This window comes from Nocardia sp. NPDC003963, assembly GCF_053605105.1.
This window is the reverse complement of sequence record NZ_JBSGIP010000033.1, coordinates 1-57,028: the sequence shown is the minus strand read 5'-3', so window position 1 is coordinate 57,028 and position 57,028 is coordinate 1. Positions and strand designations below refer to the sequence as shown.

Below are 57,028 nucleotides of genomic sequence, written 5' to 3'. Positions count from 1 at the left end.
CGATGGACTGCACCGCGCCCACCGTCACCCCGCGCAATTTCACTTCGGCGTCGGGGTACATCACCAGTCCGGCCCGCGGCGAACGCACGGTGACCGCGACGGTATCGGCGAACCCGCCCTGGAACAGGGTGACGGCGAGCACCACGATGGCGACCCCCGCGGACAACGCCACCAGCCCCGCGGCCGGGCGGCCTGCCGCGGACAACGGCCGCAGCCGATCCCGCCAGCGCCGGCCCGCCGTCGCTCCGGGCGGCCGCGGACCCGACGGCGGCCGATCCGCCCACGACTGTGTCTCGTTTGCCACCAGCGCCATCCCTATCCCGACAGCTCGAAGTTGCCGTTGGACCCGTACACGGCGAGCGAGACCAGCAGGGTCACCGATACCACCGCGATCAGCGAGGTCCGCACCGCGTTGCCGACCGCTGTCCCGACACCCGAGGGCCCGCCCGCGGCGAAGAACCCGAAGTAGGTGTGGATCAGCAGAATCGTGATCGCCATGAGAATCGCCTGCAGGAACGACCAGATCAGGTCGATCGGGTTCAGGAAGGTCGCGAAGTAGTGGTCGTAGAGGCCGGAGGACTGGCCGAGGATCACCACCGTGGTGAACCGGCTGGCCAGGAACGAGGCGATCACCGCGATGGCGTACAGCGGGGTGATCGCGATCATCCCGGCCATGATCCGGGTACCGACCAGATACGCGATCGGCTCTATCGCAATGGATTCCAGCGCATCGATCTCCTCGTTGATCCGCATAGCGCCCAATTGCGCCGTCACGCCCGCGCCGAAGGTTGCCGCCAGGCCGATACCGGCCACCACCGGGGCCGAGATCCGCACATTGATGAACGCGGACAGGAAGCCGGTCAGCGCCTCGATCCCGATATCGCCGAGTGAGCTGTAACCCTGTACTGCCAGGGTGCCGCCGGTGGCCAGGGTCAGAAAGCTGACGATCACCACCGTGCCGCCGAACGCCGCCAATGTGCCCGCACCCATGCTGATCTCGGCGATCAGCCGGATGGTCTCCCGCTTGTACCGCCAGGCCGCCATCGGCGCGAACGCCAATGCCTTCACATAGAAGATGGCATGGTCACCGACCCTGCCCAGTACGTCCACCGGTTTGCGCAAGCGGCGGATGATCATCGGATACCGAGCCGTCAGAACCTCGGAGGCTGTCATCGGATACCTCCTCTCATCCGGTCGTCAACTGGATGCCGATCGCCGTCACCATCACATTGATGACGAACAGCGACATGAACGCGTAGACCACGGTCTCGTTGACCGCGTTACCCACCGCTTTCGCGCCACCGGTGACGATCAGCCCGCGATAACAGGCGACGATTCCGGCGACCAGTCCGAACAACAGCGCCTTCACCGAGGAGATGATCACCTCGTTGATACCGGTGAGCAGGGTGATACCGGCGACGAACGCACCGGGATTCACATCCTGCACATAGACGGAGAAGACGTATCCGCCGAGGACACCGATGATGCAGACCAGGTTGTTCAGCAGGAGCGCGACCAGCCCGGAGGCGAGCATGCGCGGGGTCACCAGACGCTGCACCGGGTCGATCCCCAGCACCTCCATGGCGGCTATCTCCTCGCGGATGGTCCGGGAGCCCAGATCGGCGCACATGGCCGTGGCACCGGAGCCGGCCACGATCAGCACCGTCACCATCGGGCCGACCTGGGTCACCGCACCGAACGCCGCGCCCGCTCCGGACAGATCGGCGGCGCCCAGCTCGCGCAGGAGGATATTGAGGGTGAAGCTGACCAGCACGGTGAACGGAATCGCCACCAGCAGGGTGGGAACCAGCGAGACACGCACGATGAACCAGGCCTGCTCGAAGAACTCCCGGGTCTGGAACGGGCGGCGGAAAGCGAATTTCACCGCGTCCGCGGTCATGGCGAACAGCCCGCCCACCGTCTGGAGAGGTCCCGCCATCCGATCCTTGGCCCGGATCCAGACCGGGGTGCGCGTGGTCATCCGCACCTCATCGCTTCGGGAACGGTTGCCGCCGTGCCGTTCGGGCGGTCCCCCGGGAAGCCGGGGACCCACCCGGGCAACGAGGAATTCGGCATCGAAGTGCTCCTGTCGAACGATCGACGGCTCGGCGGGATGCGCCGGACGGCGCGAACCCACCGAGACGGGGGCGGCTGGCGGACGAGCCGCGGCGCGACGAACGGTTCCCGGGTGGACGGCTACGGATCGTGATCCGATGGCTGATGCCGTCTCAGCCGGCCTGCTGTCGTATCTCTCGGTACGGAAATGTCATTCTCGATTTCCAATAGGATGGCATCCGGATTCGGAGAATTCAATACTTGCCAGCAAGTTTCCCGGAACGCCCAGGCAGATCGGGCAAACAGCTACCGAATCGCCGTGAAAACCCCTCGAACAGGCATGATTCCCCCACGCGGCAGCCGGCGAAACCCCCACGACAACCCCCGCAATTGTGAAATTCAACGTTTCAAATCCCCCGGATACTTCTACCCCCGTGTTGATTTCGCATAAATGCGTACGAAACGCATTGTCGAACTTTCGACTCCGTCGCAACGAATCCTCGCGACGGAACCACAGAATCAGCTACGGCGACCCACCCCCCGGGCCGCACCTTCGGAAGCTGTCGCGACAATCGGACACTGTCCGGGCCGGCGCGATCCGGGCCGCGCCCGCACGGGACCACCCCGGTCGCCGTGCGGCAGACGGACGACCCGCGGATCAGACCGCGGGCACCAGGTCCGCACAGAAGGGCGCGTACTCCATGGCGCCGCTGCGGAAGATCTCACTCGGCGTCACCGCGGTGGGCGAGAGCCCGGCCGCCACCATCGCCTGCGCCTTGAACGCTCGCGCGGCATAGCTCAGCCGATGCAACACCGGGTCCACGCCGTGGTCCTGACCGGCCGGCCAGCCGTCACCCCAGACGACGACCTCGATCCCCCGGTCCTCCAGAGCCCGCAGCACACCCTTGCGAGCGCGGCCGTCCCGGCTACAGACATCGGCGTTGACGGCCAGCGCCTGTGGAAGCCGGCCCGGCACCTCGGTGGCCAGGACGGCGTCGAGCTCGCGGACCTCCGCGCCGAGTATCTTCAACGGCCGGATATCGGACGGCTGCGCGAGCAGTACCGTCACATCCCAGCCGGCCACCGATCGATCGAACAACCACCCGCCGGCGAACTGGACCGCGTCGGCCACGGTTGCCGCCACCACATCGAGCCGGTACCTCATCACATCTCCTTCGCCGCCAAGTCGCGGGCCAGCGACTCGGTGTAACCGTTGAATACGTCGGCCAGCGGGATCGAACGATCGAGCAGCCATGAGATCTCCATTCCGTTCAAGAAGGCGACGATTTCCACCGCGCGGACCCGAGGGTCGATATCGCTCCGGTACCGGCCGTCGTCCTGGCCGCGACGAATCGCCTGCACGACCAGTTCGACTGCCATATGCCATCGATCGAGCATCCGATCGTGCAGCGGCGCCTCGGGCATCAGGTTCTCGACCAGGAGGACGACGAAGGTGCCGACCAGTTCCGGATGCCGTTCCATCCGGGTGACCACCTTGCGGATCTCGACGATCAGATCGCCGTTGATATTGGCGTCGTCCAGGTCCTCGGCATCGCGCGCATCCAGAACGGCATGCAGCAACTGCTCTTTCGAGGAGAAATGATGCAGCAACCCCGCGGAGGTCACTCCGGCCTCTCCGGCGATCTGGGCGAGCGTGGTGCTGCGCCAGCCGTTACGGGTGAGCAGACGTTGGGCGACGGCGAGGATGCGCTGCCTGCGGTCTTCCCCTTTGGCGAGGAGTGAGGCATAAGGACGAGGAGCTGTCATGGTCCGAACCCCGATCTAACAAACCTAGTGAACACACAGTAGGTTGGTTTCGATCCTGTGACAAGGGTTACAGGGAAGTTGCCCCGGCAATGGGTCTTCACACCCGGATCGCGGCCGTCGCGGGCCCGGAATCCGCCCGCGCGCACTATGTGCAGCAGCCGATGCGAACCCCTGTTGAGAATAGCATTCTCGCCGCCCCAGCCGCGCCGTAACCAGCGAATCGGTGTCATGCCGTAGAACGCCGCTCTCACTTTATGATAATGTCGTTTTCAGCTTGGCGGGTCACCACCCCGAACCCGGCCGCACGCACCGCCGATCCGTTTGCGCAGCAAGTCATACGGAATCGGCATAACGCCGTGACGGCAACGGCAGCCCGGGGCCACGACCGCCGACGGCAAATTCGCGAATCAAACGATCCATTGGAGGGTCACGATGCCGACTTCGCCCAGCAGTGCCCAGCTCTACCCCCCACAGGGTTTCGGTCCGCCCAAGGATCGCCGGGGCCACGCCGAGGGCACACTCGGACTCCCCGCCGGCACCGAGGTCTTCTCCGCCGACAACCACATCTCGCTCGCGGACGATATCTTCTACGAACGTTTCCCCGAGGAGCTCCGGGACAAGGCACCCCGCGTGTGGTACGAGGACGGGGCCTATCAGATCGGGCGCAAGGGAAAATCCTTCCTGCCCGGCGATTTCAGCCGGGTACTGATGCAGTACGACCCCCTCGACGGCTCCGGCAGCACCAATCTCGAGGCCCGGGTGGCGGATCTGCGCGCCGACGGCATTGATAAAGAACTGGCCTTCCCGAATTCCCTGCTGGCTCTGCTCTTCTACCCGGACAAAGCGGTCCGTGAGCGCTGTTTCCGGATCTACAACGAGTACATCGCCGAAGTGCAGGAACGCTCCGGCGGGAAGCTGTACGGCGTCGGGTTGATCAACTGGTGGGATGCGGACGGCGCGCGCCGGACCCTGACCGAGCTGAAAGGTCTGGGTCTCAAGACATTCCTGCTGCCACTGTCGGCCGGTAAGGACGACGACGGGAATGTCATCGACTACGGCAGTACCGAGATGATCGGCGTCTGGGACGCCATCGAGGAGTCCGAGGTCCCGGTTTCGCACCATATCGGTGAATCACCGCTGTCGGCGCCGTGCGAGGTGAACAGTGTCGTGGTCGGCATGATGCACAATGTGGCCCCGTTCCGGGAGCTGTTCTCCAAGTATCTGTTCAGCGGCATCATCGACCGGCATCCGGGCCTGCAGATCGGCTGGTTCGAGGGCGGGATCAACTGGGTGGCCGCGGCACTCCAGGACGCCGAGCATATGAATGCCTCCTACCGGCACATGTACAACCGGCCGATCGACCACGAGGTGCGCCACTACTGGGCGAACCATATGCGTGCCTCGTTCATGGTCGATCCGCTCGGCCTCGCCGTCATCGACCAGATCGGGGTGGACCGGGTGATGTGGTCCTCGGACTATCCGCACAACGAGAGCACATTCGGCTACTCGGAACAGTCGCTGGCCGCGGTCGTGGCGGCCGTCGGTCCCGAGGACGCCGCGCGCATCGTGAGCGGGAACATCAAGGAATTCCTGGGTGTATAGGCCGGGCTGGAGCGCCGAGCGCGAGAAGGACCTGTTTCGATGACCGCATTCCCCGCCGCGATCGCCGCGGCGACCGAGATACCCGACCTCCCGGACCGCACAAGGATGCGCCGGGAGACCGGGGCCCGCCTGCGTTCGGCCATGGCCGAACGCGGCGTGGACGCCGCGATCCTGCTGCTGAACAACAATGTCGTCTACGCGACCGGCGCCAACTGGCCGCTCGGCGACGCCGGCCTGGCCCATGTCGAGCGGCCGGTCGCCGTGGTCACCGCCGACGACGAATGGCCGCATCTGTTCCTGCCCTTCCGGGCCGGGGCGGCGGCGGAGTCCGAACTGCCCGACGACCATCTGCATCCACCGGTGTATCTCGAATTCGACGAGGGTGTCGCGGATTTCGCGCGTATCCTGTCCGATCTCGTACCCGCCGGATCGACCTTCGCGGTGGACGAGTACACCGGGGCGATGCTGCGCGCCCGGGACCGGCTCTTCCCGGGCGGGAAACCGGTGGACGCGGCGACGGTGATCGGGCCGGCCAAGTTGATCAAAACACCGGACGAGCTCTCCTGTATCCGCAAGGCCTGCCGGATCACCGAGGAAGCGATCATCGATATCCACACCTCGCTGGCGCCCGGGCAGCGACAGATCGACCTGTCCGCGCGATTCATCCGGCGCGCGTTCGAACTCGGCGCGACCGCCACCATGCTCGACGCCATCTGGCAGGTCATGCCGGAGAGCAAGGCCGAGGGTGTGTGGACCAAACACGGCGATCTCGCGCTGCCGTTGCTCACCACCGAACGGGAACTGGCGGCCGGTGATGTGCTGTGGACCGATGTCTCCATCACCTACAACGGCTACTGCTCGGATTTCGGCCGCACCTGGATAGTCGGGCAGGACCCGACACCGCGCCAGCTTGCGCAGTACCGCAAATGGCGGGAGATCCTGGACGCGGTACTCGCGCAGATCCGTCCCGGCGCCACCGCGGCGCAACTCGGCGCGGCGGCCACCGCGGCGGCCGGCGGGCAGCGCCCCTGGCTCCCGCATTTCTATATCTCGCACGGTATCGGCGTGAGCGCCGCGGAGGTGCCGATGATCGGCACCGACCTCGGCGCCGAATTCGACGAGAACTTCGTGCTCCGACCCGGCATGGTGCTGGTCCTCGAACCCGTGGTGTGGGAGGACGGCACCGGCGGCTACCGCAGTGAGGAGATCGTGGTGGTTACCGAAGGAGGCTTCACGCCTCTCACCGACTACACCTATGCCCCCTATGGCGACTGAGATCCTGCCGGACGATCGCGCGCTGCGGGTGGGACGCCGCGAGCGCGTGCTGGCACAGATGCAGGCCCACAACCTCGATGTACTGATCGCCGGACGGCAGGCCAACGCCCGCTATCTGTCCGGCGCCCCGCAGCTGTGGGTGGCGGGGACCCGGCCGTTCGGCCCGGTGGCCCTGATCGTGCGGAAGACCGGCGCGGTCCATCTGCACAGCACCTGGGACGAGGGTATTCCCGAGGACATCCCGCACGACAACCTGTACGAGACCATGTGGGATCCCCGCAATCTCGTCGCGGTGCTCCGGGAGATAGACGGCGCGGCCGAGGCCCGGCGAGTGGGTACCGACGCGCTGTCGCCCGGGTTCGCCGAGTTGCTGCCCACCGCGTTCCCGAATGCCGAGATCGTCGACGGTGAACTCGCCTTCCGCGCGGCCCGGCGGATCAAGACCGCGGACGAGATCGAGACGCTGCGCGCCGGCCTGCGTGTCGCCGAACAGGGTCTCGCGGCGGGGCTGGACCGGCTCGCGCCCGGCATCACCGAACAGGAGCTGGCCGGAGTGCTGCTCGAGGCCTGCGCGGCGGGCGGGGTGAGCACTCCCGCGACACAGGACGCGGCCTGGGTGACCGCTCGGGACCATCCGTGGCGGCGGGCGACCGAGGACCGGCGGGTCCAGGAGGGCGATCTGGTCGCCTTCTCCTCCGGAGTGCTCGGGGACGGGTATATCGGCGAGGTCGGGCGCACCTGGCCCGCCGGCCCGGTGACACCGGCGGCGGAGAAGCTCTATGTTCGCTGGAACAGGCTGTGGGAGAGCCTGTTACGAGCGTGCCGCCCCGGTGCTCCCGCGGCCGCGCTGCTCGACGCCTATCTCACGGCCGGTGAACCGCTACCGGTCGTACCGGTCGCCCGCGGCCTCGGAATGGGTTTCGACCCACCGGTGGTCGCGCCGGCCCTGCGCCGGACCGCGGAAGCGGAAATCCTCGAGCCGGGCATGGTGCTCGCGCTCACCGGTTATGTCTGGGCCGAAGAGGTGGGCGCCGTCTTCGGACGTGATGCCGTGCTGATCGGTGCGGACGGTCCGCAGATCCTGACCTCGAGCCCGCACTGGGAGCCGCGATGACCGCCACCGCGAACGGCGCACAGTCCGACGACGGAACCACGGGTACGCCGGGCCCCGACCGGCCGAGCGCCGAGAAGATCATCCGGTATGCGAAGGATCCGGCGACCCGGATCGCGACCATCACCTTCGACCGCCCCGATCAGCTCAACGCGCCCACCATGGCCGCGCGGGTACGCTACGGCGATCTGATCCACCGGGCGAGTATCGACGACGATGTCAAGGTACTGGTGATCCGCGGCGCGGGTGACGATTTCGGGTCCGGGGCCGATCTCGGCGAGTTCATGGCCGTACAGAACGACCCGGACCAGGGCCCGCGCCTGAGCGAATACAAGATCGGCCCGGACGAGGGCGTCCGGTACCCGCCGAAGGAATCGTTCCGGCACGGCGCGAGTATCAGTCAGTGGTACGCCAACGCCCAGGCGGGTTGCCGGAGCCTGCAGGAGTTCAAGAAGATCAGCATCGTCGAGGTCAAGGGCTACTGCTACGGCTGGCACTTCTACCAGGCCGCCGACGCGGACCTGGTGATCTCCTCCGACGACGCGCTGTTCGGGCATCCGTCGTTCCGCTACTACGGGTGGGGGCCCCGGATGTGGACCTGGGCACAGACCATGGGCCTGCGCAAATTCCAGGAGATGGTGTTCACCGGCCGGGCGTTCTCGGCCGCGGAGATGGCCGAATGCAATTTCCTCAACAGTGTGGTCCCCCGCGCGGACCTCGAGGCGGAAACCGATAAGTACGCCCTGGCGTGCGCCCGCAACCGGCCCACGGACACCGTGTTCATGCAGAAGGTCTTCTTCGAGATCATGAAACAGCAGCAGGGCGAGTACATGGGCAGCCTGCTCAGCGGTTTCTTCGAATCCATGGGCGGCCATATCCACGCCGACGACAACGACCTGATGCTGGACAACGCCTTCGACGGCGGACTCAACAACTCGGTCAAGGACAACGACAGCCGCTTCCCACCGGAATTCCGGCTCAGTAAATCGGGTCGCCGGAAACCGGAATAGCCGACGGCATCCGGGGGATCGACAGCACCGGCCCGGGCGTGCCGGTGTGCTGCACCCGCACCACAAGTGCGGGTGCAGCGTTGTCTCTCGGTTCTGCCGCCGACGCCCGGATCCACCGCGACCGGTAGCCCCGGCACAGGAATCGAGAGGGTTATGACAGCGAACCGGACCCCCGGCCGATACGGTCCCCCCGAGAGTTCGCCGCTGACGGATTACGTCGTGGTCGATCTGTCGAGCGGGATCGCCGGCGCCTACTGCACCAAACTGCTCGCCGACGCCGGAGCCCGGGTGATCGCCGCCGAACCGCCGGCGGGCAACCCGCTGCGCCGCCGGTCGGTCTCCGGAGCGGCTCCCGAAAACGGTACCGACAGTGCGCTCTTCCAGTTCCTCGCCGGTAATACCCACAGTGTGATCACCGATCCGACGGTCACCGCGGACCGCGATCTGCTCGACGGACTGCTGGCGAACGCCGATGCCGTGGTCTGGTCTCCCGGGAGCGGACCGGCCGCCGATCCCGGCTACTCCCCCGCCGCACTGCGCGAGCGCCATCCCCATCTCGTGGTCACCGCGATCACTCCCTTCGGTCTCGACGGGCCGTGGGCCGGGCGGCCGGCCACCGAGTTCACCCTGCAGGCCTGGTCCGGCGGGATCGTCGGCCTCGGCCGCGGCGCCCCCGACCGCGCGCCGCTGCATATCGGTGGTGATGTCGGCGAATGGTTCGCGGGAGCCCATGCCGCGGCGGCGCTGCTCACCGCCCGGCAGCGCGCCCTGACCTCGGCCACCGGCGAACTGGTCGATCTGTCGATGCTGGAAACCCAGATCCTCGGGCTCTCCTACTATCCGGTGTCTTTCTACGAGACGGTGAACCGCCCGTTCCGCACCCAGCGCAGGCTGAGCCGCCCCGGTGTCGCCACCGCCGCCGACGGTCTGATCGCGGTCGGCTGCGGCACTGCTCAGCAGTGGTTCGATCTGTGCGTCATGGTCGGGCATCCCGAATGGATCGAGGAGGATCCCACCCCGGCCATCACCGAACGCACCAACGAGAAGGCCGCCGAGATCGCCGAATGGTTCGCGGCGCACAAGGTCGCGGAGATCCGGGAACTGGCCACGGCCTTCCGGATCCCGAACAGTCCGGTGGCAGACGGGGCCAATGTCACCGAACTCGATCAGCACCGGGCCCGCGATTTCTTCACCGTGAATCCGCGCGGCGGCTTCGTACAACCCGGACCGCCCTTCCGCACCCTGCCCGCACTGCTACGCGAACCGGCCCCGGCGCCCCGGCTGGGTGAGCACACCGAGCAGTACCGCGGCGCCGGGTCCTCCGGACGCCCGCCTTCGACGGGCACCGCGAACCCGCTTCCGTTCCAGGGCCTGCGCGTCCTCGATATGACGACTTTCTGGGCTGGGCCGTCCTGCACCCATTTCCTGGCGATGCAGGGTGCGGAAGTGATCCATGTGGAGTCGGCCCAGCGTCCCGACGGCACCCGGCTCATCGCGGGCATACCCGTCGACGAGGACCGGTGGTGGGAGAAATCGGGGATCTTCACCGGACTCAATACCGGTAAGCGCGGTATCACCGTCGATTTCCGCAGTGCGGCGGGCCGCGAGATCCTGCGCCGGCTGGTCGCTTCCTGCGATGTGATCGTGGAGAACTACACGCCGCGCGTGATCGAGCAGATCGGTCTCGACTGGGATACCGTCCGCACGCTGCGCCCGGATGCCGTGATGGTCCGGATGCCGGGGTTCGGACTCGACGGTCCCTGGCGGGACAATCCGGCCTTCGCTTATGTGATCGAAGACGCGTCCGGACTCACCGCGCGCACCGGCTATCCGGATCAGAATCCGGTCGAGCCCTACAGTCTCGGCGACCCGAACGCCGGGGTGCACGCCCTCGTGGCACTGCTGCTCGCCCTCGAACACCGGCGGCGCACCGGTGCGGGCGTACTGGTCGAGGCGGCCATGGTCGACGCCGCCTCGAACATCACCGCCGAGCAGGTCATCGAATACTCCGCCCACGGCGTACTGCTGGAACGCACGGGCAACCGCGGCCCGCATGCCGCGCCGCAGAACCTCTATCGGACGGCTGGACTCGACGAATTCGGCCGGCCCGACAACTGGATCGCGCTGGCCGTCACCACCGACGAGCAGTGGGCCGTATTCGTCGACATACTGGGCGAGCCCGAGTGGGCGACCGATCCCGGACTGCGGACCGCGGCGGACCGCCGGAACCGGCACGACGAGATCGACGAAGAACTCGCGAGCTGGTTCGCCGACCGGGACGCAGGTGAGATCGTCGCCAGGCTCTCGGCCGCCGGTATCCCCGCCGCCGAAGTCCTCCAACCACACCAGCAGCGGGACAATCCGCAACTGCGGCACCGCGGTTTCTTCGAAGCGGTCGAGCATCCGGTCAACCCGACCGCGCGGCACAGTACGGTGCCGGCTCGTTTCTCGGCCGGGCCCGCCGTATACCACCGCTCGCACGCGCCGCTGCTCGGACAGGACAACCACGCGGTGCTCACCGAACTCGGCTACAGCGCCGATGAGATAGCCGCCCTGGAGCACGACGAGGTGGTGGGCGGAACGCCACGATTCTGATACCAGTTGACAACATGTTTCCTTATTGACAGCATATTGTCATGTCTTCGAAAATCGTGCACGTCGCCGTCTACGACACCCTCGCCGACTGGGAAGTAGGCGCGGCGACCGCGCATATCAACAACGACGCCTGGCACCGCGAACCGGGCGCCTACCGCACTCGCACGGTCGGTACGAGCACCGATCCGGTCACCACGATGGGCGGGATGCGGATCATCCCGGATACGACCCTCGCGGAACTGACACCGGCCGACAGCGCCATGCTCATCCTGCCCGGTGCGACCGGCTGGGAACTGGGCGAACTCGACCCCTTCGCCGAGAAGGCGCGCGAATTCGCCGCGGCCGGGGTGCCGATCGCCGCGATCTGCGGTGCGACCTTCGGCCTCGCCCGCGCGGGCCTGCTCGACGATCGGCGGCACACCAGCAATATCGCCGAATTCCTGGCCGCCAGTGGGTACGCGGGCGCCGGGCACTACGTCGATCTTCCGGCCGTCACCGACCGCGCGGTGATCACCGCGAATTCCACCGCACCCTTCGAATTCGCGCGCGAAGTGCTGGCCGCGCTCGGGATCTACGAACCGGAGGTACTCGACGGGTGGTACCGGCTGTTCAGTGCCGGCGATCCGGCAGGCTACGCGGTGCTGGCGGAGTACGAGGCCCGGCAGGCGGCAGTCTGAGGACGGGCACTGTGGAGAACACCGAACAGCATCTGTTCAGCACGGCCGCCATCACCTCGTTCCGGCTCAACGGCCAGTTCCTCGCGATCGCCGAGGATCTGGCCGGACCGGCCGGCCTCACCGCCGCGTGGTGGCAGGTCCTGGGTGCGGTACTGCACGAGCCGCTGCCGGTCGCCGGGATCGCCCGGGCGATGGGGGTCACCCGGCAGGGGGTGCAGCGGATCGCCGACCTGCTGGTGGACCGCGGCCTCGCCGAGTACCGATCCAATCCGGCGCACCGCCGGGCCAAACTGGTCGCGATCACCGACGCCGGACACGCGGCCGTGGCCCGGATCACGCCGCGGCACAAGGAATTCGCCGCCCAGCTCGCGGCCGAAGTCGGCGTCGAACGCCTGACCGAGATCGTCGCCGCGCTCACCGAACTCTCGACGGCCGTGACCGTACTGGGTGCGGACCGCACGGACTGAACGGCCGGCGCCGCGCCGATCAGATCCCGGCGAGCCGCCGCACGATCGACAGCGGCAGCACCTTCATCGCGTACGCCAGCGGCGTCCACGGCCAGGCCGGGGTGTAGGCCTTGAAACGCCGCTTCTCGATCGCCGCCACCATCGAGCGGACGCCGGTCCGGGTATCGACGAGGAAGGTGGGCGGATGCGCGGCCTTGTCGTTCATCTCCGAGGAGATATAGCCGGGGAAGACGATCGACACGTCCACCCCGGGGACTCGTTCCGCGGCGATTCCCTCGGCCATCGCGGCCACCCCGGCCTTGCTCGCGGCATAGCTGGTCATGGTCTTGGGCATCCCGCGGACAGCCGAGATGGAGGAGATCACCACCAGATGCCCGCCGCCCTGTGCGCGGAAGATCTTCATGGCCGCCTCCATCTGGGCCATAGCGCCGAGGAAGTTGGTCTGCGCGGTCTGCCGGTTGGGCCGGTCACCGCCCTTGCCGAACGGCACCCCCTTGCCGAGACCGGCATTGACGATCACCCGGTCGATCCGGCCCAGATCCTCGGCGAATCCGTCGAAAACCTTCGGTACGGCGTCGAAATCGGTCACATCGAGTTCCGCGACCCGCACCCGGACCGCGGGGTGGGCCGCCGAGATCTCCCGGGCGAGTTCGTCGAGCCGCTCCACGCGGCGGGCGCAGAGTGCCAGGTCGTAGCCGAGAGCAGCGAACTGCCTGGCCATTTCGGCGCCGAGGCCGGAACTCGCGCCGGTGATGAGGATCGAACCTTTGCCCACGGTGTCGGATCTCCTGCGATCGGGCCGGCACCGATACGGCGCGGCGAGGAACGGCGGGTGCCCCGAGCCTAACGGCTTCGAGGGCGCCTGCCCGCAGTTCGGCACGAGAACGGCCGGCCGGTGCTACGAACCCGCCGCGTCCTGCGGTGTCCGGAGTGCGGAGCGCCCGGCGAGCAGCCCGGAAAGGCTTACCGCGCGGCCCGGATCCGTTGTGCTGCCGGCGCCACGAACGGGGTGAGGGCCTGTTCGATCTGCTGCTGCGACGGTCGGCTGTGCCGGCGGCCCGGTAACCCGTCCTCGGGTGCACCGGTGGCGGCGCGGCACGAATCCGGTTCCACGATCGCGGGATCCGCGCCGAACTGGTCACCGGTGATCGGTATCGCGGCCAGCTGGTTGCCGGTGCGGGCTTCGAAGAGTGTGAGGCGATAGACCGCGGTGAACAGGTTGAGGGTGCGGCCCACCGGCTGTCCCGGTCCGGGCGGGTACTGGCAGGTGTGCACGAGTTCGCCACGACGCTCCTGGGCTATACACGCGACGAGCTGGACCGCACCCGGGTCGATCGGGCGCCACACCGCGGAGGGCTCGAACGCGGTGTACTCGGGCAGGTCGCCACCGAGGTAGACCGGGCTGGGGCCGGCCGCCGAATACGGCGCCGCGGCCGGATTCCCCTCGCCGCCCCCACACAGCGCACCGTATTCGGTCACCTCGAACCGGGCGAAACCGGACGCCGCGAAGACCGTCGCCGCGACGGCCGCGAGTACGATCCCGGCGGTTCCCAGCGCCAGCGGGTACCGCAGATCTTTCCCGCGGCGCGCGGGCCGACCGTAGGGCAGCGGTTCCCGGGGCGGCCGGGCTGCCGGCCGCGGGGCCGCCACGACACGGCGGGCCCGGGCCGGGACCTCCCGGGCCCCGGCGAGCACACGACGCATCCCGGCCGGAACACCGGCGGAGCCCCGAGGTACGCGAACGGAATCGGGTGTGTCGTGAGGGTCCGGATCCAGGCGATTCACGGCGGCCGGGGTCGCCGCGACGGGATCTTCCCGATGGATGTCCGGGTCCACCTGCGACCCACCGGATGCGGGTGGCGGCGCCTCCCCCACGGCCGGTACACCGAGCCCGTTCGCCGCACTCCGGCGCCCGCCACCACCGTGTTCCGGCTCGGGCGTAGCCCCCCGCCGATCGATACCACCGCCGAACCGCCCGCGTAGCGCTGAAAATGCCAGGTACCGGGCCGAACCGCGCCTCGGTTCCGGATCGTCCGGATATCCGGGCTCCCGAGCCGGATGCCACCGTTCCTCGCCCACCGCGGCCTGCCCGGCGTGTTCCGGGCCGCCCGCGTATTCCGCGGCAGTGGAAGATTCGAGCCGCGTCTGCTGCCCGGCGTGCGCTGCACGGGAATCCGGCTCCGGTGGCCGGTGCACCTCTCGCGACTCCGCCACCGTGGGGTCGCCGGCCCGCTCCGGTCCGCTCCCCGCGATATCGCCGCGCGGCGCTGCCGGCGTATCCATTTCGGTCACCGTCGCCGACCCGGGCGTACCTGTCCCGGCCGGCCCCGATGCGATCACCGCCGCCGCCGCCGGGGTTCGCGTGGCCGCATCCGACGCCACCGCGCGGGCGCCGGCGGCGCTCCGCTGTTCCCGATACCGGGAACCGGCATGACGTTCCGATACCTCCGGCGGTGCGACGGCGATACCCGGATCCGCGGATACGACCGGCGCCCCGGACAATTCGTGCCCGGCCGTGCCGAACCCGGCGACGCGGCCCGGCTCCGGAACGAACCCCTCGTTCGCCAGCTCGTCGGCGCCGGGGAGATCCCGGGAAACCCCCAGGGCCTCGAAGGCACGCTCGATATCCGCACCGCGCCAGCGGACACCGCCCACCGCCGACCGCTCGAAATACCCGGCCAAGTCCGCCGCGGCACCGATGCGGACCAGGATGGTCTCGATACCGTCGTCCGGAGGCGGCGGGGTCCAGCTGATCCGCGAGCCCGTCTTGGGGATCAGCACCACGAGTACATCGATGTATTCGGACAGCCCGTGCCGCCGGAAGAGCGCGGACAGATCGTTGCGTATCCTGCGCCCGCGCAGAATCGGGTTCGGCGTGGACTTCCCGGTGCGCAGATCCGCGGCACCGTCGCCGACCAGCCAGCGGCCGGTGGGCCCGGTGGTCAGTACCCCGTGCTGGACCGATCCGAAATCGGCCAGCACCACCAGGGTGCAGCCGTGCGGAGTCCAGACCAGCAGGTCGGTGGCCGGGGCGGACCGCCGACGCGATCGCGGTAGCGGCGAACCGAGCAGGGCCACGCCGCCCACCCGGCCGGTACCCGGGCCCCATTCGGTGAGCAGTCTTCGTACGAAGCGCTGTACGCCGGACAACTCGGTGCTCTGCACGCGTACAATCACGGCGACCCCTACTTCGGTGACCACGAAACCCGCGCACACCACAGGGGCGCCAGGGATCTTCCGAAACTCCCTGGCGCACAATGTGTTTGGATGCGCCGCTCTCCATGGTACCAATACCGGGCAGAGCGCACGAGACCCTGCGCCCGCACAACGAGGCGCGCAGTCGGGCGATGTCCGCTCACCGGGACCGATACCGACGGACACGCCCGATTCCGTCCGACACCACCCCGCCGGTCCTCCCGCACGGTACGTTTGATTCGCCAGAGCCGGTCTGGTAGTGCGGCCAGCCATCGGGGTAGCGCGATGAGGCGAGCTGCGCGCGGTTGTCCGGGACCGCTTCGAGGAGAACGTCGTATGTCGCAGCACGAGCTATCCCACGAGGTCGTTTCATTGTTCGCGGAAGGCGAGGTGCTGCGGCTCGACGCGCAGCCGGTCGACTACGCGATCGTCGCCCTCTATTTCGTCTTCGTCCTGGGGATCGGTCTGCTGGCCAGACAACGGGTCTCGTCGAGTATGGATTTCTTCCTGTCCGGGCGATCGCTACCGGCCTGGGTCACCGGGCTGGCGTTCATCTCCGCGAACCTCGGTGCGGTCGAGATCATGGGGATGTCGGCCAACGGCGCCGAATACGGTTTCCCCGCCTTCCACTACTTCTGGATCGGTGCGGTCCCGGCCATGCTCTTCCTGGGCGTGGTGATGATGCCCTTCTACTACGGGTCGAAAGTGCGCAGTGTCCCGGAGTTCATGCGGCGCCGCTTCGGCACCGGTGCGCATCTGGTGAACGCGCTCAGTTTCGCAGTCGCCCAGGTGCTCATCGCCGGTGTCAACCTCTATCTGCTCGGCACCATCGTCAATGTCCTGCTGGGCTGGCCACTGTGGGTCTCGGTCATCGTGGCAGCGGTGATCGTGCTGTCCTACATCACGCTCGGCGGTCTCTCGGCGGCGATCTACAACGAGGTGCTGCAGTTCTTCGTCATCGTCGCCGCCCTGCTCCCGCTGACTCTGATCGGCCTGCACCGGGTCGGCGGCTGGTCCGGCCTACAGGACCGGGTCGCCGCCTCACCCGGCGGCGCCGAACAGCTGGACTCCTGGCCGGGTAACGCCCTGTCGGGTTTCGCGAACGATTTCCTGTCGATCCTCGGCATCGTGTTCGGCCTCGGTTTCGTTCTCTCCTTCGGCTACTGGACCACCAACTTCGTCGAGGTGCAGCGCGCCCTGGCCACCCATTCCATCGCGGCCGCGCGTCGCACCCCGATCATCGGCGCCTACCCGAAGATATTCATCCCGCTGATCGTGATCATCCCCGGGATGATCAGCGCGGTCCTGGTTCCGCAGATGGCCGATTACAAAGAGGCCGTCACCGCGAACCCGGATGTGCAGAGCGATGTCACCTATAACCAGGCGCTGCTCTATCTGATGAAGGAAGTGCTGCCCAACGGCCTGCTGGGGGTCGGCCTGGCCGGGCTGCTGGCCGCGTTCATGGCCGGTATGGCGGCGAACGTCTCCGCGTTCAACACGGTGTTCAGTATCGATCTGTGGCAGCAGTACGTGGTCAAGGACAAATCCGACGGCTACTACCTGCGAGTGGGCCGGCTGGCGACCGTGGGCGCCACCATCGCCGCCATCTTCACCGCGTTCATCGCCGGTGGGTTCAGCAACATCATGGACTACCTGCAGACGCTGTTCAGTTTCTTCAACGCGCCACTGTTCGCCACGTTCATCCTCGGCATGTTCTGGAAACGGATGACGCCGACGGCCGGTTGGACGGGCTTGGTATCGGGTACCGCGGTGGCGATCGTCATCTTCGTGCTGAACCAGACGGAGGTGATCTCGCTATCGGGTCAGGGTGTCAGTTTCGTCGCGGCCGGCGCGGCCTTCGTCGTGGATATCCTGGTCAGCGTGGCCGTGACCCTGGTGACCGCGCCGAAACCGGCGTCCGAACTGGTCGGGCTGGTGTATTCGGAGACACCGCGCGAACTGCGCACCGACCCCGAGGCCGCCACCCTGCCCTGGTATCAGCGCCCGGTACTGCTGGCGGGTATCGCGCTGGTACTCGTGATCGTCCTCAATATCGTCATCGGATAGGACAACCATCGTGTTCTTCGATATCCGCACCATCGTGGGCAGCCTGCTGGGCCTCTACGGCATCATCCTGGTGATCACCGGCCTCGTCCACGACACCCTCGCCGAGGAAGCCAAGACCGGCGGTATCAATGTGAACCTGTGGGCCGGCGTGGCCCTGGTGGTGGTCGCCGCCGCCTTCGTGGCGTGGGCACTGCTGCGCCCCGTTGCGGTCGACCGTCCCGCTCCGGAAGCGGCGGAGAAGACCGGGGACAGCACCGACTGACCGCGCTACCCGGGGTGGCGTGTTACGGCCCATCCGAGCGGAACGGACGGGCGGTCACGCACGGAAGGTGTGTCCTCAGTCCGGCAGACCGAGCGCGAAGCCGATCGCGATGAGCACACAACTGACGACGGCGACAGCCACGATGATCCACATGGGACAAGCCTACGAAACCGGATGCGCGGTCCGGGGACCGGGTCGCCGTCCGGCCCGTACCCCGGCGGGTGGCGGGCCGGACGGGTCACCGGAGGTCAGGGCACGACCTCGACCACATCACCCGGGTTCAGATAGTGGTAGACCGCGACGGCACCGGGTTCGGTCAGCCGGATACAACCGTGCGACTTGTGCTCCACCGGGCCGATATGGAAGGCGATATCGCCGTTGAAGAAGACCGCGTAGTGCATCGGAGCGTTGTGCATAGTGCTCCAGTGGTACAGCTCTTTGAAGGCGACCTGGAAGACACCGGGTGGGGTCTCGAACCCCTGCATACCGTGGGACATCGGAGTCGGCCCGTAGGCGACCTTGCCGTTGTCCATCAGCCAGACCTCGTTACTGGACAGGCGCAGGCAGGCCCGGGCCGCCGTCGAGCACGGCGCCTGGGTCGGGATGACGGCCGGTGCTCCGGGTACGTTCGGCCCGTTCGGCCACAGCGGTTCGGCCAGCGCGGGCGCTGTGGGCGCCAGCGCGGCCGCCGCGATACCGGTGAGAACAGCCATACGGCGTATCCGATGGAGGAACTGTCCGTTGCTCATCTCGTGCGACCTCTTTTCGTCGATTTGCCGCCGCATCCGGCGAGGGATAGCAAATTCCGAGCGAAATCAGAGACCTACACGAAGGTAACCGAATTTTCCGTGCTGTGGGCCGCAACCACCGTAGACGCGCCAAAACAGGATCCGGAGCGGCGGCCGGCGGGCAACATCGGATCGTTCAGGCGACACTCCAGCTATCGGGGGTCGAGCTGCGCCGGCGCCCGCGGCGCCGCCGCTGGTAGAACACCTCCTCCACCGAGATGTTGGGCACTTCCTCGACGATTCCGGTCAGCCGGGTGTCCAGCCGCAGCTCGGCGATCCGCCGGTGCAGCCCGGCCCGCCGCTCGGCCGGCAGACCCACCCAGATCGCGCCGATCCGGCGCTGCGAGGGGTGATCGGCGACCGCGACCAGCCGCAGCAGTTCCGGCCACAGATCATCGGCATTGGCGACCGACGGGAGTTCGGCGATCCGCTCCACCGGCATCCGCGCGATCAGGCCGACGATATAGCGCTGCACATCGGGATGACAGCGTTCGGCCAGCACCAGCAGACCGCGCCACGGCCCGGGGTGGAACGCGATGACGAGAGATTCGACGATCGCGTTGAGCGCGGCGGTGTTCGCGAAGATCGGATTCATCGCCATCCGCTGCAGCCCCGGCCGGCTGAGCTTGGATACGAACGTCATCAGTTCCGGCGCCGCACCCTTCTGGATGGTGCGGGCGGCCAGTTTGCCCAGTGATTCCGCGGTGGCCAGGGACAGCAGGATATCGCCGATCTGGGAGACCACATCGTTTTCGGCACGCGACATCACCGAGATCGATGCTTCCTGCAACTCCGGTGAACCGGCCAGTACCGTCTCCATCATCCGCGGAATTCGCTTCGACCGGCCGTCCAGCAACTGGCGCAGTACGTTGCTGATGGCCGACGCGGAATAAGCGTAGGCGGCGGAGAAGATGATGCCCTCGTCGTCGAGGGTTCCGTGCTCTACCGCCTCGACGAATTTCGGTTTGGCATATTCGAGAAACGGTCCGACGGTGATGTGGTCCCGGCGGCGCAGGACCTCGTTCACGATCGCGACCAGCGGCTCGGAGGCCATGATGTCGCCCAGCTCACCGAGCGCCTTGGGGTCCACATACGGGGTGCAGTCCGCGGCGTACCCCGTTTTGAGCATGGTGAGCGTCTCGGCGGCGGCATCCGGATATTCCACCCCGACGGCTCCGGCCGCGCGGCCGGTCATCATGGGAGGCACGATCCGCTGGACCAGGGGCAGCGAAACCGTGAGTGGGATGATCGGGATCAATCGCCCGATCCGTTTGAACATATCGCCGTGGAACTCGTAGATCCGGCCCGAGATCCGCTGTTCGAGTTCGTGCAGGTGTTCGGCTCCGAGGCGTTCGAGATAGGCGATACGTTCGACAGGTACGTGCAGCGTGCGCGCCAGCAGGATCATCTGCGCGCGGGTGACCAGATCGCTCATCCTTCGAGTTTGTCCCCGAACATGATCCGGCGGGTGATCCCCCGGAAAGGTGGTGGGAAGAATCGGATCATTCCGTTGACCGCCTCGATGAGCAGCTCCTTCTCCTGCTGCTGGGCACTGCGGAACAAGCCGAGCAAATCCTCGATCTCCTGATCGGACAGCATTTCCGAGGCTGCGGTGGGTCCGTTCAGTTCGCGGACGAGTTCAGTTTTGGCACTCATTCTGCTCCTGTGTATCGCTCAGTGGCCGGCAGCCGCGACAACCACCGCCGACCCCAGGTATTACCCGCACGACAATATGCCGAATCGTCACGAACGTAAGGCCGTTCACAACTGGTGTTATCTGCCTGCAATTTGTGCTGCCGCACACCGTCGGCGGGTGCCGCCGACGCTACCGCAGGCGGGGCGCCGCCGCTCAGGCCGATATTTCCGCGGCGGCGAGGTCATCGTGGATTTTCCGGTACGCACAGGTCCGGGCTGCCTCCACACGACCCGGCTCCGGGCGCGGCCGCCGGCGGAGCTCCGGGTGAACGGGCTCACCACGCCGCGGAACCGTTATCGGTGACTCCCGGCCGAAGATCGTGCCCCGCCGGATTCCACCGCGAGATGCCGGCGCAGGAAGAGCAGCTGATGCGCGACCGCGGGCTCGAAGAACGGATTCCCCGGCCATACCCCGAAGTGATCGCACGGGTAGTGGCGCACCTCGGCGCGCGCCGCGAACGCCGCCCTGGCCGCGGCGTACGGCGGCGCGCCGCGGTCGAAATCGGCGATCTGCACCAGCACGGGCAGGTTCAGCGCGGCGGCGGCGCGAACGGGCCGGTAGCCCGAGAGCTGCAGCAGCACACTCGGATCGATCTCGTTACGCCAGGTGGGCCCGGCCAGTGCCCGGTAGGACTCGTAGTAACCCTCCGAAGTCAGCGCCGCGACCTCCCCCGGCCGGCCGACGAGCGGGATGAGCCCGGAACCACCGGTCGCGCCGGCCAGCCCGGCCCGGGCCGCACCGAGTGTGCCGCGCAGTACCCCGGCGATACCGCCCTCCCGGACGGCCAGCGCACCCGCCGCGCGCCCGTCCACCAGCGGGGTGACCGAGACGATCGCGGCGACAGCGGCCCGGACCGCCGCCGCGTCCGGTGCGGTGGCGCTCGCGGCGGCGCCACCGGCGAAGACATGGCCGCCGGACAGCGAAACACCCCACAGCACCACCCGGTGCGGATCCACGCCGGGCAGCCGGGCGGCGGCCAGCACGGCGGCCCGGTAGTCGGCCAGCTGCTCGGCCATCCGCACCCGCTGCCGCGGCCTGCCCCCGCTCGCGCCGAAATACCGGAAGTCGAAGGCCAGGACGTCGATCCCGGCGGCCGCATAGGCGCGCGCGAACGGTGCCAGACCGGAATCCTTGGTCCCCCCGAAACCGTGTGCCATGACCGCGACCGGACGACCCGCCGGGCCGGCGAGATCGGCGGATACGGCCGGGAAATGCCAGGCGTGACAGTCTTCGTCGCCGGAACGGAAGGTCACGGTGGCGGGCTCGGCGGGGGCCGCCGGTTCCGGAGTGGCACGCAGAGTCATGAGTCTTTCCTCGCAGTGGTGGGTACGGCGGGGTCCGGGTCGGTGCCGTAGATCGACCGCAGCCAGACGGTGACCACCGATTCGATATAGCGCTCGCGATCCAGTCCGGTGGCGAGGGTCAGCCGTTCGAGCAGGCGCTCGTTGAGCAGCAGCAGTACATCGGCCAGGGCGGTGGCATCACCACCGGCCGGGGCGCGACCGGCGGCGCGTTCGGATTCGATCATGGCCACGATGGACGGAATGAAGGCCTGCCGATCGGTTTCCCACATATCGCGCACGCCCGGTGCGGAGCTGCGCGCGGCCAGCACCGCGCTGTAGAGATGGCGGTTGCGGTCCCAGAACTCGATGAGCCCGCGAATGGTCCGTTCGATACGTTCCGCGGGCGCCCCGTTTCCGACGAGGATGTCGTTGACCGCGAAGACTTCCTCGTAGGTCTGCTCCAGCGCCGCCGCGACCGCCGCCGCCTTGTTCTCGAAGTAGAAGTAGAAAGCGGATCGGGTCAGCCCGGCGCGCCGCGAGATCTCGGCGATATTCACGGTTTCGAGCTGACCGCCGTTATCGCGCAGCAGTTCGTCCAGCGCCGCCAGCAGGGCGTCGCGCCGTTGATCGCCGCGCTGCGGTGCCCGGCGGTCGGTTCGCGACCGGGTGGTCATCCGGCCCGCCCCACCGGTACCGGCCCCTGCGCGCGGGCCCGCCGCAGCCCGGCGGGCAGTTCGGCGAGCCGCAGATCGCGTTCGTAGACCCAATAGTCCAGCTGCTGAGTATGCCGGGGCCGGTCCACCACATGACCGGTGAACCGCTGCTGATCGGCCGCGATGATCCGGCGCATCGTCTCCGGCGGCGGCGGCCGGTAGTGCCCGGCCGCGTACGCGGCCACCAGGCGCGCCTGGCATTCGACGAAGGGAAAGAGAGTGGGGAACGGCTGCGCGAATCCCACGAAGGCGAGATCGTCGATACCGGGCGCGAAAATGCGTTTGTACAGCGAGATCCGGTTGTCCGGGGCGCTGAGGAACTCCGGATCGAAGAACGGGAAGGTGATGTTGTAGCCCGTGCAGTAGACGATGACGTCGAAATCCTTCGCCGTCCCGTCCTCGAAATGCACTGTGGCGCCGTCCAACCGGCTGATATTCGCTTTCGCGACGATATCGCTGGAACCGAGTCGCAGCGGCAGCTCGACGGATTGGGTGGGGTGGGCCTCGAAGAATTTGTGATTCGGTGCGGGCAGCCCGTACTTGACCGGGTCACCCGAAACGAACGGTGTGAAGAACTGGGTGATCTTGCGCTGCCAGGACAACGGCACATAGGGCACCGTGCGGAAATATCGGTCGGCCGGGGTACCGGCGAAGTATTTCGGCACCACCCACGCGCTCGATCGAGTGGACAACCACACCTCGTTTTCCGTACTGCGCGAGGATAATTCGACGGCGATATCGGCGGCACTGTTTCCGATACCGACGATCAGGATGCGTTTGCCGTGGAGGTCGAGCGGCGTGCGCGGGTCGATATAGGCGTGGGAGTGGATGGATTCGCCGGTGAACTCCCCGGGGAAGTCCGGGAAGCGCGGGTCCCAGTGGTGCCCGTTGGCCACGACGAGCAGATCGAAGCGGCACGTCCCGCCGGACCCGGTCGCGATCTCCCAGCCGCCGCCCGCCAGCGGCCGGGCGTGCTCGACCGGATTCCCGAATTCGATGGCCTGTTTCAGGTCGAAGGCCGCGGCATAGCCTTCGAGATACTCCTTGATGAGGCTGTGGTGCGGGAAGTCGGGATAGCTCTCCGGCATCGGATAGTCCCGGAAGGAGAGCTGGTATTTCGAGGTGTCGATATGCAGTGAGCGGTAGGCACTCGAGTGGCCGTTCGGATTGCCGAACGCCCAGTTCCCGCCGATGCGATCGGAGGCCTCGAAGCAGGTGTACGGAATACCGTAGTCGCCCAGCATCTTTCCGGTGGTCAGGCCGCTGATACCGGCTCCGATGACAGCGACGGTGGGCTGTGACATACGACCTCCTGGAGCACTGCGCGATGCGGTACCGACACCGTCGGTGATACCGGTCACATGGACCCTAGGGCGGCATTTGACATGTGTCAATAAAAATCGACTCTTGTCAGCCGACCGAGCGGCGGCCTAGTTTGTGAGGCACGCCATAGTCGGCCGGAGCGGGAGGTCACCCATGAGAGCGCTACAACTCACCGAACCCGGCACTCTCGAGTTACGCGAGGTCCCGACGCCCGAACCCGGGCCGGGTGAACTCCTGATCCGCGTCGGCGCCTCCGGGATCTGCCATTCCGATCTGCATGTTCTCCATCTGCCGTTCAAGGTCCGCGAAGAACCACTGATACTCGGCCATGAGATCGCGGGCACCATCGCCGCCGTGGGCGAACAGGTCGCCGGACGCCTGGCCGGGGAACGCGGAGTGATCTACCTGTGCTGGTCGTGTGGACACTGCCCCGAATGCGCCGCCGGTAACGAGAACGTGTGCCGGGCCGCCGGACGGGTCGCCATGCCACCCTGCCCCGGCCTCGGCCCCGACGGCGGCATGGCCGAATACGTCGTCGTACCGGCCGGTTCCTTCGTCCCGATCGGCGATATGGATTTCGTGGCCGCCGCACCGCTGGCCGACGCCGCGCTGACCAGCTACCACGCCGTTCGCGGCGCACGTGATCAGCTCTACCCCGGAGCGACTGCCGTAGTGATCGGCGCCGGGGGGCTCGGCCATATCGGCATCCAGATCCTGCGCGCGATCACCCCGGTACGGGTGATCGCGGTGGACACCGATCCGGACAAGCTCGAACTGGCGGCGGAATGCGGTGCGCACATCGGGCTGGCCGCGGATGCGGACACCGCGGCCGAGATCCTCGCCATGACCGACGGTCGCGGCGCGGAGGCGGTATTCGATTTCGTCGGTGTGGACGCGACCGCGAAACTCTCGGTCGAATCGGTGGGACCCAACGGGGCGTACCGGATGATCGGGCTGGGCGACGGGAATCCGGGGATCACCGCGGGCGCGGCGGGCGGCCCCGGCCTGCCGTGGGGAGCTACGGTCCGCAAATCCTACGGCGGTACCAAACGCGATCTCATCGACAGTATCGCGCTGGCCCGGGAGGGCCGGATCACCGCGCACACCCAGCAGTTCGCTCTGGCGGACGGCGCGCACGCCTACGAACTCCTCGAGCAGGGCCGGATCCGGGGCCGCGCGGTCCTCGTCCCCTGAGCGGGCTCAGCTCTTCCCGGCCGCCCACATATTGCTGAGCAGCCGGTGGCTGGGGGTATCGGACAGCGACTGCGAGGATTCGTAGATCCGCACGTAGGAGGTCGCGCGGATCCGCCAGATACCGTCCGCGTCACGGCGGTATCGGTCGGTGTAGTACCCGGCGCCCCGGATGAGCACCCCGAACTCGGTCGCGAGCACGGTGTCCTCGAACAGCCAGCTACCGGTCGCGGTATCACCGTCGACGGTGATCTCCGGATGATTGGCCACATGGGTGGTGACGAGGCCGGGACCCATGTTCTCGCGCATGAACCCCACCACCGCGTCGCGACCGTCGAGGGTGAGTTCCTTACCCATCGCGTGCGTGCCGTAGCGGGCTTCGATCTCCGGATCCAGCGTGGCGGCGAAATCGTCCCACTGCTTCAGGTCCAGGGTGCGGAAGTACCGGTACTTGAGACCGCGGAGTTGTTCGAGTGCCTGCAGATCCATGGAGTCACCATGGCACGGTGGCCCCGGCACGGCAAGAACATGTTCTATTTTTGGGCCGGCCGGGTTCGGGACGACCGCGTTTGCCGGACGCGCGCCGTGGTACTGCGCCCGAAACCGGACGACAGTCCGCGGCACCCGTCCCGGCCGTGCCGCCCCCAGCAGCGATGGAGACAGAAATGAACAGTGCCGAGATACTCACCGACGCCTTCGACCGGATCCGCGAGGTGGTCCACGAGGCGGTGGACGGACTCGACGCGGACGCGCTGAACCACCGACTCGACCCGGGCGCCAACACCATCGCCTGGCTGGTCTGGCATCTCACCCGGGTGCAGGACGAACATCTGGCCGAACTCCAGGACAGGGAATCGCTGTGGACGGGTCGCGGCTGGTACGAGCGTTTCGATCTACCGATCGACCGGGACGCCACCGGTTACGGCGATACGCCCGGTGAGGTGGCGCTGATCAGCGCGCCGCCGGAACTGCTGACCGGGTACCACGACGCCGTGCACACGCAGACGCTCCGCTTCCTGGCGGCGCTGCGCGACCGGGATCTCGACGCGGTCGTCGACACGAACTGGGATCCACCCGTGACCATGGGAGTACGGCTGGTCAGCGTGATAGCCGACGACCTCCAGCACGCGGGCCAGGCCGCTTACGTCCGCGGCGTTCTCTCCCGCACGCCGACCGGCCACCCGGACCCGGCCGCCGCACACTGACTCCGGACACCCGGCGGCGGGCCGGGCGGATCAATCACGCAACGCCTGGTCGCGCAGCCAGCCGAGCGTGCGGGACAGAATCCGCGAGATATGCATCTGGGAGACCCCGAGTTCCTCGGCGATCTGCGACTGGGTGCGGGATTCGAAGAACCGCATCCGCAGGACATGACGCTCCCGATCGGACAACTCGCCCAGTAGCGGTTCGATCGCGAGGTAGTCCTCCAGCCAACCGTAGGACGGTTCCTCCGACCCCAGCGACTCCACCAGCGGTAACGCCGAACTCTCGCCGTCGTCCCCGGCGGCGGCGGGTGCGTCCAGTGAGGACGCCTGGTAGGCGTTGCCCGCGATGAGCGCCTGCGTCACTTCCACCACATCGATATCGAGTTCCGCGGCGATCTCCTTGGCGCGCGGCACCCGCCCCAGCCGTTGCGACAGGATCTCGATGGTGGGGCCCAGATTCAGCTGGAGTTCCTTGACCCGCCGCGGCACCCGGACCGACCAGGTGTTGTCCCGGAAGTGCCGGCGGACCTCACCCATGATGGTGGGGACGGCGAAGGAGAGGAACGACGAACCACGCGAGACATCGAACCGATCCACCGCGTTCACCAGCCCCAGCCGGGCCACCTGGAGGAGATCGTCGTAGTTCTCACCACGGCCGGAGAATTTGCGGGCGATATGTTCGGCCAGCGGCAGACACCGCCGCATGATCTCGCCGCGCAGGTCCGCACCGGCCGGATCGCCCTCGGGAAGGGCGGCGAGCTTCCCGAACAAGGGCTCGATATTGTCGTAACTGTCGTTGCCACGATGGCGACGCGAAGGTCCGGGGTCGGCCCGCGGCCCTTCATCCGCCATCGGCGCCTCCTCGGAACCAGCTGAACTCGACATCGGTCGGGTAACCACCACTCGCCACGTCGTAGGGGTGCTGTACCACGCTGACCGAGCGGGTCAACGTCCGCACGATATGCCAGCCGAACCCCTCCTGGTCCCGGAGCGAATCGACCTCCGAGATCGAGGTTACGCGCACTGTCATGCGATGCTCGTCGTAATCGAAGTCGCAGGTCAGACTCGAATCGGGAACGGCGGCCGCAATCAGCGAAGTGGCCACTTCGTCGAGCGCGAGCCGGATATCGGTCACTTCGTCCAGACCGAAGTCGGCGATCAGCGATACGGTCTCGGCCAGCGCCCGCAGCATCACCAACTGTTCCTGCCGAGCCGGGATCCGCACGCCCACGGTCGTATCCGCCGATGTCGTATACACGGACTCGGAGACACTCTCCGCCATGCGCACCACCACCTCGTTCCTACCGTCCGCGCCCGGCGGGCGGAGGGCGCCCGCTGGGCCCCGTCGTGCCCGTGACCCGACGCCGCGATTCGTCCTTCTCGGATATCGGCCTGATTGTCACATGCGCACATACCCCGGCCGGAATCTCCGAAACACCACCCAGTTCAGGTGTGGTCGATCCGCTCGTGCAGGGTCAGCAGCAGATGGTCGAATTCGGTGCGCAGCGTGGGCGCGGCATGTTCGAGCGTGCCGAGTTCGGCCACCAATCGCTCCGCCAGCAGCCGGAGTTTGACGTTGGACTCCTGGGAGCGCCAGATCAGCACCCGGAACGCCTGGTCGGCGCTGATCCCGTAGACCAGCATCAACGCACCTTTGGCCTGTTCGATCACCGCACGTGCGGCATAGAGCCCGGGCAGGGTGTCCTGCAGGGTCTCCTCGCGCTCCTCGGCAAGCGTCTCGGTCAGATCCACGTAGTAGCCGGCGCAACCGACCACCGCGCCGTCCTCGTCGGTCATGACATCGGCCACCACGATCACCGGCCGGGTGTTGCCCTCGAGATCCACAATGCGATGCCTGCTGCAGAAGGGCTGCACCTCGGCCACCGATTTCGCCAATGCGTTCGCCACCTGGGCGCGGTCGTCGGGGTGTTTGTGGCCGAGCAGCAGTTCGGTACTGGGGGTCATCGGTTCGGGCGGATAGCCGTGCATCTGCGCGACCGCCTCCGACCACTCCCAGCGTTGCTCGGCGAACCAGAACCGGAAGGCCCCGGCGCACTGCGATACGCCGGCGATCGAATCCAGTAGTTCGTCGTCCAGTTCGTCGGCGACAACGCCGTCCTCTCGGGTCACAGGCTCGAGTATCGACGTTTCCGCCGCGGAAAGCGACTCGCTCCCGGCCGTCGCGACGGCCGGGAGCGAGCTACCAGTGACGGCGGGCGATCAATCCGCGAGCGCGGCCGGCAAGCTCGGAAAGTACCGGAACTGCGGCCGCACTCCGGCGACTTCGAGTGCCCGTTCCACTTCCTTGCGTCCGCTCACCACCCGGAGTTCGACCCCGCCGCGCCAGGCGTCGGCCTTGGCGTCGGCGAGTACAGCGGCGGCCCGGATGCTCATGAACGTGGTGGCACGCAGATCCAGCACCACCACTCGGCACAGCATCGAACGGCACCGGCCGAGCACCGTGCGCAATTCATCGTGCAGCACCGCGTCCAGTTCCCCTTCGACCCGCGCGATCACGCAGTCGGGGTGTTCGGTGCTGCGGCTCGACCACAGACGATCGGTGGCCGATTGCCGTCGATCACGGCGGCGGTGTTGATCGACCTGATACGAAGCGGCGGTAACCGACATATCAATCCCGTCCTACTGGTGGGGATTTCCGGTTGGCGTACGCACTGCGGGCGGATATCGGAACGGGAGCGATTCCCGCTCGTCGAGCCCGGGCACCGAGAGATACGCGGTACCGGGATCGGCTGCATGTTCTCAACCTGGAAACCATTCTGGCACGGTCGGCCCATGCTGTACACCGCCGCGCGACCGTGCGGTCTCGGCCCGGACGGGGACCGAGGGCCGGGCAGAAAGGTTTATCCTCGGTCCCACCGGTTATTGCGGATAGGCGAACGGCCGGGGCGAACCGGTCCGGCCGAGGGTGCGGAGGTTCCGTTTCGGCCGCTCCGACCACGGGATCGGCCGGACTACGAGCAGCTCGCCGCTGCCCGCCCCAGGGATCCGATACTCGATGCCTGCTGCGAAAGGCGAACCATGGTCGACACGCTGTCCCCGAGCCCGGCGGCCGTCCACGCGCTGCCGCTCCCGTTGCCCCGAGGGCCGCTCTCGGCAGCCCTCACCGAACTACTACCGGGCGTACCGGGCAGCCCGGTACCCGAACCCCCCGCCGATCTCGATCCGTACGGCGACGATTTCCAGCTCACCCTGCACACCTGTTACGAACTGCACTATCAGGGTTTCCGGGGCGTGGATCCGGACTGGGAGTGGGATCCCGGGCTGCTGGGACTGCGCGCCCGGCTCGAACACAGGTTCCTCCGCGCGCTGCGGGCCGCGGTACCCGGTGGTGACGACGTGACAGCCGAACTGGACCGGTTGCTCACCGTGCCCGTCTCAGGCGGTATACCGGGCCTGCTGGGCGATGCCGGTACCTGGTGGCAGATGCGCGAGTATTTCGTCCACCGCTCGATCTATCACCACAAGGAAGCCGACCCGGTGGCCTGGGTGATCCCGCGGCTGCGCGGCCGCGCGAAGGCAGCACTGGTGGCGATCGAATACGACGAATTCGGCGGTGGGCACGGCGACCGCATCCACGCCCGCCTCTACGCCGACCTGATGCGCGGCGCCGGGCTCGACGACGGTTATCTGCACTATCTGGATGTAGTGCCCGCTCCCATGCTCGCACTGGTCGACATGATGTCGCTGTTCGGTCTGCACCGGTCGTTACGTGGTGCGATCATCGGGCATTTCGCGGCGGTCGAGATCACTTCGTCACCGGCCTCCCGGCGGATGGTCGAGGCGCTGCGCCGCTTCTCCGCACACCCCGACTGCGTACGGTTCTACAGCGAACACGTCACCGCGGACGCAGTGCACGAGCAGGTGGTGCGCCGCGATGTCCTCGACGATCTACTGGCCGGCGAACCCGGCCTGGCCGAATCGGTCGTCTTCGGGATCCAGGCGACCGATCTTCTCGAAGACCGATGGGCCGATACGGTACTCGACCGCTGGCGCGCGGGCGAGAGCTCACTGCGGGTGCCGGACCGGTGAGCCCGGTGCTGGTCCGTGTCCCCGGCGTCTACCGCCCGCAGCCGGATACCAGGCTGCTGGCGCGGGCGATGACCGATGCCGCGCTACCCGGGGGCGCGCGGGTGCTCGACGCGTGCACCGGGACCGGAGCACTGGCGATCCACGCCGCACGGTCCGGGGCGGCCGCGGTGACAGCGGTGGATCTGTCACGTGCCGCACTGGCCTCGGCCTGGTTCAACAGCCGTCTCTACGGAGTGCGGCTGGAACTGTTGTGTGGCGATGTCACCCGGGTAGTCCAGGGCCGCACCTTCGACGTGGTGGTAGCAAACCCGCCGTATGTGCCGAGTGCGACGCACCCACCCGAGGTCGGCCCGGCCCGCGCCTGGGACGCGGGCTGGCACGGCCGGCATCTACTCGATCCGCTGTGCGAGATGATGCCGCACCTGCTCGGATCCGGCGGGACCGCATTGATCGTGCACTCCGCGGTCTCCGGGATCGCCGCTACATTGACCAGGTTGCGGGCGGGCGGGTTGAAGGCGACCGTCGTGGCGCGCACTGTCGTGCCCTTCGGGCCGGTGATGCGCGGTCGCGTCGATTGGCTGCGGGACCGCTGCCTGATCCAGCCCGAACAGGAACACGAGGAACTGGTGGTCATCCGTGCCGACCGAACCCGCTGACGAACCACCCGGCCCCGACGAACTGCTGGCCGCGTTCCGACGCACCGAGGACATCCGCGATACGCCACCGAACGCCCCGGCCCCCACCCCGGCCCCCGGCGCGGCAGCCGGACCGGTGGGGCATGCCGTGGAGCCGAAGACCCGGCGGATCACGTTCACCGCGGAGGGCCCGGCACTCATCGAGGGCCCCGTGGAAGTGGTCGCACCGAACGGGGACGAGATACTCGCCGACCGTTTCCTGGTGGCACTGTGCACCTGCAAACGATCCGGTAGCTACCCGCTGTGCGATACCAGCCATCGCCGCCGGGCCCGCGGTTGCGCGAAGGACCGAGAAGGGCAGTAACCGGGAAATGGTCATCGATGGATCCCGGTGGCGGTGGGCCCGGTGGCGGTGGGCCCGGTGGCCGTAATCGTGGGCTGATTGGCGGTGCTGTTTGCGGGTAGCCGCCCGGTATGGCTCCGACCCATCAGCAATTGCTCCATGCGCTGACGCGAGCCGCGAACGCGTTGACACACCAGGGCGTCCCCTTCGCCGTGGCCGGTGGGTGCGCGGTCTACGCACGGGGCGGGCCGCCCTCGGACCACGACGTCGATCTCTTCGTCAAACCCGCCGACTGCGCCCGGGCACGCAGTGAACTGGCCAGGGCCGGCCTGCGGATCGCCGACGCGGCCGAGGACTGGCTGACCAAGGCATACGACGGCGACACCCTCATCGACATCATCCACCGGCCCAACAATCGGGAGGTCGACGACGCGTTGCTGGCGCGGGCGGAGCTCATGCGCGTGGGCCCGACCATGGCACCGGTGGTGGGCGGCACCGATCTGCTGGTCGACAAACTGCTGGTCTTCGACGCGCATCGACTCGACCTGAGTCCGCTGTTGCGTATCTCCCGCGACCTGCGCGAACAGGTGGACTGGCCGTCCGTACGCGCGCAGACCGAGCATTCGCCCTACGCGCGCGCTTTTCTCGGGCTGATCGACGATCTCGGAATCGCCGACACCCGCACAGGTGACCGAACATCGGGAAAGGCCGGATAGATATGGCGCAGACCCAGAACCGTCCAGCGGGACGGCCTCCGGAATACCTGGCCGCAGAACTGCATCGGGCGTTGACCGAGGATCCCCGCACTGCCGAGCAGGGTGTGCGGGTACGTATCCGCGGGGACGTGGTGGTGCTCGACGGCGAGGTGGGCACCGCGCAGCGGCGACGCCTGCTGGAGGACGTCGTCCACGAGATCGCACCGGACGCGCAGATCCACAACGACGTACACGTGACCGCGACGCCCGGTCCGGGCGAATGCGAGGACCTCGGTGACTGACACCGGGTGGAAGGGAGAGTGCACCGATGCGGATCGCCGCCGTAGGAGATGTCCATCTGGGGACCGATTCGCGGGGGCTGTTGCGTCCTGCGTTACGCGGATTACCGGACCACGCCGATGTACTGCTGCTGGCCGGTGATCTGACCAATCACGGGACCCTGCCGGAAGCGGAGGTGGTGGCCGCGGAATTCGCCGACCTCGGTGTCCCGGTGATCGCGGTCCTCGGTAATCACGACCATCACAGCGATCTCCAGGACGAGATCGCGGCGATGCTGGGCGATGCGGGGGTCACGGTCCTCGAGGGCAGCGCCACCACGGTCACGGTCGGTGACCGGACGCTGGGTGTCGCGGGTACGAAGGGTTTCGGTGGCGGTTTCGCGGGCAAATGCGCGAGTGTCTTCGGGGAACGCCTGATGCGCGATTTCGCCGGGCACACGGTGCAGCTGGCCGGCCGGCTGGATTCAGCGCTGGCGAGCCTGGATACCGATGTCACGGTGGCGCTCACCCACTATTCTCCGGTCAGCGACACCCTGCACGGTGAACCGCGGGAGATCTATCCGTTCCTGGGCTCCTACCTGCTGGGTGAACCCATCGACACGCACGGCGCCGATCTGGCGCTGCACGGCCACGCCCATGCCGGGACCGAACGTGGCAGTACCCCGGGCGGTATCCGGGTGCGCAATGTCGCCCAGCCGGTGATCCGATCCGCGTTCGCGGTGTACGAACTGCACCCACGGCCCGCCCGCGAGCCCGAGCGCACCGAAACCGCGCTGACCGGCTGAGTCCGGGCATACGCGACGGCGACCACCCGCGGGTGGTCGCCGTCGCAGCGGTGCGGGGTCCACGGGTCAGGAATCCCGGGGCGCCCCGGTCTCGCCCTGATCCGAATCCTGCTGGGCACCACGCTGACGTTGTTCGGCGTGTGCGGCCTCGAGGCGTTCCTTGTTCGCCTCCGCCTCTTTCTCGGCGGCGGTGCGCTGGGATTCGCCCTTGTCCTGCTGGGCCTTACCCTCCACACGCAGCGCGTCGTTGTCGAGGACCGCACCCGCGGCCTCCTTGACCTTGCCCTTCGCGCCTTCGACGACGCCTTCGATTCCCTCGCGGGCAGTCTTGTGTTCGGCCACGATATCCACCTCCGAATCGATGTTGTCCAGCTCGGACATTCGGCGCGTACCCGTGTCGTCCGGGCCCAATCCCTGCCCGCACCGGATTCGGCGTGTGCTCGCTCACATCGGCCGTTACGGAGCGAAAGCCGCCTCGAGCCCGTCGAACCAGGCGGCTTCCTCGATCAGCCGGGCGCTGCGCCAGCCGTCCGGAGTACGGACCAGATCGTGGTTGTACCAGCCGCCACAGGTGAACTGTTTACCCGGCGACACGATCATCGGGTTAAAGAACATCGCCCGCACCTTCGCGCTGTCACCGTCCAGTTCGACCGCGATATTCGAGATGAAATGCTGGGTACAGGTGAACAGGTTCAGCTGTTCGGTCAGCCGGGCCACCACTGACTCGCGGTCACCGACCGGGCCACCGGCCGTGCTGTAGTCGATATGCGCGTCGGCGGTGAACACCGACCGGTACAGTGCCCAATCCTTGCTGTCGACGGCGGTGGCGTAGCGGGTGAGCAGATCGGTGATCTCGATCCGGTCGGCGAGGGTCGGTGAATCCATCCCTCCATACAACCGCACCGGCGGTATGTACCGGGCGGGTTCGGGCCTCAGCGGCCCCGGAAGATCCTGCGCCACCCGGACGCTCCGGCCGGGGCACGTCGCACGGTATCGGATCGGTCGCCCGACCGCTGCGCACGACGGTTCGTCTCGTTCCATTCCCGGACGATCTCATCGGCATCCACCGGTGAGATCGGTACCTGTGGTCCGGCGGGCATCCGCAACCAGTCCACGATACGGCGATTGAGTTCGGTGACCGTCGCGCGTACTTCCGCTTCGGAAACCGCGTCACGCACCGACTCCGGTAACCGTTCCACATCGCGGCGCAGCAGCAGCGCGGGCGGCAGCATGGCATCCCCGCTCACACCTTCACGGCGCAGATAGTCACGCAACCAGGCATTCTCGTCGTGATACGGGTTACCAGCGCCCGGTAGCGGTTTTCCGGCACCCGGGAGATTCTCGAATTCGCCACGTTCGGTGGCTTCGCGGATCTTGCGATCGACCCAGGATTCGAAGTCGACTCCCGCGGGTTTGCGCTCGGCCATCACGCCTCCTCACCGTCTCCCTCTACGGTAGCGCTCTCCCGCCGATACCGGCGCTCCCGGCGACCCGCGGCGCCCGCGGGTCGTCACCGGATGCGATCAGGCCCCGTTGGTGGAGGGGGTGCGGGTACGGCCGGAGCGGGCCCGGCGGCGCTCGGCCTGGAGTTCGGCGAGCTCCTGCTCGAGGATATCGGCGACCCGGAACTGGCCGGTGTCGTAACCGTCGGAGGAACGCACGACGTCCAGGAACTCGTCGGTCTCCTTGTCCCCGGACATCTTGCCCTTGGTAGCGCTGTCCGAGGAACCGTTCTTGGCACCGTCGGACGAGGTCTTACCGAGACCCGAGATCTTCTTGGGTTTGGTCACCGGCAGTTTGTCGGTGGTCTCGGCGGCTTTGGCCGTCACCGAATCCCCTTCGAACAGTGGCGAATTGGCGGCCATTTCATCGAGCAGCGAGCTCGTTCGTCCGATCAATCCCGAGGTGACCTCCGCCAGATCCCCCGACCGGCGTTTTCCCATATCACCGCCCTTGCTGTCCGACCGGAAGGCCGAACCACTCGAAGCGGTACCCGATGTCTTCTTACCGGCCGGTTCCAATGCCGCCGGCTGCGGTGCGGCCTCGGTCTCGGCGACCGGCAGCGAGGCTGCCGTCTTCGCGTGGTCCAGGCGCAGGCTCACCCGCGGCAGATTGTTGCGGATCTGATCGGCGGGATCGGGCAGCACCCGAACCTGTTCGGTGGCCCGCAGGATCGCCATACCGTACCGGGCGCTCGCCGCGTCGTGGATGAGCAGCGCGACACCGATCATCACCGGCGCGACCGCGTGCACGGCCGCGTCGTACCATTCACCGACTCTCAGGTACGGGTAGGTGTTCAACCCGATGGTCAGCGTCAGCAGCGCGATCTCGGCGGCGGCCGTCTGTTTCCGGTTGTTGATCACCCCCCACTCGGCCACTTTGTTCGTACCGATCATGATGATGATCAGGCAGACACTGATCATCGCTTCCAGCAGGTAGCTGAACCAGAAGAGCGGATCGCTGGGCCCCGTGGGTGCGATGTTCTGCTGTACGTTGACGGCCGACCAGAGCATCCCGGCACCGACCACCCCGGCCAGCGCCCGCAACGACCAGGATCGATGCCGGTACAGCGAGGCGAGTTTGGCGTGCGGGCTGGACTCCCGGCGCTGAGCGGCGATGGCTTTACGGGCGAGCAAGAGGTCGCGCATATCCGCCTTCTCGATCTGCTCGGTGGTCTGCCTGGCCCGATCGTTGGCCGAGGCAACCGCTTGGATCTCCTTCCAGCGCTGCCCGCGCTCCTGCTCGCGGATACGCTCGGCGAGATCACGTTCGGCGCGTAGCTCCGTCTCCGACAGCGCCTCGGTGAGAGCGGGGTCGAACTGGTAGGCCAGCCGGCCACGAGCGTGTTCGACGCGCTGGGCCAATTGCGTGACATCGTCCTCGATTGGCGGTTCGACAGTCATTACGGCTCCCGCCTCGGGTGATTCGATGGCAGACAAGTAGTCACGCCGGGGTACGGTACCGCGCTTTGCTCCGCGATGCATCGTCACGGTCGAAACAACCGAGTTCCGTGGCCGTTCACAGACTGTTCACGAGTTCCGCTGGCGGCGTCGCACTTCCGCGATCACAGAGCATCGATGGTGGTCAAGACCGATTTCAGTACCGGCCGGGCCTCCGGCACCGGCGCGAGTGGATACACGTGGAACGCCCCGGGCTCCGCTGTGAAATGCACTCTCGCCCCGGCGTGTTCGGCGAACAATCGCGCATCGGGAAAAAGGATATCGTGCGTGCCGACGAAGAGATCCGTTTCCGGTAACCGGTCCACCGGACCGTTGATCGGACTCAGCTCCGGTAGCCCGAGATCGTCACCACCCGCCCAGACCCGTCCCGCTTCGAGCAGACCGGGTCGCGCCAGCCAGGGGTCGGCGGCCTCCACTCCGTCGATCTCCGGATTGCACAGCCGCATATCGAGACACGGCGCCAGCAGGATCAGCCGCGCGGGCACGGGCAGCCCGGCGGCGGGCAGCGCCTGGGCGAGCAGCAGCGCCAGGGTGCCGCCCGCCGAATCCCCGGCGAGTACGACACGGCCCGGATCCACCTCGCCGAGCACCTGCCGGTAGATCTCGACCAGATACGGCCGCGCCGCCCGGTAGGTGTACCGCGGTGCCAGCGGATAGATGGGCACCTCGACCCGGTGTCCCGCGCTCACCAGCCGGTCGATGAATCGCCAGTGCCACCAGCTGATCTCCCGGAAGAAACTGCCACCGTGCAGATAGATCACCACTTTCCCGGATTCCGGCACCGCCCGGGGAGTCAGGGTGTAACACGGGAACCCCTCGACGAGCCGGTCGGTGACCCGGTGGCGGCGCCGTAGTCGCGACGGCGGGGTATGCGATCCGGCCGGCTCGGCCATGGCGAGCCGGGCCTTCTCCGGAGTCGCCATCCCACGTTTGCGCGTAACCCGCAGAAACACCGACAGCCCCCGACTACACCAACTGGCCAAGACCTCTCCTTCGATACAGAACACCCGGTTCGCGGCAACCACAGCGATACCGGAGATACCGCACCGCACCTCTCCGCCGTTGCGGTACATCCGGTCCGCGGAGGCCGCAGCGATACCGCATATGCCACTACCTCATTGCAGTACATCCGGTCCACGGAGACGACGGCGACGGCGGAGGTATCGCACTTCACAACCTCCTCCGACCCGACACACGCGGCCCGCGGAGACCGCAGCGAAGGCGGAGGTACCGCAGCATGGGGTACGGTTGCCCCCGTTGTGGATATGAAATGTATTGCGCCGGACCGCACTTCGCAGCCCCTACCAGGCGCGGCCGGGCCGGGTGACCGGTCGTCGCCGCGGTCCTGACGGTCGGCCCGCGCTTCGACAGCTCCGAACTTCGACGGCTACGAACCCTGCGGATGCGGCCGGGAAGCCGGAGTTCCGGCCGGCGTACTCGCGCCGGACTCCCGCGTCCAATCACCCGGCACACGCTGTCGTCGGCCGCGGCCGTGTCCCGGCGCGATCCCTGGACCGCGACCAGCCGACAGCGGAGAAAACGCCGCGCACCCGCCGTGACGACGGGTGCGCAGCCGATTCACTTCCGGGTGCGCTTCTCGCGCACCCGGACCGAGATCCGCACCGGCGATCCGTCGAACCCGAACTCCTCCCGCAACCGCCGTTCCAGGAAGCGGCGGTAGCCGGCCTCCAGGAACCCGGTGCTGAACAGTACGAAGGTCGGCGGCCTGGTACCGGCCTGGGTCGCGAACAGCACCCGCGGCAGCCGCCCGCCCCGCATCGGCGGCGGCGTCGCGGCGATCACCTCTTTCAACCAGGTGTTCAACCGGCCGGTCGGAATACGCTTGTCCCAGGATTCGAGAGCGGTCTCCATGGCCGGAACCAGTTTCTGTACCGCCCGGCCCGTCTGCGCGGAGATATTGACCCGCTGCGCCCAGGGCACTCGCACCAGATCACGATCGACCTCACGATCGAGCTGCAATCGCCGATCCTCGTCCACCAGATCCCATTTGTTGAACGCCAGCACCAGCGCGCGCCCGGAATCTGCGACGAGACTGATCACCCGCAGATCCTGTTCGGTGACGGGCTGGGAGGCGTCGATCAACATGATCGCCACCTCGGAGGCCTCCAGTGCCGATTTGGTGCGCAGCGAGGCATAGAACTCGGTACCGCTGGCATTGGCGACCTTGCGCCGCAGTCCGGCGGTATCGACGAAACGCCATACCTTGCCGCCCAGGTCCACCAGCGAATCCACCGGGTCGACGGTGGTACCGGCGATATCGTGCACCACCGAGCGCTCGTCACCGCTCAGTTTGTTCAGCAGACTGGATTTGCCGACATTCGGTTTCCCGACCAGCGCCACCCGCCGCGGCCCGCCACCGGGCCCGGTCGTTTCGCGTGGCGTCTCCGGCAGCACCTCGAGAATATCGTCGAGCAGATCACCGGTACCGCGGCCGTGCGCGGCCGAAACCATCCGCGGCTCGCCCAGCCCCAGCGACCACAGCGCGGACGCGTCGGCCTCCAGCCGCTGATCGTCGACCTTGTTGGCGACCAGGATCACCGGGGTCTTCGCCCGCCGCAGCACCTTCACCGCGGCCTCGTCCGTGGCGGTCGCGCCGACCACCGCGTCGACCACCAGCACGATGGCGTCGGCGGTGTTCATGGCCAGTTCGGCCTGCCGCGCCACCGATTGCTGCAGCCCCTTGGCGTCGGGTTCCCAGCCGCCGGTGTCCTGCACCCAGAAGCGGCGGCCCGCCCAGTTCGCCTCGTAGGAGACCCGGTCACGGGTCACCCCGGGCACATCCTCGACCACTGCTTCGCGGCGGCCGAGAATACGGTTCACCAGGGTCGACTTCCCGACATTCGGGCGGCCGACCACGGCCAAGGTCGGCATCGGGACATGATCGGCGGCCTCGGCATCACCGTCGAGATCGGTGAGCTCCCATTCGGATTCATCGCTCCAGACACCGTCACCGGCGAGCACGTCACTCATCGTCTCCCCGCTCATCCGGCGACTCCCCGGCGGCCCGCGCCCTGACGGTCCCGCGGCTGGTCCAGCTGTCGGCCGACCTCGCGGTACAGCTCCTCGATGGTCTCGTCCATGGTCATATCGCTGGTATCGACCTGCACCGCGTCCTCGGCCCGTCGCAGCGGCGATACCGCGCGCGTCGAATCGAGACGGTCGCGACGCTCCACATCGGCGAGGACACCGGTGTAGTCGTCGCCGCGACCCTCGGCGATGTTCTGCTGATTGCGCCGATGGGCGCGGGCCGGCGCGGACGCCGTCAGATAGATCTTGGCGTCGGCGTCGGGCAGCACGGTGGTGCCGATATCGCGACCCTCGACCACGATGCGGCCCGCGCTCACCGCGATCTCGCGCTGCAACGCGACCAGCTGCTCACGCACCTCCGGTACCGCCGACACCGCCGACACGGCCGCGGTGACCGCGGCTCCGCGGATCTCGGTGCGGACATCGTCACCGTCGAGTTCGATCAGTTCCCGTTCGGGATCGGTGCCGATCCGCAACGGCATATCGGTGACCTCGGCGGCGACCGCCGCGGCGTCGGCCGGATCGACCCCGGCGCGCAGCACCTGCAGCGTGGCGACCCGGTACATGGCGCCGGTGTCGAGGTAACGGGCCGCGAGCCGGACCGCGAGCCGTCGCGACACACTGGACTTCCCGGTTCCCGAAGGCCCGTCCATCGCGACGACCAGCGACCGGTCACGGGCCGTATCCGCGACGACCCCCACCGGGGCTTCCACACCGTTCACAAAGACACCGCCTCGTAGAGTTTGCCGATTTCGTCGCGTCCCAGCACGCGCAACGTGCCCGGACGTTGATCGTTCAGGACCACCGGACCGATATGCGTACGGACCAGCCGGGTCACCGGATGCCCGACCGCGTCCAGCAGCCGTCGCACGATATGTTTGCGCCCCTCGTGCAACACCACCTTGACCAGGGAACGTCCCGAGTCGACCTCCAGCACCTGGAAACGGTCGACCGACGCCGGTCCGTCGTCGAGCTCCACGCCCTCGCGCAGGATCTTGCCGATGGAACGGTGCACTTCGCCCTGCACGGTCGCCAGATAGGTCTTGGACACCTCGTAGGAGGGGTGCATGAGCCGGTGCGCGAGGTCACCGTCGTTGGTGAGCAGCAACAGTCCCTCGGTATCGGCGTCCAACCGGCCCACATGGAACAGCCGCTGACCGGCCGCGACCCGTTCGGCCACGATATCGCCGACACAGGGGCGGCCCAGATCGTCGGACATGGTGGACTGCCAGCCCTTGGGTTTGTTCAGCGCCAGGTGCACCAGTTCGTCGCGTACCACCACCCGGGTGCCGTCCACCCGCACCACTGCGTTCTCGGGGTCGATGCGCAGGCCCTGTTCGCGCACGATGATGCCGTCGACCTCGATCCGGCCCTGCTCGATCATCTCCTCGGCGGCGCGCCGCGAGGCCACACCGGCCTTGGCCAGCACCTTCTGCAGCCGCTCGCCCTCACCCCAGGGCAATTTCTCGTGCCCGGCCTCGCCGGTTTCCACATGCTGGTGGCGGGCCGGTTTCGCATTGTTCAGTTGCGGGGAGCCGCCACCGGGGCGAGCGGTCCGGCCTTTACGGGACGCGGCACTCCCGCCGGTTTTCGATCCGCCGGATCCGCCACGTCCGGCCGCGGGAGATCCACCGCGTCCGGCACCGGTGGAACCGCCACCACGATTCGGGCTCCCGGGACCGCCTCGGCCGGCCCCGGACGCTCCGGGGCGACCCTGCGCCGCGGAGCCACCACGACCCGATACGGGCCGCGCGCCGCGCCCTCCGGCCGACGTCTCCGGCCCCGCGGTCCGCCCACGCGGCACCTGATCGCTGCGCGCACCACGTTCGGTACTGCGCGGCCCCCCGGTACGACCGGTGCGCGGCGTTTCGGCACTCCCCCGGCGGGCGTCCCCGGCACGGGGTGCGCCTCGCCCTCGACCGGCCCGTCCGGGCTGGTCACCACTGTTCCTACGATCCGGTATGCCATCTCGGCGAGCGGGTGTCTTCACGGTTTCCTGTCAATCTTCGGCGCCGAGTTCCAGATCGTCCTCGGCGGGTTTGCGCAGCCTGGTGTAACGGGGATCCGTCTCCAGACTGTCGTTGATCTCGTCGATCAGGTCGACGCCCGGCAGCAGGGGCGCCAGCGGCGGCAGATCGCTCAGCGACGCCAATCCGATCCGTTCCAGGAACAGTTCGGTGGTGCCGTACAGCGTGCCGTTGGTTTCCGGGTCGGTGCCCGCCTCGGTGATCAATCCCCTGGCCAGCAGGGTGCGCATCACACCGTCGACGTTGACACCGCGCACCGCGCTGACCCGGGCCCGGGTCACCGGCTGACGGTATGCCACCACCGCCAGCGTCTCCAGAGCCGCCCGGGTCAACTTCGACCGGGCGCCGTCGAGCAACATACGCTCCACATACGGTGCGTACTCGCTGCGAGTATAGAAGCGCCAGCCGTCCCCGGCGAAACGCAGATCGATCCCACTGCGCCGCGACGCCAGCTCCGCCGACATCTCCCGCAGGGTCCGCTCCACCCGGTGCGGGGCCTCTTCCAGGGCGGCGGCCAGCTGCTCTACCGGCGCCGGAGTGTCCACCACGAGCAGCAGCGCCTCGAGCGCCGCCCGGAACTCGTCGTCGTCCAACGGCGCGAGCGCGATATCGGTCACAGCCTCGGTCTCACTCATGTTCTGCCCTCCGCGTACGGATACCGCCACCTGCTCGGGTCGAGATCGATCCCGCTCATGCGGTATCGCATCATCCGTAGTCCTCTTCGATGGCCACCGGCGCGGCACCGCCTTCCTCGTCGTCACCGATCCAGCGCACCGCGAGCGGGCCCAGCGGGTCGGGCTGGTCGAACTCGATCGTCTTACCCCGATACAGCTCGAGCAAAGCCAGGAACCGCGCAACGATCTGGATCGGCGCCGCGCAATCGGCCACCAGATCGGCGAAAGTGGTCCACACCCCCACACCGCGAGCACGCAATCGCTCCAGCACCAGCGTCGCCTGTTCGGCCACCGATATCGAATGCGCGTGCAAATGGTCCAGCCCCACGGTCGGCACCGGACGGGGCCGGAACGCCGCCGCCGCGATATCGGCGAAACCGGCCGCGTCCACGCCGAGATTCACCTCCGGCAGCAGGCTCGCGAACCGGTCCTCCAAGCCCACACTGCGCGGATAACGCCGCAGTGCGGCCGCCTCCAACTCCGCCAGCAACTCGGCGACCTGTTTGAACGCCCGATACTGCAGCAGCCGGGCGAACAGCAGATCCCTGGCCTCGAGCAGTTCCAGATCCTCGGGGTCGGTCACCTCCCCCGAGGGCAGCAGCCGGGCGGCCTTCAGGTCCAGCAGGGTCGCGGCCACCACCAGGAACTCGGTGGTCTGATCCAGGATCTTGTCCGTACGCAGCGAATTACCCGGCTGGTTCAAACTCGCGGTCAACGCCTTGGTATAGGCGATGAACTCGTCGGTGACCCTGTGCAAGGCCACCTCGGTCACATCGAGCCGACGTTGCGAGATCAACTGCAACAGCAGGTCGAACGGGCCCTCGAAATTGCTCAACCGCAGATGGAAACCGGACTTCTCCGATTCCGTCCCCGACGCCTCCACGGGCGGGGCCGGTTCGCTGCTCGTCGACGGTGCGGGCCGGGTCGGCCCGCTCACCGACCGGACCGGTGGATGACTTCCCGTGCCATCGCCCGATACGCCTCGGCACCACTGGACTTCGGTGCCCACGTGGTGATCGGTTCACCGGCGACACTGGCATCCGGGAACCGGACCGTCCGCGCGATCGCGGTGTCGTACACCAGTTCGCCGAAGACCTCCACCACCCGCGCCATCACCTGACGGGAATGCAGCAGGCGGGCATCGAACATGGTCACGACGATGCCGTACAGGCTCAACCGCGGGTTCAACCGGTCTCGCACCTTCTCGACGGTGTCGTTGAGCAGGGCCAGCCCGCGCAACGAGAAGTACTCGCACTCCATCGGAATGATCACGCCGTCGGAGCAGGCGAGCGCGTTCACGGTGAGCAGCCCGAGCGAAGGCTGGCAATCGATGAGGATGTAGTCGTAGCGGTCGCGGATCGGTTCCAGCGCGCGCCCCAGCGACTGCTCCCGGCCCACCTCGTTCACCAACTGGATCTCCGCCGCCGACAGATCGATATTGCTCGGCAGCAGATCCAGATTCTCGACCTTGGTCTGCATCAGGACGTCATCGGCGGAGACCGGGGTCCCGATGAGCAGATTGTGCACGGTCTGATCCAGATCGTGATGCGCCACACCGAGACCCGCGGACAGCGCCCCCTGCGGATCGAGATCCACCAGCAGTACCCGGCGGCCGTACTCGGCCAGCGCCGCACCCAGATTGATGGTCGAAGTGGTCTTCCCGACCCCGCCCTTCTGGTTGCACATGGCCACAATGAGCGCATTGCCCTCGTGCGACGGATCGGGCGGATCCGGAACCTGGCGCAAGGGCCGCCCCGTCGGCCCGAGGGCAGCGTCGGCGGGCACGGGTTCGGGACCCGCGCCCCATACAGACGCGGCGCGATCGTCGCTCTCGGCGCCCTTGGGCGAGTCCGCCGATCCGGCTGTCGTCACGATCCGCTGCTCCTTATACGTTTCCTTACCCGTCCGTCACCTCGTAGAGCGTAACGAGGCCGATCAAGGCACGGTCTCGCTTTCGCCACGGTCCGGCTAGTCCTAGACGCTACCGGTTGACTGCGCTCGAGCGCGGCGTGTAGGCACGGCGTGTTCGTCGCAAGACCTGGACCAGCCGGTATCGACCGTCACCGGGATAACCGAAGACACCGAAACGTTACTGTATTTTCGGCGTCGTCTCCGGCGCCGCAGGGGTGGGGCCCTATCAACCCCGGTTCTTCACACGGCTACTGGAGAGGACCGCCGGGGCCGCGCCACCATCGGAGGTCGTGTCGATACCGGCCGCGGTCGTGCTCATCGACGAGGCGGCCCGGGACCGGCAGCTCGAACAGGTGGCTGGTCGATCGCCAGGTCCGGCTCCGGCGACTCATCTGGCGCGGGGATGTGCTGTGGCCCAGACCTCGCGCAGTGTTCCCACGGTGACCAGGGTGTAGATCTGTGTGGTGGTGACCGAGGCGTGGCCCAGGAGTTCCTGGACTACCCGGACGTCGGCACCGCCGTCGAGCAGGTGGGTGGCGAAGGAATGCCGCAACGTATGCGGCGACACGGTGGCGGTGATCCCGGCATGGTCGGCCGCCCGCTGCAGGACCTGCCAGGCGCTCTGCCGGGAGAGCCGGCCGCCGCGGACGTTCAGGAACAGCGCGGCCGCGGCACCGGGGGTGTACCGCCCGGCGCGTGCCCGGGCCGCGAGGACCGGACGACCGCGCACCAGGTAGGCGTCCACCGCGGCCAGTGCGGGGCGACCGACCGGGACGATCCGCTGTCTACCGCCTTTGCCGCGTAGTACGACCGCCCGGTCGTCGAGGGCGAGGTCGTCGATATCGAGACCGACGGTTTCGGAGATCCGGGCGCCGGTCGAATAGAGCAGTTCCAGCAGCGCCCGGTCGCGCAGTCCGCGGGCCGCCGCCTCACCACCGGTTCCGGCGCCGGCGTCGGCCGCCTCCAGCAACCGCAGCACCTGGTCCACCGGTAATGCCTTGGGGAGCCGCCGGCCCACCATCGGTGGTTTCACCGCATGGGCGACATCGGCGTTCGTCAGTCCCTCGGCCGCCGCGAAACGGTGCAGTCCCCGCACCGCGATCAGTGCCCGCGCCACCGATCCCGGCGCCAGCGGCGGATGCTCCGCACCACCGGCGCGTAGTGCGACGGCGAATTCGCCGATATCGGTTTCGGTGACGGATCCGAGGCCGGTGACGCCGCGTTCGCTCAGGAACTCCCGATAGCGTGCCAGGTCCCGCCGGTACGCGGAGAGGGTGCTGCGTGCGGCACCCCGCTCCACTGCCAGGTGGTCCAGGAAGATATCGACCTCCCGCACCGTCGACCCCGGTCAGTCCGTATTCGGCTGCGCGGCCTGCCGGCGCAGCAGTGCGTCCGGCTGGCCCGGCCACGCCGCGTCGGCCGGGCGCAACGGGATATCCGCGGCCGCGGACGCGCTCAGCGCCAGCAGTCCGGCCACTGCGGTGGCGTTCACGATCGTGCCGGCCAGTGCCGCGCGGACCGCCTCGGCGACCGGCATACGCACCAGCTCCAGGTCGGCTTCCTCGTGTTCGGGTGTCGGGCGTTCGGTCTCGGAGAGCCCGCGCGCCAGATACACCCGCAGCGCCTCGTCGGTGAAACCCGGCGACAACGCCACATCCACCAGTACCGACCAATCCCGGGCGGCGAGCCCGGTCTCCTCGGCCAGTTCGCGCCGGGCGGCGGCCAGCGGGTCCTCACCGGCGATATCGATGAGCCCGGCCGGGAGTTCGAGCAGTCGCTCCCCGAGGGGATGGCGGTACTGCCGGATCAGCACCACCTGTCCGTCGTCGTCCACCGCGACCACCGCGACCGCACCGTGGTGTTCGACCACTTCGCGTTCCGCGATCCGTCCGTCCGGCATCTCCACCCGGTCGACCCGCAACGCCAGGATCGCACCCGAGTACACCACCCGGCTGTCCACCGTCGTGAAGGCGTGACTCCCGGGAGCCGGGTTCGCGGACGTCACGAAACCCGCTCGGAGGTACCGGCCAGTTCCTGCTCGCCGGGGATATCGACCGGCAGCCGTTCGGCCAGCTTGTAGCGCAGCGCGGCGGCGATGAGTTCGGCGAACAGCGGATGCGGCCGGGTCGGGCGACTCTTGAGCTCCGGATGGGCCTGGGTGCCCACGAAGAAGGGATGGATCTCGGCGGGCAGCTCCACGAACTCCACCAGATGCCCGTCGGGCGAGGTACCGCTGAATCGCAACCCGCTGGAGGCGATCTTGTCGCGGTAGGCGTTGTTCACCTCGTAGCGGTGCCGGTGCCGTTCGGAGACCTCGGTGGCGTGGTAGGCCCGGGCCACCACGGAACCCTTCTCCAGGACGGCCGGATAGGCACCGAGCCGCATGGTGCCACCCAGATCGGCCTCCCCGGCCACGGCCTGTTCCTGATCGGCCATGGTCGAGATCACCGGATGTTCGGTCTCGGGCTCGAACTCGGCCGAGTTGGCGTCGGTGAGACCCACCGACCGCGCGGCTTCGATGACCATGCACTGCAGTCCGAGGCATAACCCGAGAAGCGGCAGCCCGCGGGTCCGGGCATGGTGGATGGCTCCGACTTTGCCCTCGATACCCCGGATCCCGAAACCACCCGGAATGAGAACCGCGTCCACATCGCGCAGGGCGGCCTGCGCGCCGGCCGGGGTCTCGCAGTCGTCGGACTGCACCCAGCGCAGTTTCACTTTCGCCCGGTGCGCGAAACCACCGGCACGCAGGGCCTCGGTGACCGACAGGTAGGCGTCGGGCAGGTCCACGTACTTACCGACCAGCGCGACCTCCACCGTCTCCCGCGGCGTGTGCACCCGGTCGAGCAGATCACCCCAGATCGTCCAGTCCACATCCCGGAACGGCAGCCCGAGCTTGCGCACGACATAGGCGTCGAGCGCCTCGCGGTGCAGCACCTTCGGGATGTCGTAGATCGACGGCGCGTCCGGCGTGGAGATACACGCGTCGACCTCCACGTCGCACATCAGCGCGATCTTGTTCTTCAGACCGGCCGGGACCTCGCGGTCACAGCGCAGGATCAGCGCGTCGGGCTGGATACCGATACTGCGCAGGGCCGCCACCGAATGCTGGGTGGGTTTGGTCTTGAGCTCCCCCGAGGGCGCCAGATACGGAACCAGCGAAACGTGCAGGAAGAAGACATTGTCGCGGCCGACATCGTGGCGGATCTGGCGGGCCGCTTCGAGGAACGGCTGGGATTCGATGTCACCGACGGTGCCGCCGATCTCGGTGATCACCACATCCGGCTCCTGCCCCTGCAGGTCGGGACCGCGCATGGCCAGGACGCGCGCCTTGATCTCATCGGTGATGTGCGGGATGACCTGCACGGTATCGCCCAGATATTCGCCGCGGCGTTCCTTGGCGATCACCGACGAGTACACCTGACCGGTGGTGACGTTGGCGTCCCGGGAGAGGTCCCGGTCGAGGAAGCGTTCGTAGTGCCCCACATCGAGGTCGGTCTCGGCCCCGTCCTCGGTCACGAACACCTCGCCGTGCTGGAACGGGTTCATGGTGCCGGGATCGACGTTCAAATAGGGGTCGAGCTTCTGCATGGTGACCCGTAGTCCCCGCGCGGTCAGCAACTGACCGAGGCTGGAGGCGGTGAGACCCTTACCGAGTGAGGAGGCGACGCCACCGCTGACGAAGATATGTTTGGTGGCTGCCCGCGCCTGAATCCGTGTATGACCCACGGGTCTTCACGGTAACACGAAAGCCGGGACGACGATCGACCGCCACTCCCGGTTAACCATCCGATCGCCGTACGGACCCGAGCCCGTGACAGAAAATCCGGACCGAAGACCGATTACACCGGCCCCGGAGGTACCACCGGCCACTTCTTTAACAGGCCGACGCATCATCCGGTGGGATTTCACGGATTCGTCACAATGCTGCGTGATTGCGCGCGGACGCCGGATACTGCCCGGTCGGCATCACACCCGATCCCGGCAGCACTCACCGTGTCCCGCTCACTGCGGCCGGTTCAGCATCTCCCGCGCCCACAGGTCCGCCCGGTGCAGCCAGTCCTGCGCGAGGGTGAGTACGTCACTTCCGTGCCCGGCGGCCAGCACCGCCACGATCAATACGGCCAGTGCCGCCAGGACCGACAGTGCCATCATCGCCCCGGAGACCCGGCTCCGATACAGCGTGGCCACCGCGGTGGCATCCATGAGCGTGCCGCCGACCTTGAGACGAGTGAGGAAAGTCGCGGGATTGCTCGCGCGGCGGCCCCGGTCGAAGAACTCCTCGAGCGATGCGGCCGCGCCCGCGGTGACGATGAGCGCGGCACCGTGATGGTGCGCCAGCAACAGTGCCAGATCCGCGGGCGTCCCGGAGCACGGAAAGGTGATCGCGCCGATGCCCAGTTCCTTGACCCGGTCCAGGCCTTCGGCGTAACCGTCGATTTCCGCCGGGACGATCAACTCGGCGCGACCGGTGAGGGTTTTGGCGCTGAGTTCGTCGGGGTTGGCCACGATCAGGTCCAGCCGGTGGCCGGCACTGCGCACCGCCTCCGCACCCTGTCCGACCCCGATGACGACCGGGCCGTACTCCTTGATGAAGGGTTTGAGTTTTTTCAGATCCTCGACGTAGCCGGGTCCGTCACCGACCACGACCACCGGTCGGCCGGACATGTCCAGCTCCGGGTCGGGCACCCCGATACCGTCCATGAGCAGTGACGATTCGGTGCGCACGAATTCCAGCGCGTCACCGGCGAACGATTCGAGATGAGCGGCGAGCCCGATCCGCGCCTCCGACAACCGTTCGGCCACGCCGCTCTCGTCGAGTTCGAGACATTCCACCAGCACCTCCGGCCCGCGCCGGGTGAGGCGGTCCGCGTAGACCACACCGTTCTCGATCCGCACCTTCGCGCCGTCCTTGATCCGGCCGAAGGCATCGGAGGTGACCGTGTCCAGCAGCAAGACCCCCCCGGCCACCAGCAGCTCGGGTCCCGGATTGGGATAGCGGCCGGAGATCGAGGGCGAGGTGTTCACCACCGCCGCCACCCCGGCCGCGAGCAGCCGGTCGGCAGTGACCTGGTCCAGGTCCATTTCGTCGAGGACCGCGATATCACCCGGTTCCACCCGGTCGAGTAGCCGCCGGGTATCGCGGTCGACCCGGGCGATGCCGGTCCGGCCGGGCAGCGTCTCCGAATTCTTCGACAGCAGCGCCAGCATCCTCATGCAGCGATGATGGCCGCAAACCCTCAACCATTGGTGGAGACACGCCGCTGGTCGATACCCTTCGGCTATCGGACGGTTACCGGACTGCGTCGCCGGGGCGCGCCGCGACCCGGAAATCCCCTGCCGGGCGCCGTAAGCTGCCCGAGACAGCTATACGAAGAGGAGTCTCCATGGCCAGCACCACCGTCGATACCGTGATCGCCGCCCCGCGCGCGACCGTGTACCGGCTGTTCGCCGACCGCGAGAGCATCGACCCGTTCCTTGCGGTGAACGTGACGCTCGTCAAGCCGGGCACCACCGAACGCGAGGGCGTCGGCGCACAGCACAAGATCGGTATCGGTCCGGTCGGGGTGGTCGAGGAGATCACCGCGCTGGTCCCGAACGAACGCATGGAGTACAAGATCGTCAAAGGCGCGCCGGTGAAAAGCCATACCGGCGTCATCACCTTCGCCGACGCCGGCGACGGCACCCAGGTCTCCTACACGATGACCTCGGACCCCTCGGTTCCCGTTCCGTCGAAGGTTCTGGAATTCGGTCTCAAAGGCCTGATCAACCAGTTCCTCGCCGCCGCGCGCAAAGCCGTCGACTGACCCCTCGCCGCGATATTCGGAGCAGCGCCGGCGCGGGAAGGGGCTGCTCCGGTGCACGTGGAGAACTCGCCCCACCCGCCGAGCCATCGGCACCTTCCGAGTCTCGGGCCCCGCCGGGCCGAGACTCGACGACCGAACTCCAGGGTCCGGAGCCACACCGCGCCGGACCACTCGGTCAGTAGGCCGCCATCCGCTCGGCGCGCGCGGTGTTCAGCAGTTCCCAGGCGTGCGCACGGCCGGTTTCGGTGTCGTCGAGTCCGGCGAGCATGCGCGCGAGCTCCACGATCCGCTCGTCCTGGGTGAGCGCCCGGACCCCCGAATTCACGGCACCGTCGCCGTCGTCGGATTTGTTGACCACCAGATGCGTATCGGCGAACGCCGCCACCTGCGCCAGATGCGTCACCACGATCACCTGATGCGTGCGCGCCAGCCGGGCCAGCCGCCGCCCGATCTCGACCGCCGCCCGGCCACCGACACCGGCGTCGACCTCGTCGAAAACCATGGTCGCCCCGTGCTCGGCGCCCGCCAGCACCACCTCCAGCGCCAGCATCACCCGGGAGAGCTCACCGCCGGAAGCACTTTTGCTCAACGGCAGTGACTGCGCACCGGAATGCGCGGCCAGCCGGAACTCCACCTCGTCCACCCCGGCGGGCCCGGCATGCAGTTCGACCCCGTCGACCAGCAGCGGCGCCGAATCCTGCGCCCCGGCCGGCAGCGGCCGCACCTCCACCTCCAGCCGCGCCTTACCCATGGCGAGACCGCTCAATTCCTCGGTCACCGCCGCCCCGAGCTCACCCGCCGCCGCGGTCCGGGCCTCCGACAGCTTCACCGCGGCGGTCCGGACCCGGTCGGCGCCCGCCTCCACCTCGGCCGTCAGGGCAGCGAGGGTCTCCTCCGAGACATCGAGCGAATCCAGCCGGGTGCGCGCCTCATCCGCCCACGCGATCACACCGTCGATATCGGGCGCGTACTTGCGGGTCAGCGATTTCAGCTCGGCCTGCCGCGACAGCATGGATTCCAGGGCGCCGGGGTCCGACGGCAGATCCGACAGATATCCGCTCAGTTCCGTGGTCAGGTCCACCACCACCGCGATCGCCTCCGCCAGGCGCGGCGACAACGCGGCGAGAGCCGGGTCCTCGGCACCCTCCACCCGGGACCGGGCGACCCCCAGCGCGTCCAGCGCGCCGGTACCTTCACCGGGATTATCGGCCGGGCCGGCGAGCGCCTCGTGCGCGGTGGCCGCCGCCTCCCGCAGCGAATCCAGATCGCTGAGCCGCCGGATCTCCGCGACCAGCCGCTCGTCCTCGCCCGGCTCCGGTGCGACGGCGTCGATTTCGGCCAGCGACTGGGTGAGCCGTTCGGCTTCGGCTGCCATCTCCCGGCCGCGCGCGGTCCGCTCCAGCAGCGAGGTCCGGGCATCCAGCCAGGCGCGGCGATGTTCGGCATATTCGTGCAGCAGCGGCCCCACTGTCGCGTCGGCGAACTGGTCCAGCGCGTGCAACTGCTGTTCGGGCCGTTGTAATCGCAACTGGTCGTTCTGGCCGTGCACAGTGAGCATGGGCGCGGTGAAATCGGCCAGTACCGACGCCGGTACCCCGCGACCACCGAGATGAGCACGAGACCGCCCGTCGCTGCCGACGGTGCGGATCGCGATCACCGTACCGTCGTCGTCGGCGACGGCCGCCGCCGATTCCAGCACCCGCTCGGCTTCACCGCGCGCGGCATCGTTCACCTCGTCCAGAGTGAACCTGCCCTCCACCACCGCGCGATTCGCACCGAGCCGGACCCGCCCGGCATCGGCGCGCGCACCACTCAGCAGGTGCAGACTGGTGACCACCATCGTCTTGCCCGCCCCGGTTTCCCCGGTGAGCACAGTCAGCCCTTCGTGGAATTGCGCGGTGGCCGTCGAGATGACGCCCAGTCCGTCAATTCTTATCTCTGTCAGCACGTGTGCCCTCCGTTCGCCGCCGGCCCCGCCAACCCGTTACCGGCAGCTCGAACTTGCGCACCATCCGATCCGCGAACGGCGCGGAATCCAGCCGCACCCACCGCACCGGCTCGGCACCCCGGACCGCTTCGACCCGGCCGCCGCGCGGTAGTGCGAGGGTGCGCCTGCCATCCAGGAAAACTATCGCATCGTGGCCGGTGGCAACGGATTCGACTGCGATCCGTGAATCCGGGCTGGTCACCAGGGGACGAGCGAACAACGCGTGCGCATTACTCGGAATCACCAGCAGCGCTTCCAGTTCCGGCCACACCACCGGACCGCCCGCGGAGAAAGCATACGCCGTCGAACCGGTAGGGGTCGCGACAAGAATCCCGTCACAACCGTAGGAGGACACCGGGCGCCCGTCCACTTCGAGCACCACCTCGAGAACACCCATCCGGGCCGCGTTCTCGATACTGGCCTCGTTCAACGCCCAGCCCGTTTCGATGATCTCGTCGTCGAGCCGGACATTGACATCGAGAGTCATCCGCTCCTCGATGCGGTAGTCACGGCGAACGACCTGCGCGAGCGCCTCGTCCAGATTCTCCGCTTCGGCCTCGGTGAGGAATCCGATCCGGCCCAGGTTGATACCGAGTACCGGAACCGTGACGTGCCGGGCCAGTTCCGCGGCCCGCAGCAACGTACCGTCACCGCCGAGGGCCAGCACCATCTCACAGCCCAGTGCCGCGTCCGGTTCATGAGCGACCACCTGCACCGGGTATCCGCACGGATCGGTGAACGGCTCGATATCGGCGTCGAACCGAGTGCTGTAGGCCTCGTCGGCCAGCACCCGCAACCCGATCCCGGCCTCCGCGCAGATCTTCGCGACACGATGCGCGGTCTCGCTGATCTCGGCGCGGCCGGGATGGGAGACCAGCAGAATCTCCCGCTGCCGCGATACCTCCGTATTCACTGCGGCCCCTCCTCGACTGCGCGCCGCACCAGCGCCCCCACCTCGTCGGCGGACAGGCTCCCCGATTCGTCGCGGCGCAGCCACAGAAAGTATTCGACATTGCCCGACGGGCCGGGCAACGGGCTGGCCACCACACCCCGGGTGTGCAGGCCGAGATCCGCGGCCGCGGCGGCCACCGAACAGACCGCGTCGGCGCGCAGCACCGGATCGCGTACCACCCCACCGGAGCCCACGCGTTCCTTGCCGACCTCGAACTGCGGTTTCACCATCGGCAGCAGATCGGCGCCCGGCACCACACAATCGGCCAGGGCGGGCAGCACCAGCGTCAGCGCGATGAACGAGAGATCGGCGACCACCAGATCCACCGGGCCACCGATATCGGCGGCGGTCAGCTTGCGCACATTGGTGCGATCGTGCACCCGCACCCGTTCATCGGTACGCAGCCGCCAGACCAGCTGTCCGTAACCGACATCGACAGCCACCACTTCACGCGCATCCCGGCTCAGCAGTACATCGGTGAAACCGCCGGTCGATGCCCCCGCGTCCAGGCACCGCCGTCCCGCGACCCGCAGCCCCTCCGGTTCGAACGCCTCCAGCGCGCCCAGGAGTTTGTGCGCCCCGCGCGATGCCCAGGCGACCTCGTCGATCTGCTCCTTGACCAGCAGAGGTGTCCCGGTCTCCACCGCGGTCGCCGGTTTCACCGCGACGGTGCCGTTGATCAGCACTCGCCCCGCACCGATCAACTCCACCGCGTGTTCGCGTGACCGTGCCAGACCACGGCGGACCAGTTCCGCGTCCACCCGCGCCCGCCTGGCCACCTCAGATCTTGTCCACCGTGGCCAGTGCCTGCACCAGCACCTCGTGTGCCTGATCCAGGATGTGCGCACGGCGGGCCAGATCGGTGCCGACGGATGCCTCCCCGATGTCACCGGTATCCGGCGCGGGGCCGAGCTCGGCTAGCAGGTCACGGACCTCGGCACGAATCCGGTCGGGATCTGCGGGTTCACCGGCCCCGGCCGGCCCGGGCAGATGGCGGCCGGGCAGCGGCACCCCGGGCCGGGCGGTACCGGGCGGGTTCGGGCGAGGAGTCGGGGTAGTCATCGTGAGCCCAACGCTATCGGATTTCCGAACGTGGCGCGCGTACCGCCAGCGCCCGCCCGGGATGCGCACGCAGCGCCGCACGCACTGCGCCCGGGTCGATACGGCCCGGCACCGGGGGCCGATCGAGCGCATCGAGGCTGTCGGCGATATAGGTGGGCAGCTCTTCCTCGGGCAGACCGGCGAGGTCGTCCACAGTACTGACTCCGGTCAGTACCAGGAGCGAGTCCAGTTCCACATTCTGGGCACCGGAGATATCGGTATCGAGCCGATCGCCCACCACCAGGGCCGCACGGGTCCCGGACCGGATCAGCGCGTCCTCGAGCAACGGCGGATACGGTTTGCCCGCGACCACCGGTTCCCGATCGGTAGCCGCCCGCAGCGCCGCGACCATCGCTCCGTTACCGGGTGCGAGACCGCGTTCGTTCGGCAATGTCCGGTCGGTATTGGCCGCCACCCACACCGCGCCCGCCCGCACCGCGTACGACGCCTCCGCCAGATCCGGCCAGGCTGTCTGTGGCGAATGTCCTTGGACAACCGCCGCCACGGTATCCGTTGTGCGGCGCACCGGTTTCAGACCGGCCGATTCGACCTCTGCCGCGAGATCGTCGGACCCGACGACCAGAACCTCCGATCCCGGCGCGAGACGTTCGGCCAGCAGCCGGCATGCCGCCTGGGCACTGGTCACCACATCCGCCTCCGCGGCGGGATAACCCAATTCGGACAGATGAGCCGCCACAGCGGTGGCCGCTCGGCTCGCGTTGTTGGTGACATAGACCAGTCGCTGTGTGCCGCCCGCCAGTGCCTCGGGCGCACCGTCGATCACCGCGGGCCCTCGGTACAGGGTCCCGTCCAGATCCAGCAGCAGCGCCTCGTACCCGTCCCGCAACCGCCGCGTCTCATTCGCTTCCCGCACACCCGGACCCTACGTCCTACCCCCGACGCCCAGAACACCCGCTCGGCTGTGCCTCCGCTCATCCACCACGCCGAAGCCCGTGCCCTGTCCACCATGACGGCCTCGGTATCCGAATTTCGCTCCCGCGATGAGCAGGACAGTGCACACGATCCCGTATCCGTCCGGAACGGCAAAATCTCAGGAACAGCCGCAAGCCGTCGCTCGCCCAGTTCCGTGCCGGAGGCGATTCCCGTTCCGGCGCGCGATGAATTCCACCAACGAAAGGCGTCCAACATCTCAGAGACATCCGCCGTAGCGGACAGACCATTTCGTGGAGGACACCTGTGGCCGTAGACCCGATCGATCACCCGACCGAACCCGAACTACTCGAGATCGCCGAAACGATGACGGCCGTCGTCCGTGGCACGGTGACGCCGGAACAGACCGTCTCGTTCTTCGATACCTCGTTCGGTCTGTTACCGCCCGCGATCGCCGCGCAGGCAGCGGTGATCACGGGACCCGCTCTGTCGCTGTGGGGAGCCGAGCCGGCGGAGTCCACCGAACTCGAAGTGGGCTTCCCCGTGGACCGCCGGATCGAACCCGACGGTCCGGTCGTCCCCGGCCGGCTCCCCGCGGGCCGCATCGCCCGAGTGATACACCGGGGCGGTTTCGATACGCTCGGCGTCACCTGGGGCCGTCTGCACACCTGGATCACCGACCAGGGCCTGGTCCCGGCGGCCGACCGCTGGGAGGTCTATCTCACCGAACCGAACCCTCGGATGGACCCGGCCGATCTGCGTACCGAACTCAATTGGACGGTGACGCCGTCCTGACGGCTGCGGTCAGGCTTCGCCGGTCAGTTCGGCCGCCCGCTCCTCGGCATCGGTTTCACCGTCCAGATCGGCAGCGGCCGCATTGAAGAACCACGTCAGCCCCTCCTCGGTACGACCGGCCGCGACCAGTGCGTCGGCATAGGCGTAGAAGAGCCGCGCGGGCCCCGAACCGGTCCGGGCGGGGTCGAGGTCGGAGGTCTGCAGGGTCACCACGGCCTGGTCGTACTGGCCGAGGTCCATCCGCGCACCCGCGACCACGATCCGTAGTTCTATCGCTTCGTCCCCGGTGAGAGCCCGGCCTTCGTCACTCCGACCGATTTCGATGGCCCGCTCGGGCCGGCCGAGCCCGCGCTCACAGTCCGCCATCACCGCCAGCAGGCCGGAACCACCCGCCATCCGCCGCGCCGCACGCAGCTCGGACAGGGCTTCGGCCCATTCCCCCGCGTGATAGGCGACGACACCCGCGGTTTCGCGGACCACCGCGATCCGGCCGGCGCGCTGGCGCGCGGCACGCGCATGGGCGAGCGCCCGCTGCGGATCGTCGTCGAGTAATTGCGCAGCCATAGCCAAATGCCTGGACACGGTCTCCGCGTTGCCCTTGTCCAGGCTCAGCAGATCCCGCCGGACCGAGGTATCGAGATCGGCGGCCTGGACCTCATCGGGCAGATCCGGCTCGTCCGGTCGCGGAGGCCGGCGATCGACCCCGCGTCCGCCACCTTCACCACCGCGCCGACGCGGTCCCCCGCTCTCCCCGCCGCTGCGGGGGAAGTTCGCCGAGTCTTTGCTGCCGCCCCCGGCCGGCTCGATACGGTCCCGGCGCGGCCGATCCGCGCCGCCGTCGGGCCGATCCGTCGCACCGCGCCCACCGGAGCCACGGTCGGGCCGATCGCTCGTACCCCGCCCGCCGAAACGACGGTCGTCCGCGCCACGATCCCTTCGTTCCGCCGGACCGCGTCCGCCGACACGGCGATCATCGGCACCGGCACGACTATCCGCGCGTCCGACGCTGCCCCGATGATCCCGGCCTCGATCGGCATCGCCGGAGGCAGGGCGGCCCTGGGACCGGAAATCTCCGCGCTCCCGCGTTCCGTAATCCCGCTTATCGCCTTCCGGGCGTGACTGTGAACGGGGACCGCGCGAACGATTATCTTCCCAGCCCGGCCGGCGGGCCTCGGCCCGGAAACCGGTCCGGCCGCCGGCTCGATCGGCACCGCGCTCACGCTGCGCCGCCGACCCTGCTCGATCGTCGCGACCGCCTCGGTCGGACCGCTGCGCGCCGCGCGGGCGGTCATCACCGAACCGGTTGCCCCCGGAGCCCGGGCGTCCGCGGCCCTCGCCGCGGGGGTCGGATTCACGGTTGCGGTGTTCATCGCCGCGTTTTTCGTCGTCACGACGGAACCCGCCACGGCCGGAATCGCTCCTACCGGCCGATTCGCCGCCCGCACGCTCGCCTTCGCTGCGACGGAAGCCGGAGGTAGGCCCGGAAGAATTGCGCCGGAACGGTTTCCGTCCATCGTTCTGTTCCGGCACGGCGGGTCCCTCTCTCGGTGACAAGACTGAATCGAATGTGGCGCTGATGCGGTGCCCACCCGGGAATGACGAAGCACCAGCCCCACCGAGTTTACGGGTCCACGGCACCCTGGGCAGAAACAAAGGTAGGGGACCCATAAATGGGTCCCCTACCTCGAATGTATGTTCCGGCGGTGTCCTACTCTCCCACACCCTGTCGAGTGCAGTACCATCGGCGCTGGCAGGCTTAGCTTCCGGGTTCGGAATGGGACCGGGC

The 57,028-nt window shown here is 67.9% G+C and carries 57 protein-coding genes, 1 rRNA gene and 1 pseudogene (1 of these 59 cut by a window edge); 19 read left to right on the top strand and 40 right to left on the bottom strand.

Annotated elements, in window-relative coordinates; all coding sequences use genetic code 11:
* From ACWEWT_RS30210 to ACWEWT_RS30190, 5 genes are all read right to left on the bottom strand, one after another.
* Positions 1–304, bottom strand: partial view of an MCE family protein gene (locus tag ACWEWT_RS30210; protein WP_452564069.1) — the 5' portion only. The gene continues 962 nt to the left of window position 1, outside the view; 304 of the gene's 1,266 nt are visible here — the first part of the coding sequence; its start codon is at positions 302–304; its stop codon lies off the left edge, out of view.
* Between the two features lie 11 nt (positions 305–315).
* Complete coding sequence (locus tag ACWEWT_RS30205; protein WP_452564067.1) at positions 316–1,173, bottom strand: MlaE family ABC transporter permease; 858 nt, start codon at positions 1,171–1,173, stop codon at positions 316–318.
* Positions 1,174–1,186: 13 nt separating this feature from the next.
* Complete coding sequence (locus tag ACWEWT_RS30200; protein ID WP_452564066.1) at positions 1,187–1,981, bottom strand: MlaE family ABC transporter permease; 795 nt, start codon at positions 1,979–1,981, stop codon at positions 1,187–1,189.
* Positions 1,982–2,713: 732 nt separating this feature from the next.
* On the bottom strand, positions 2,714–3,220 hold the full coding sequence (locus ACWEWT_RS30195) for a hypothetical protein (protein WP_357056352.1): 507 nt from the start codon (positions 3,218–3,220) through the stop codon (positions 2,714–2,716).
* Entirely contained in the window at positions 3,220–3,822 is a 603-nt protein-coding gene (locus tag ACWEWT_RS30190) for a TetR/AcrR family transcriptional regulator (RefSeq protein ID WP_452564063.1), read from the bottom strand. Before ACWEWT_RS30190 ends, ACWEWT_RS30195 begins: the two co-directional genes overlap by 1 nt.
* A gap of 432 nt (positions 3,823–4,254) precedes the next feature.
* Between ACWEWT_RS30190 and ACWEWT_RS30185 the strand changes: the two genes are divergently transcribed.
* From ACWEWT_RS30185 to ACWEWT_RS30155, 7 genes are all read left to right on the top strand, one after another.
* Positions 4,255–5,424: an amidohydrolase family protein gene (locus tag ACWEWT_RS30185; RefSeq protein ID WP_452564061.1), complete on the top strand. Its 1,170-nt coding sequence runs from the start codon at positions 4,255–4,257 to the stop codon at positions 5,422–5,424.
* Positions 5,425–5,463: 39 nt separating this feature from the next.
* Positions 5,464–6,699 (top strand): M24 family metallopeptidase, encoded by a 1,236-nt coding sequence (locus tag ACWEWT_RS30180; protein ID WP_452564059.1) that lies wholly within the window; start codon positions 5,464–5,466, stop codon positions 6,697–6,699.
* Positions 6,689–7,813: a M24 family metallopeptidase gene (locus tag ACWEWT_RS30175; protein ID WP_452564057.1), complete on the top strand. Its 1,125-nt coding sequence runs from the start codon at positions 6,689–6,691 to the stop codon at positions 7,811–7,813. The genes ACWEWT_RS30180 and ACWEWT_RS30175 overlap by 11 nt, the downstream gene beginning before the upstream one ends.
* Complete coding sequence (locus ACWEWT_RS30170) at positions 7,810–8,820, top strand: enoyl-CoA hydratase/isomerase family protein (protein WP_452564055.1); 1,011 nt, start codon at positions 7,810–7,812, stop codon at positions 8,818–8,820. The genes ACWEWT_RS30175 and ACWEWT_RS30170 overlap by 4 nt, the downstream gene beginning before the upstream one ends.
* A gap of 153 nt (positions 8,821–8,973) precedes the next feature.
* Positions 8,974–11,415: a CoA transferase gene (locus ACWEWT_RS30165; protein WP_452564053.1), complete on the top strand. Its 2,442-nt coding sequence runs from the start codon at positions 8,974–8,976 to the stop codon at positions 11,413–11,415.
* 41 nt (positions 11,416–11,456) lie between these two features.
* Positions 11,457–12,092, top strand: a complete 636-nt coding sequence (locus ACWEWT_RS30160; protein WP_452564052.1) for a type 1 glutamine amidotransferase family protein — start codon at positions 11,457–11,459, stop codon at positions 12,090–12,092.
* Between the two features lie 11 nt (positions 12,093–12,103).
* Positions 12,104–12,559 carry a MarR family winged helix-turn-helix transcriptional regulator gene (locus ACWEWT_RS30155; protein ID WP_452564050.1) on the top strand — a complete coding sequence of 152 codons (456 nt, stop codon included), beginning with the start codon at positions 12,104–12,106 and terminating at the stop codon, positions 12,557–12,559.
* Between the two features lie 19 nt (positions 12,560–12,578).
* On the opposite strand, the gene ACWEWT_RS30150 is transcribed toward ACWEWT_RS30155, so the two are convergent.
* Positions 12,579–13,334, bottom strand: coding sequence for an SDR family oxidoreductase (locus tag ACWEWT_RS30150; protein ID WP_452564048.1), 756 nt, complete (start codon positions 13,332–13,334; stop codon positions 12,579–12,581).
* A 188-nt stretch (positions 13,335–13,522) separates the two neighbouring features.
* Positions 13,523–15,736 carry a hypothetical protein gene (locus ACWEWT_RS30145; RefSeq protein ID WP_452564046.1) on the bottom strand — a complete coding sequence of 738 codons (2,214 nt, stop codon included), beginning with the start codon at positions 15,734–15,736 and terminating at the stop codon, positions 13,523–13,525.
* Positions 15,737–16,090: 354 nt separating this feature from the next.
* Here ACWEWT_RS30145 and ACWEWT_RS30140 point away from each other — a divergent pair, with 354 nt between their 5' ends.
* Together ACWEWT_RS30140 and ACWEWT_RS30135 are read left to right on the top strand one after the other, a co-directional pair.
* Positions 16,091–17,821, top strand: a complete 1,731-nt coding sequence (locus ACWEWT_RS30140) for a sodium:solute symporter family protein (RefSeq protein ID WP_452564044.1) — start codon at positions 16,091–16,093, stop codon at positions 17,819–17,821.
* Positions 17,822–17,831: 10 nt separating this feature from the next.
* Positions 17,832–18,083: a hypothetical protein gene (locus ACWEWT_RS30135; RefSeq protein ID WP_452564042.1), complete on the top strand. Its 252-nt coding sequence runs from the start codon at positions 17,832–17,834 to the stop codon at positions 18,081–18,083.
* Between the two features lie 248 nt (positions 18,084–18,331).
* Here ACWEWT_RS30135 and ACWEWT_RS30130 read toward each other — a convergent pair whose 3' ends face one another.
* From ACWEWT_RS30130 to ACWEWT_RS30105, 6 genes are all read right to left on the bottom strand, one after another.
* Positions 18,332–18,796 (bottom strand): L,D-transpeptidase, encoded by a 465-nt coding sequence (locus ACWEWT_RS30130; protein ID WP_452564040.1) that lies wholly within the window; start codon positions 18,794–18,796, stop codon positions 18,332–18,334.
* Positions 18,797–19,007: 211 nt separating this feature from the next.
* The gene (locus ACWEWT_RS30125; protein WP_452564038.1) at positions 19,008–20,306 is read right to left on the bottom strand and encodes a hypothetical protein; all 1,299 of its coding nucleotides are present in this window, start codon (positions 20,304–20,306) and stop codon (positions 19,008–19,010) included.
* On the bottom strand, positions 20,303–20,527 hold the full coding sequence (locus tag ACWEWT_RS30120) for a hypothetical protein (RefSeq protein ID WP_452564036.1): 225 nt from the start codon (positions 20,525–20,527) through the stop codon (positions 20,303–20,305). Before ACWEWT_RS30120 ends, ACWEWT_RS30125 begins: the two co-directional genes overlap by 4 nt.
* A 333-nt stretch (positions 20,528–20,860) precedes the next feature.
* Positions 20,861–21,871, bottom strand: a complete 1,011-nt coding sequence (locus tag ACWEWT_RS30115; RefSeq protein WP_452564034.1) for an alpha/beta hydrolase — start codon at positions 21,869–21,871, stop codon at positions 20,861–20,863.
* Positions 21,868–22,524 carry a TetR/AcrR family transcriptional regulator gene (locus ACWEWT_RS30110; protein WP_452564033.1) on the bottom strand — a complete coding sequence of 219 codons (657 nt, stop codon included), beginning with the start codon at positions 22,522–22,524 and terminating at the stop codon, positions 21,868–21,870. The genes ACWEWT_RS30115 and ACWEWT_RS30110 overlap by 4 nt, the downstream gene beginning before the upstream one ends.
* Positions 22,521–23,867 carry a flavin-containing monooxygenase gene (locus tag ACWEWT_RS30105; RefSeq protein WP_452564031.1) on the bottom strand — a complete coding sequence of 449 codons (1,347 nt, stop codon included), beginning with the start codon at positions 23,865–23,867 and terminating at the stop codon, positions 22,521–22,523. The genes ACWEWT_RS30110 and ACWEWT_RS30105 overlap by 4 nt, the downstream gene beginning before the upstream one ends.
* A gap of 172 nt (positions 23,868–24,039) precedes the next feature.
* Here ACWEWT_RS30105 and ACWEWT_RS30100 point away from each other — a divergent pair, with 172 nt between their 5' ends.
* Positions 24,040–25,080 (top strand): NAD(P)-dependent alcohol dehydrogenase, encoded by a 1,041-nt coding sequence (locus ACWEWT_RS30100; protein ID WP_452564029.1) that lies wholly within the window; start codon positions 24,040–24,042, stop codon positions 25,078–25,080.
* 6 nt (positions 25,081–25,086) lie between these two features.
* Here ACWEWT_RS30100 and ACWEWT_RS30095 read toward each other — a convergent pair whose 3' ends face one another.
* Positions 25,087–25,566 carry a nuclear transport factor 2 family protein gene (locus ACWEWT_RS30095; RefSeq protein ID WP_452564027.1) on the bottom strand — a complete coding sequence of 160 codons (480 nt, stop codon included), beginning with the start codon at positions 25,564–25,566 and terminating at the stop codon, positions 25,087–25,089.
* A 176-nt stretch (positions 25,567–25,742) separates the two neighbouring features.
* Between ACWEWT_RS30095 and ACWEWT_RS30090 the strand changes: the two genes are divergently transcribed.
* Entirely contained in the window at positions 25,743–26,282 is a 540-nt protein-coding gene (locus ACWEWT_RS30090) for a mycothiol transferase (protein WP_452564026.1), read from the top strand.
* A gap of 30 nt (positions 26,283–26,312) precedes the next feature.
* On the opposite strand, the gene ACWEWT_RS30085 is transcribed toward ACWEWT_RS30090, so the two are convergent.
* The 4 genes from ACWEWT_RS30085 to ACWEWT_RS30070 form a co-directional block, all read right to left on the bottom strand.
* Complete coding sequence (locus ACWEWT_RS30085; RefSeq protein WP_452564024.1) at positions 26,313–27,134, bottom strand: SigB/SigF/SigG family RNA polymerase sigma factor; 822 nt, start codon at positions 27,132–27,134, stop codon at positions 26,313–26,315.
* On the bottom strand, positions 27,124–27,564 hold the full coding sequence (locus ACWEWT_RS30080) for an ATP-binding protein (RefSeq protein WP_452564023.1): 441 nt from the start codon (positions 27,562–27,564) through the stop codon (positions 27,124–27,126). The genes ACWEWT_RS30085 and ACWEWT_RS30080 overlap by 11 nt, the downstream gene beginning before the upstream one ends.
* A 164-nt stretch (positions 27,565–27,728) precedes the next feature.
* Positions 27,729–28,412 carry a PAS and ANTAR domain-containing protein gene (locus tag ACWEWT_RS30075; protein ID WP_452564022.1) on the bottom strand — a complete coding sequence of 228 codons (684 nt, stop codon included), beginning with the start codon at positions 28,410–28,412 and terminating at the stop codon, positions 27,729–27,731.
* Between the two features lie 90 nt (positions 28,413–28,502).
* Positions 28,503–28,910: an STAS domain-containing protein gene (locus ACWEWT_RS30070; protein ID WP_452564020.1), complete on the bottom strand. Its 408-nt coding sequence runs from the start codon at positions 28,908–28,910 to the stop codon at positions 28,503–28,505.
* 411 nt (positions 28,911–29,321) lie between these two features.
* On the opposite strand from ACWEWT_RS30070, the gene ACWEWT_RS30065 reads away from it, so the two are divergent.
* The 6 genes from ACWEWT_RS30065 (at position 29,322) to ACWEWT_RS30040 (ending at position 33,089) form a co-directional block, all read left to right on the top strand.
* A complete protein-coding gene (locus ACWEWT_RS30065; RefSeq protein WP_452564018.1) occupies positions 29,322–30,332 on the top strand; it encodes an iron-containing redox enzyme family protein in 1,011 nt (336 codons plus the stop codon).
* Positions 30,329–30,988 (top strand): HemK2/MTQ2 family protein methyltransferase, encoded by a 660-nt coding sequence (locus ACWEWT_RS30060; protein WP_452564016.1) that lies wholly within the window; start codon positions 30,329–30,331, stop codon positions 30,986–30,988. The genes ACWEWT_RS30065 and ACWEWT_RS30060 overlap by 4 nt, the downstream gene beginning before the upstream one ends.
* Positions 30,969–31,331, top strand: a complete 363-nt coding sequence (locus tag ACWEWT_RS30055; RefSeq protein WP_452564014.1) for a CDGSH iron-sulfur domain-containing protein — start codon at positions 30,969–30,971, stop codon at positions 31,329–31,331. Before ACWEWT_RS30060 ends, ACWEWT_RS30055 begins: the two co-directional genes overlap by 20 nt.
* A 110-nt stretch (positions 31,332–31,441) precedes the next feature.
* Positions 31,442–32,026, top strand: a complete 585-nt coding sequence (locus ACWEWT_RS30050; RefSeq protein WP_452564013.1) for a nucleotidyltransferase family protein — start codon at positions 31,442–31,444, stop codon at positions 32,024–32,026.
* Positions 32,027–32,028: 2 nt separating this feature from the next.
* Positions 32,029–32,307, top strand: a complete 279-nt coding sequence (locus ACWEWT_RS30045) for a BON domain-containing protein (protein ID WP_452564011.1) — start codon at positions 32,029–32,031, stop codon at positions 32,305–32,307.
* Positions 32,308–32,333: 26 nt separating this feature from the next.
* Positions 32,334–33,089, top strand: coding sequence for a metallophosphoesterase family protein (locus ACWEWT_RS30040; RefSeq protein WP_452564009.1), 756 nt, complete (start codon positions 32,334–32,336; stop codon positions 33,087–33,089).
* 66 nt (positions 33,090–33,155) lie between these two features.
* Here ACWEWT_RS30040 and mbp1 read toward each other — a convergent pair whose 3' ends face one another.
* From mbp1 to steA, 15 genes are all read right to left on the bottom strand, one after another.
* A complete protein-coding gene (gene mbp1 / locus ACWEWT_RS30035) occupies positions 33,156–33,470 on the bottom strand; it encodes a microaggregate-binding protein 1 (RefSeq protein WP_452564007.1) in 315 nt (104 codons plus the stop codon).
* Positions 33,471–33,545: 75 nt separating this feature from the next.
* The gene (locus ACWEWT_RS30030) at positions 33,546–33,974 is read right to left on the bottom strand and encodes a nuclear transport factor 2 family protein (protein WP_452564006.1); all 429 of its coding nucleotides are present in this window, start codon (positions 33,972–33,974) and stop codon (positions 33,546–33,548) included.
* A 47-nt stretch (positions 33,975–34,021) separates the two neighbouring features.
* Positions 34,022–34,516: a DnaJ family domain-containing protein gene (locus ACWEWT_RS30025; protein WP_452564004.1), complete on the bottom strand. Its 495-nt coding sequence runs from the start codon at positions 34,514–34,516 to the stop codon at positions 34,022–34,024.
* Between the two features lie 96 nt (positions 34,517–34,612).
* Positions 34,613–35,992 carry a hypothetical protein gene (locus tag ACWEWT_RS30020; protein ID WP_452564002.1) on the bottom strand — a complete coding sequence of 460 codons (1,380 nt, stop codon included), beginning with the start codon at positions 35,990–35,992 and terminating at the stop codon, positions 34,613–34,615.
* A gap of 161 nt (positions 35,993–36,153) precedes the next feature.
* Entirely contained in the window at positions 36,154–36,972 is an 819-nt protein-coding gene (locus ACWEWT_RS30015; protein ID WP_452564001.1) for an alpha/beta hydrolase fold domain-containing protein, read from the bottom strand.
* Between the two features lie 655 nt (positions 36,973–37,627).
* Positions 37,628–39,055 (bottom strand): ribosome biogenesis GTPase Der, encoded by a 1,428-nt coding sequence (der, locus tag ACWEWT_RS30010; protein ID WP_452564000.1) that lies wholly within the window; start codon positions 39,053–39,055, stop codon positions 37,628–37,630.
* Positions 39,052–39,750 carry a (d)CMP kinase gene (gene cmk, locus ACWEWT_RS30005; protein ID WP_452564082.1) on the bottom strand — a complete coding sequence of 233 codons (699 nt, stop codon included), beginning with the start codon at positions 39,748–39,750 and terminating at the stop codon, positions 39,052–39,054. The genes der and cmk overlap by 4 nt, the downstream gene beginning before the upstream one ends.
* 65 nt (positions 39,751–39,815) lie before the next feature.
* Positions 39,816–41,087: a pseudouridine synthase gene (locus tag ACWEWT_RS30000; protein ID WP_452563999.1), complete on the bottom strand. Its 1,272-nt coding sequence runs from the start codon at positions 41,085–41,087 to the stop codon at positions 39,816–39,818.
* Positions 41,088–41,096: 9 nt separating this feature from the next.
* A complete protein-coding gene (gene scpB / locus ACWEWT_RS29995; protein WP_452563998.1) occupies positions 41,097–41,759 on the bottom strand; it encodes an SMC-Scp complex subunit ScpB in 663 nt (220 codons plus the stop codon).
* A gap of 70 nt (positions 41,760–41,829) precedes the next feature.
* Positions 41,830–42,735 carry a segregation and condensation protein A gene (locus ACWEWT_RS29990; protein ID WP_452563997.1) on the bottom strand — a complete coding sequence of 302 codons (906 nt, stop codon included), beginning with the start codon at positions 42,733–42,735 and terminating at the stop codon, positions 41,830–41,832.
* Positions 42,732–43,583 carry a ParA family protein gene (locus tag ACWEWT_RS29985; RefSeq protein WP_452564081.1) on the bottom strand — a complete coding sequence of 284 codons (852 nt, stop codon included), beginning with the start codon at positions 43,581–43,583 and terminating at the stop codon, positions 42,732–42,734. The genes ACWEWT_RS29990 and ACWEWT_RS29985 overlap by 4 nt, the downstream gene beginning before the upstream one ends.
* 514 nt (positions 43,584–44,097) lie before the next feature.
* Complete coding sequence (locus ACWEWT_RS29980; protein ID WP_452563995.1) at positions 44,098–45,045, bottom strand: site-specific tyrosine recombinase XerD; 948 nt, start codon at positions 45,043–45,045, stop codon at positions 44,098–44,100.
* A gap of 12 nt (positions 45,046–45,057) precedes the next feature.
* Positions 45,058–45,714, bottom strand: coding sequence for an NUDIX domain-containing protein (locus ACWEWT_RS29975; RefSeq protein ID WP_452563993.1), 657 nt, complete (start codon positions 45,712–45,714; stop codon positions 45,058–45,060).
* Complete coding sequence (locus ACWEWT_RS29970) at positions 45,711–47,438, bottom strand: CTP synthase (RefSeq protein ID WP_452563991.1); 1,728 nt, start codon at positions 47,436–47,438, stop codon at positions 45,711–45,713. The genes ACWEWT_RS29975 and ACWEWT_RS29970 overlap by 4 nt, the downstream gene beginning before the upstream one ends.
* Positions 47,439–47,714: 276 nt before the next feature.
* On the bottom strand, positions 47,715–48,926 hold the full coding sequence (gene steA / locus ACWEWT_RS29965) for a putative cytokinetic ring protein SteA (protein WP_452563989.1): 1,212 nt from the start codon (positions 48,924–48,926) through the stop codon (positions 47,715–47,717).
* Positions 48,927–49,096: 170 nt separating this feature from the next.
* On the opposite strand from steA, the gene ACWEWT_RS29960 reads away from it, so the two are divergent.
* A complete protein-coding gene (locus ACWEWT_RS29960) occupies positions 49,097–49,516 on the top strand; it encodes an SRPBCC family protein (RefSeq protein WP_452563988.1) in 420 nt (139 codons plus the stop codon).
* A gap of 175 nt (positions 49,517–49,691) precedes the next feature.
* Here ACWEWT_RS29960 and recN read toward each other — a convergent pair whose 3' ends face one another.
* From recN to ACWEWT_RS29935, 5 genes are read right to left on the bottom strand one after another with little or no spacing between them, the layout of a single operon-like run.
* Complete coding sequence (gene recN, locus ACWEWT_RS29955) at positions 49,692–51,464, bottom strand: DNA repair protein RecN (protein ID WP_452563987.1); 1,773 nt, start codon at positions 51,462–51,464, stop codon at positions 49,692–49,694.
* Complete coding sequence (locus ACWEWT_RS29950) at positions 51,442–52,416, bottom strand: NAD kinase (RefSeq protein WP_452563985.1); 975 nt, start codon at positions 52,414–52,416, stop codon at positions 51,442–51,444. The genes recN and ACWEWT_RS29950 overlap by 23 nt, the downstream gene beginning before the upstream one ends.
* Entirely contained in the window at positions 52,413–53,234 is an 822-nt protein-coding gene (locus tag ACWEWT_RS29945; protein WP_452563983.1) for a TlyA family RNA methyltransferase, read from the bottom strand. The genes ACWEWT_RS29950 and ACWEWT_RS29945 overlap by 4 nt, the downstream gene beginning before the upstream one ends.
* Position 53,235: 1 nt before the next feature.
* Entirely contained in the window at positions 53,236–53,517 is a 282-nt protein-coding gene (locus ACWEWT_RS29940; protein WP_452563982.1) for a hypothetical protein, read from the bottom strand.
* Positions 53,518–53,530: 13 nt separating this feature from the next.
* Positions 53,531–54,430, bottom strand: coding sequence for an HAD-IIA family hydrolase (locus ACWEWT_RS29935; protein WP_452563980.1), 900 nt, complete (start codon positions 54,428–54,430; stop codon positions 53,531–53,533).
* Between the two features lie 323 nt (positions 54,431–54,753).
* Between ACWEWT_RS29935 and ACWEWT_RS29930 the strand changes: the two genes are divergently transcribed.
* The gene (locus tag ACWEWT_RS29930) at positions 54,754–55,242 is read left to right on the top strand and encodes a GyrI-like domain-containing protein (RefSeq protein WP_452563978.1); all 489 of its coding nucleotides are present in this window, start codon (positions 54,754–54,756) and stop codon (positions 55,240–55,242) included.
* Between the two features lie 9 nt (positions 55,243–55,251).
* On the opposite strand, the pseudogene ACWEWT_RS29925 reads toward ACWEWT_RS29930, so the two are convergent.
* Positions 55,252–56,211: pseudogene (locus ACWEWT_RS29925) on the bottom strand (tetratricopeptide repeat protein); the annotation flags it as partial.
* 726 nt (positions 56,212–56,937) lie between these two features.
* Positions 56,938–57,028: ribosomal RNA gene (gene rrf, locus ACWEWT_RS29920) — 5S ribosomal RNA — on the bottom strand; the annotation flags it as partial.

Excerpts from the sequence above, each read along its gene's own strand:
- ACWEWT_RS30205 (WP_452564067.1), bottom strand. The coding sequence starts at position 1,173 with ATGACAGCCTCCGAGGTTCTGACGGCTCGGTATCCGATGATCATCCGC.
- ACWEWT_RS30200 (WP_452564066.1), bottom strand. The coding sequence starts at position 1,981 with ATGACCACGCGCACCCCGGTCTGGATCCGGGCCAAGGATCGGATGGCG.
- ACWEWT_RS30195 (WP_357056352.1), bottom strand. The coding sequence starts at position 3,220 with ATGAGGTACCGGCTCGATGTGGTGGCGGCAACCGTGGCCGACGCGGTC.
- ACWEWT_RS30190 (WP_452564063.1), bottom strand. The coding sequence starts at position 3,822 with ATGACAGCTCCTCGTCCTTATGCCTCACTCCTCGCCAAAGGGGAAGAC.
- ACWEWT_RS30185 (WP_452564061.1), top strand. The coding sequence starts at position 4,255 with ATGCCGACTTCGCCCAGCAGTGCCCAGCTCTACCCCCCACAGGGTTTC.
- ACWEWT_RS30180 (WP_452564059.1), top strand. The coding sequence starts at position 5,464 with ATGACCGCATTCCCCGCCGCGATCGCCGCGGCGACCGAGATACCCGAC.
- ACWEWT_RS30175 (WP_452564057.1), top strand. The coding sequence starts at position 6,689 with ATGGCGACTGAGATCCTGCCGGACGATCGCGCGCTGCGGGTGGGACGC.
- ACWEWT_RS30170 (WP_452564055.1), top strand. The coding sequence starts at position 7,810 with ATGACCGCCACCGCGAACGGCGCACAGTCCGACGACGGAACCACGGGT.
- ACWEWT_RS30165 (WP_452564053.1), top strand. The coding sequence starts at position 8,974 with ATGACAGCGAACCGGACCCCCGGCCGATACGGTCCCCCCGAGAGTTCG.
- ACWEWT_RS30160 (WP_452564052.1), top strand. The coding sequence starts at position 11,457 with ATGTCTTCGAAAATCGTGCACGTCGCCGTCTACGACACCCTCGCCGAC.
- ACWEWT_RS30140 (WP_452564044.1), top strand. The coding sequence starts at position 16,091 with ATGTCGCAGCACGAGCTATCCCACGAGGTCGTTTCATTGTTCGCGGAA.
- ACWEWT_RS30130 (WP_452564040.1), bottom strand. The coding sequence starts at position 18,796 with ATGGCTGTTCTCACCGGTATCGCGGCGGCCGCGCTGGCGCCCACAGCG.
- ACWEWT_RS30125 (WP_452564038.1), bottom strand. The coding sequence starts at position 20,306 with ATGAGCGATCTGGTCACCCGCGCGCAGATGATCCTGCTGGCGCGCACG.
- ACWEWT_RS30120 (WP_452564036.1), bottom strand. The coding sequence starts at position 20,527 with ATGAGTGCCAAAACTGAACTCGTCCGCGAACTGAACGGACCCACCGCA.
- ACWEWT_RS30115 (WP_452564034.1), bottom strand. The coding sequence starts at position 21,871 with ATGACTCTGCGTGCCACTCCGGAACCGGCGGCCCCCGCCGAGCCCGCC.
- ACWEWT_RS30110 (WP_452564033.1), bottom strand. The coding sequence starts at position 22,524 with ATGACCACCCGGTCGCGAACCGACCGCCGGGCACCGCAGCGCGGCGAT.
- ACWEWT_RS30105 (WP_452564031.1), bottom strand. The coding sequence starts at position 23,867 with ATGTCACAGCCCACCGTCGCTGTCATCGGAGCCGGTATCAGCGGCCTG.
- ACWEWT_RS30100 (WP_452564029.1), top strand. The coding sequence starts at position 24,040 with ATGAGAGCGCTACAACTCACCGAACCCGGCACTCTCGAGTTACGCGAG.
- ACWEWT_RS30095 (WP_452564027.1), bottom strand. The coding sequence starts at position 25,566 with ATGGATCTGCAGGCACTCGAACAACTCCGCGGTCTCAAGTACCGGTAC.
- ACWEWT_RS30090 (WP_452564026.1), top strand. The coding sequence starts at position 25,743 with ATGAACAGTGCCGAGATACTCACCGACGCCTTCGACCGGATCCGCGAG.
- ACWEWT_RS30085 (WP_452564024.1), bottom strand. The coding sequence starts at position 27,134 with ATGGCGGATGAAGGGCCGCGGGCCGACCCCGGACCTTCGCGTCGCCAT.
- ACWEWT_RS30080 (WP_452564023.1), bottom strand. The coding sequence starts at position 27,564 with ATGGCGGAGAGTGTCTCCGAGTCCGTGTATACGACATCGGCGGATACG.
- ACWEWT_RS30070 (WP_452564020.1), bottom strand. The coding sequence starts at position 28,910 with ATGTCGGTTACCGCCGCTTCGTATCAGGTCGATCAACACCGCCGCCGT.
- ACWEWT_RS30065 (WP_452564018.1), top strand. The coding sequence starts at position 29,322 with ATGGTCGACACGCTGTCCCCGAGCCCGGCGGCCGTCCACGCGCTGCCG.
- ACWEWT_RS30050 (WP_452564013.1), top strand. The coding sequence starts at position 31,442 with ATGGCTCCGACCCATCAGCAATTGCTCCATGCGCTGACGCGAGCCGCG.
- ACWEWT_RS30045 (WP_452564011.1), top strand. The coding sequence starts at position 32,029 with ATGGCGCAGACCCAGAACCGTCCAGCGGGACGGCCTCCGGAATACCTG.
- ACWEWT_RS30040 (WP_452564009.1), top strand. The coding sequence starts at position 32,334 with ATGCGGATCGCCGCCGTAGGAGATGTCCATCTGGGGACCGATTCGCGG.
- mbp1 (WP_452564007.1), bottom strand. The coding sequence starts at position 33,470 with ATGTCCGAGCTGGACAACATCGATTCGGAGGTGGATATCGTGGCCGAA.
- ACWEWT_RS30030 (WP_452564006.1), bottom strand. The coding sequence starts at position 33,974 with ATGGATTCACCGACCCTCGCCGACCGGATCGAGATCACCGATCTGCTC.
- ACWEWT_RS30025 (WP_452564004.1), bottom strand. The coding sequence starts at position 34,516 with ATGGCCGAGCGCAAACCCGCGGGAGTCGACTTCGAATCCTGGGTCGAT.
- ACWEWT_RS30020 (WP_452564002.1), bottom strand. The coding sequence starts at position 35,992 with ATGACTGTCGAACCGCCAATCGAGGACGATGTCACGCAATTGGCCCAG.
- ACWEWT_RS30015 (WP_452564001.1), bottom strand. The coding sequence starts at position 36,972 with ATGGCGACTCCGGAGAAGGCCCGGCTCGCCATGGCCGAGCCGGCCGGA.
- der (WP_452564000.1), bottom strand. The coding sequence starts at position 39,055 with ATGAGCGGGGAGACGATGAGTGACGTGCTCGCCGGTGACGGTGTCTGG.
- cmk (WP_452564082.1), bottom strand. The coding sequence starts at position 39,750 with ATGGACGGGCCTTCGGGAACCGGGAAGTCCAGTGTGTCGCGACGGCTC.
- scpB (WP_452563998.1), bottom strand. The coding sequence starts at position 41,759 with ATGAGTGAGACCGAGGCTGTGACCGATATCGCGCTCGCGCCGTTGGAC.
- steA (WP_452563989.1), bottom strand. The coding sequence starts at position 48,926 with ATGAGGATGCTGGCGCTGCTGTCGAAGAATTCGGAGACGCTGCCCGGC.
- ACWEWT_RS29960 (WP_452563988.1), top strand. The coding sequence starts at position 49,097 with ATGGCCAGCACCACCGTCGATACCGTGATCGCCGCCCCGCGCGCGACC.
- ACWEWT_RS29940 (WP_452563982.1), bottom strand. The coding sequence starts at position 53,517 with ATGACTACCCCGACTCCTCGCCCGAACCCGCCCGGTACCGCCCGGCCC.